This is a genomic window from Janthinobacterium sp. OK676, assembly GCF_900103595.1.
Lineage (GTDB): Bacteria > Pseudomonadota > Gammaproteobacteria > Burkholderiales > Burkholderiaceae_D > Janthinobacterium.
Genome location: NZ_FNHA01000007.1, coordinates 56,768 through 114,438, shown reverse-complemented (window position 1 = coordinate 114,438; position 57,671 = coordinate 56,768). Strand labels below are relative to the sequence as shown.

The 57,671-nt window shown below is 64.7% G+C and carries 48 protein-coding genes (2 of these 48 running past the window's edge); 14 read left to right on the top strand and 34 right to left on the bottom strand.

Annotated features, from left to right (window positions below; all coding sequences use genetic code 11):
* The 12 genes from BLU39_RS15320 to BLU39_RS15265 all read right to left on the bottom strand — a co-directional run.
* On the bottom strand, nucleotides 1-99 hold the 5' portion of the coding sequence (locus BLU39_RS15320) for a hypothetical protein (protein WP_092714398.1). The gene continues 399 nt to the left of window position 1, outside the view; only the first 99 of its 498 coding nucleotides appear in the window; its start codon is at nucleotides 97-99; its stop codon lies beyond the left edge, outside the window.
* Nucleotides 100-189: 90 nt separating this feature from the next.
* Entirely contained in the window at nucleotides 190-957 is a 768-nt protein-coding gene (locus BLU39_RS15315; protein WP_254788986.1) for a transporter, read from the bottom strand.
* A gap of 77 nt (nucleotides 958-1,034) precedes the next feature.
* Nucleotides 1,035-2,690 (bottom strand): methyl-accepting chemotaxis protein, encoded by a 1,656-nt coding sequence (locus BLU39_RS29175; RefSeq protein ID WP_139178303.1) that lies wholly within the window; start codon nucleotides 2,688-2,690, stop codon nucleotides 1,035-1,037.
* A gap of 157 nt (nucleotides 2,691-2,847) precedes the next feature.
* Nucleotides 2,848-4,230: a multicopper oxidase family protein gene (locus BLU39_RS15305; protein WP_092714396.1), complete on the bottom strand. Its 1,383-nt coding sequence runs from the start codon at nucleotides 4,228-4,230 to the stop codon at nucleotides 2,848-2,850.
* Between the two features lie 2 nt (nucleotides 4,231-4,232).
* Entirely contained in the window at nucleotides 4,233-5,591 is a 1,359-nt protein-coding gene (locus tag BLU39_RS15300) for a TolC family protein (RefSeq protein WP_254788985.1), read from the bottom strand.
* Between the two features lies 1 nt (nucleotide 5,592).
* Nucleotides 5,593-5,958, bottom strand: coding sequence for a hypothetical protein (locus BLU39_RS15295; RefSeq protein ID WP_092714392.1), 366 nt, complete (start codon nucleotides 5,956-5,958; stop codon nucleotides 5,593-5,595).
* A 120-nt stretch (nucleotides 5,959-6,078) separates the two neighbouring features.
* Nucleotides 6,079-6,495: a hypothetical protein gene (locus BLU39_RS15290; protein ID WP_092714390.1), complete on the bottom strand. Its 417-nt coding sequence runs from the start codon at nucleotides 6,493-6,495 to the stop codon at nucleotides 6,079-6,081.
* A gap of 41 nt (nucleotides 6,496-6,536) precedes the next feature.
* A complete protein-coding gene (locus BLU39_RS15285; RefSeq protein ID WP_092714388.1) occupies nucleotides 6,537-7,073 on the bottom strand; it encodes a hypothetical protein in 537 nt (178 codons plus the stop codon).
* Nucleotides 7,074-7,190: 117 nt separating this feature from the next.
* Nucleotides 7,191-8,774, bottom strand: a complete 1,584-nt coding sequence (locus tag BLU39_RS15280; protein ID WP_092714386.1) for a sensor domain-containing diguanylate cyclase — start codon at nucleotides 8,772-8,774, stop codon at nucleotides 7,191-7,193.
* A gap of 142 nt (nucleotides 8,775-8,916) precedes the next feature.
* Nucleotides 8,917-9,474 (bottom strand): NADPH-dependent FMN reductase, encoded by a 558-nt coding sequence (locus tag BLU39_RS15275; RefSeq protein ID WP_092714384.1) that lies wholly within the window; start codon nucleotides 9,472-9,474, stop codon nucleotides 8,917-8,919.
* 88 nt (nucleotides 9,475-9,562) lie between these two features.
* The gene (alr, locus tag BLU39_RS15270; RefSeq protein WP_232731127.1) at nucleotides 9,563-10,678 is read right to left on the bottom strand and encodes an alanine racemase; all 1,116 of its coding nucleotides are present in this window, start codon (nucleotides 10,676-10,678) and stop codon (nucleotides 9,563-9,565) included.
* 13 nt (nucleotides 10,679-10,691) lie between these two features.
* A complete protein-coding gene (locus tag BLU39_RS15265) occupies nucleotides 10,692-11,981 on the bottom strand; it encodes a D-amino acid dehydrogenase (protein WP_092714380.1) in 1,290 nt (429 codons plus the stop codon).
* A 105-nt stretch (nucleotides 11,982-12,086) separates the two neighbouring features.
* On the opposite strand from BLU39_RS15265, the gene BLU39_RS15260 reads away from it, so the two are divergent.
* Nucleotides 12,087-12,587 carry an Lrp/AsnC ligand binding domain-containing protein gene (locus BLU39_RS15260; protein WP_070222192.1) on the top strand — a complete coding sequence of 167 codons (501 nt, stop codon included), beginning with the start codon at nucleotides 12,087-12,089 and terminating at the stop codon, nucleotides 12,585-12,587.
* A gap of 148 nt (nucleotides 12,588-12,735) precedes the next feature.
* The gene (locus BLU39_RS15255) at nucleotides 12,736-13,083 is read left to right on the top strand and encodes a hypothetical protein (protein ID WP_092714377.1); all 348 of its coding nucleotides are present in this window, start codon (nucleotides 12,736-12,738) and stop codon (nucleotides 13,081-13,083) included.
* Here the strand turns inward: BLU39_RS15255 and BLU39_RS15250 are convergent.
* A complete protein-coding gene (locus BLU39_RS15250; protein ID WP_092714375.1) occupies nucleotides 13,049-13,993 on the bottom strand; it encodes a DMT family transporter in 945 nt (314 codons plus the stop codon). The two genes, BLU39_RS15255 and BLU39_RS15250, sit on opposite strands and share 35 nt — an antisense overlap.
* A 58-nt stretch (nucleotides 13,994-14,051) precedes the next feature.
* Nucleotides 14,052-14,825: an AraC family transcriptional regulator gene (locus BLU39_RS15245; RefSeq protein ID WP_092714373.1), complete on the bottom strand. Its 774-nt coding sequence runs from the start codon at nucleotides 14,823-14,825 to the stop codon at nucleotides 14,052-14,054.
* Between the two features lie 125 nt (nucleotides 14,826-14,950).
* On the opposite strand from BLU39_RS15245, the gene BLU39_RS15240 reads away from it, so the two are divergent.
* The gene (locus BLU39_RS15240; protein ID WP_092714371.1) at nucleotides 14,951-15,811 is read left to right on the top strand and encodes a tetratricopeptide repeat protein; all 861 of its coding nucleotides are present in this window, start codon (nucleotides 14,951-14,953) and stop codon (nucleotides 15,809-15,811) included.
* On the opposite strand, the gene BLU39_RS15235 is transcribed toward BLU39_RS15240, so the two are convergent.
* Nucleotides 15,794-16,786, bottom strand: coding sequence for a GlxA family transcriptional regulator (locus BLU39_RS15235; protein WP_092714368.1), 993 nt, complete (start codon nucleotides 16,784-16,786; stop codon nucleotides 15,794-15,796). The genes BLU39_RS15240 and BLU39_RS15235 overlap by 18 nt on opposite strands.
* A gap of 112 nt (nucleotides 16,787-16,898) precedes the next feature.
* On the opposite strand from BLU39_RS15235, the gene BLU39_RS15230 reads away from it, so the two are divergent.
* Nucleotides 16,899-17,531: a cysteine hydrolase family protein gene (locus BLU39_RS15230; protein WP_092714366.1), complete on the top strand. Its 633-nt coding sequence runs from the start codon at nucleotides 16,899-16,901 to the stop codon at nucleotides 17,529-17,531.
* Nucleotides 17,532-17,585: 54 nt separating this feature from the next.
* Nucleotides 17,586-18,146, top strand: coding sequence for a YdcF family protein (locus BLU39_RS15225; protein ID WP_092714362.1), 561 nt, complete (start codon nucleotides 17,586-17,588; stop codon nucleotides 18,144-18,146).
* Nucleotides 18,147-18,165: 19 nt separating this feature from the next.
* Here the strand turns inward: BLU39_RS15225 and glpK are convergent, their stop codons facing one another.
* The 8 genes from glpK to glpD form a co-directional block, all read right to left on the bottom strand.
* Nucleotides 18,166-19,659, bottom strand: coding sequence for a glycerol kinase GlpK (glpK, locus tag BLU39_RS15220; protein ID WP_092714721.1), 1,494 nt, complete (start codon nucleotides 19,657-19,659; stop codon nucleotides 18,166-18,168).
* A 75-nt stretch (nucleotides 19,660-19,734) separates the two neighbouring features.
* Nucleotides 19,735-21,462 (bottom strand): ABC transporter substrate-binding protein, encoded by a 1,728-nt coding sequence (locus BLU39_RS15215; protein WP_092714360.1) that lies wholly within the window; start codon nucleotides 21,460-21,462, stop codon nucleotides 19,735-19,737.
* A 72-nt stretch (nucleotides 21,463-21,534) separates the two neighbouring features.
* Nucleotides 21,535-21,837 (bottom strand): DUF2160 domain-containing protein, encoded by a 303-nt coding sequence (locus BLU39_RS15210; RefSeq protein WP_232731128.1) that lies wholly within the window; start codon nucleotides 21,835-21,837, stop codon nucleotides 21,535-21,537.
* Nucleotide 21,838: 1 nt separating this feature from the next.
* Entirely contained in the window at nucleotides 21,839-22,642 is an 804-nt protein-coding gene (locus BLU39_RS15205; protein WP_171985164.1) for a carbohydrate ABC transporter permease, read from the bottom strand.
* Nucleotides 22,642-23,526 carry a carbohydrate ABC transporter permease gene (locus tag BLU39_RS15200; protein WP_034754965.1) on the bottom strand — a complete coding sequence of 295 codons (885 nt, stop codon included), beginning with the start codon at nucleotides 23,524-23,526 and terminating at the stop codon, nucleotides 22,642-22,644. The genes BLU39_RS15205 and BLU39_RS15200 overlap by 1 nt, the downstream gene beginning before the upstream one ends.
* The gene (locus tag BLU39_RS15195) at nucleotides 23,526-24,638 is read right to left on the bottom strand and encodes an ABC transporter ATP-binding protein (RefSeq protein WP_092714358.1); all 1,113 of its coding nucleotides are present in this window, start codon (nucleotides 24,636-24,638) and stop codon (nucleotides 23,526-23,528) included. The genes BLU39_RS15200 and BLU39_RS15195 overlap by 1 nt, the downstream gene beginning before the upstream one ends.
* A gap of 1 nt (nucleotide 24,639) precedes the next feature.
* On the bottom strand, nucleotides 24,640-25,734 hold the full coding sequence (locus tag BLU39_RS15190) for an ABC transporter ATP-binding protein (protein WP_092714356.1): 1,095 nt from the start codon (nucleotides 25,732-25,734) through the stop codon (nucleotides 24,640-24,642).
* A gap of 74 nt (nucleotides 25,735-25,808) precedes the next feature.
* Nucleotides 25,809-27,365 (bottom strand): glycerol-3-phosphate dehydrogenase, encoded by a 1,557-nt coding sequence (gene glpD / locus BLU39_RS15185; RefSeq protein ID WP_092714353.1) that lies wholly within the window; start codon nucleotides 27,363-27,365, stop codon nucleotides 25,809-25,811.
* A gap of 191 nt (nucleotides 27,366-27,556) precedes the next feature.
* Between glpD and BLU39_RS15180 the strand changes: the two genes are divergently transcribed.
* From BLU39_RS15180 to BLU39_RS15170, 3 genes are all read left to right on the top strand, one after another.
* Nucleotides 27,557-28,315: a DeoR/GlpR family DNA-binding transcription regulator gene (locus BLU39_RS15180; protein WP_175539324.1), complete on the top strand. Its 759-nt coding sequence runs from the start codon at nucleotides 27,557-27,559 to the stop codon at nucleotides 28,313-28,315.
* A gap of 356 nt (nucleotides 28,316-28,671) precedes the next feature.
* Complete coding sequence (locus BLU39_RS15175; RefSeq protein ID WP_092714351.1) at nucleotides 28,672-29,175, top strand: MarR family winged helix-turn-helix transcriptional regulator; 504 nt, start codon at nucleotides 28,672-28,674, stop codon at nucleotides 29,173-29,175.
* A gap of 78 nt (nucleotides 29,176-29,253) precedes the next feature.
* Nucleotides 29,254-30,171, top strand: a complete 918-nt coding sequence (locus tag BLU39_RS15170) for a pyridoxal-phosphate dependent enzyme (RefSeq protein WP_092714349.1) — start codon at nucleotides 29,254-29,256, stop codon at nucleotides 30,169-30,171.
* Between the two features lie 3 nt (nucleotides 30,172-30,174).
* On the opposite strand, the gene BLU39_RS15165 is transcribed toward BLU39_RS15170, so the two are convergent.
* From BLU39_RS15165 to BLU39_RS15135, 7 genes are all read right to left on the bottom strand, one after another.
* On the bottom strand, nucleotides 30,175-32,172 hold the full coding sequence (locus tag BLU39_RS15165; protein ID WP_092714347.1) for a diguanylate cyclase domain-containing protein: 1,998 nt from the start codon (nucleotides 32,170-32,172) through the stop codon (nucleotides 30,175-30,177).
* Complete coding sequence (gene cysC, locus BLU39_RS15160) at nucleotides 32,169-32,699, bottom strand: adenylyl-sulfate kinase (RefSeq protein ID WP_092714345.1); 531 nt, start codon at nucleotides 32,697-32,699, stop codon at nucleotides 32,169-32,171. The genes BLU39_RS15165 and cysC overlap by 4 nt, the downstream gene beginning before the upstream one ends.
* A gap of 63 nt (nucleotides 32,700-32,762) precedes the next feature.
* The gene (locus BLU39_RS15155; RefSeq protein WP_092714343.1) at nucleotides 32,763-35,432 is read right to left on the bottom strand and encodes a nitrate reductase; all 2,670 of its coding nucleotides are present in this window, start codon (nucleotides 35,430-35,432) and stop codon (nucleotides 32,763-32,765) included.
* Between the two features lie 20 nt (nucleotides 35,433-35,452).
* Nucleotides 35,453-36,691 (bottom strand): NAD(P)/FAD-dependent oxidoreductase, encoded by a 1,239-nt coding sequence (locus tag BLU39_RS15150; RefSeq protein ID WP_232731130.1) that lies wholly within the window; start codon nucleotides 36,689-36,691, stop codon nucleotides 35,453-35,455.
* Nucleotides 36,688-37,041 (bottom strand): nitrite reductase small subunit NirD, encoded by a 354-nt coding sequence (gene nirD, locus BLU39_RS15145; RefSeq protein ID WP_046684027.1) that lies wholly within the window; start codon nucleotides 37,039-37,041, stop codon nucleotides 36,688-36,690. Before nirD ends, BLU39_RS15150 begins: the two co-directional genes overlap by 4 nt.
* 12 nt (nucleotides 37,042-37,053) lie before the next feature.
* Nucleotides 37,054-39,606, bottom strand: a complete 2,553-nt coding sequence (nirB, locus tag BLU39_RS15140) for a nitrite reductase large subunit NirB (protein ID WP_092714339.1) — start codon at nucleotides 39,604-39,606, stop codon at nucleotides 37,054-37,056.
* A gap of 10 nt (nucleotides 39,607-39,616) precedes the next feature.
* A complete protein-coding gene (locus BLU39_RS15135; RefSeq protein WP_092714337.1) occupies nucleotides 39,617-40,912 on the bottom strand; it encodes an MFS transporter in 1,296 nt (431 codons plus the stop codon).
* A 392-nt stretch (nucleotides 40,913-41,304) separates the two neighbouring features.
* Between BLU39_RS15135 and BLU39_RS15130 the strand changes: the two genes are divergently transcribed.
* The 3 genes from BLU39_RS15130 (at nucleotide 41,305) to BLU39_RS15125 (ending at nucleotide 45,750) form a co-directional block, all read left to right on the top strand.
* Nucleotides 41,305-42,927, top strand: a complete 1,623-nt coding sequence (locus BLU39_RS15130) for a CehA/McbA family metallohydrolase (protein ID WP_254788984.1) — start codon at nucleotides 41,305-41,307, stop codon at nucleotides 42,925-42,927.
* A 106-nt stretch (nucleotides 42,928-43,033) separates the two neighbouring features.
* The gene (locus BLU39_RS28220) at nucleotides 43,034-43,492 is read left to right on the top strand and encodes a DUF3592 domain-containing protein (protein ID WP_175539323.1); all 459 of its coding nucleotides are present in this window, start codon (nucleotides 43,034-43,036) and stop codon (nucleotides 43,490-43,492) included.
* Between the two features lie 152 nt (nucleotides 43,493-43,644).
* Nucleotides 43,645-45,750, top strand: coding sequence for a prolyl oligopeptidase family serine peptidase (locus tag BLU39_RS15125; RefSeq protein ID WP_175539322.1), 2,106 nt, complete (start codon nucleotides 43,645-43,647; stop codon nucleotides 45,748-45,750).
* 236 nt (nucleotides 45,751-45,986) lie between these two features.
* On the opposite strand, the gene BLU39_RS15120 is transcribed toward BLU39_RS15125, so the two are convergent.
* Nucleotides 45,987-46,610 carry a glutathione S-transferase family protein gene (locus tag BLU39_RS15120; protein ID WP_092714331.1) on the bottom strand — a complete coding sequence of 208 codons (624 nt, stop codon included), beginning with the start codon at nucleotides 46,608-46,610 and terminating at the stop codon, nucleotides 45,987-45,989.
* A 252-nt stretch (nucleotides 46,611-46,862) separates the two neighbouring features.
* On the opposite strand from BLU39_RS15120, the gene BLU39_RS15115 reads away from it, so the two are divergent.
* Nucleotides 46,863-49,568 carry a M1 family metallopeptidase gene (locus BLU39_RS15115; protein WP_092714329.1) on the top strand — a complete coding sequence of 902 codons (2,706 nt, stop codon included), beginning with the start codon at nucleotides 46,863-46,865 and terminating at the stop codon, nucleotides 49,566-49,568.
* Between the two features lie 572 nt (nucleotides 49,569-50,140).
* Entirely contained in the window at nucleotides 50,141-50,857 is a 717-nt protein-coding gene (locus BLU39_RS15110) for a YceI family protein (protein WP_254788983.1), read from the top strand.
* Here the strand turns inward: BLU39_RS15110 and BLU39_RS15105 are convergent.
* A complete protein-coding gene (locus BLU39_RS15105) occupies nucleotides 50,820-51,449 on the bottom strand; it encodes a LysE family translocator (RefSeq protein ID WP_092714327.1) in 630 nt (209 codons plus the stop codon). The genes BLU39_RS15110 and BLU39_RS15105 overlap by 38 nt on opposite strands.
* Nucleotides 51,450-51,605: 156 nt before the next feature.
* On the opposite strand from BLU39_RS15105, the gene BLU39_RS15100 reads away from it, so the two are divergent.
* Nucleotides 51,606-54,494 carry a hybrid sensor histidine kinase/response regulator gene (locus BLU39_RS15100; protein WP_254788982.1) on the top strand — a complete coding sequence of 963 codons (2,889 nt, stop codon included), beginning with the start codon at nucleotides 51,606-51,608 and terminating at the stop codon, nucleotides 54,492-54,494.
* Here BLU39_RS15100 and BLU39_RS15095 read toward each other — a convergent pair.
* Nucleotides 54,479-55,390: an alpha/beta hydrolase gene (locus BLU39_RS15095; RefSeq protein ID WP_092714325.1), complete on the bottom strand. Its 912-nt coding sequence runs from the start codon at nucleotides 55,388-55,390 to the stop codon at nucleotides 54,479-54,481. The two genes, BLU39_RS15100 and BLU39_RS15095, sit on opposite strands and share 16 nt — an antisense overlap.
* A gap of 2 nt (nucleotides 55,391-55,392) precedes the next feature.
* On the bottom strand, nucleotides 55,393-57,671 hold the 3' portion of the coding sequence (locus BLU39_RS15090) for an NAD(P)-binding protein (protein ID WP_254788981.1). It continues 859 nt past the right edge of the window; 2,279 of the gene's 3,138 nt are visible here — the last part of the coding sequence; its start codon lies off the right edge, out of view — the gene reads right to left on this strand; it ends in the stop codon at nucleotides 55,393-55,395.

The window sequence follows — 57,671 nt, the reverse complement described above, 5'->3', positions numbered from 1 at the left end:
GTAAAAGCCTGGCTGGCCGACGGTAACGGAGACGCCGACCTGGGCGACGGCGGCGGTGGCTGCCGACAGCAAGGCGGCAGCAAGAATCAGGGTTTTCATGGTGACACTCCTTTTAGTTATGCCGTCATTGTAGACCTTGTGTGACCAACTGTTTGTTCGCAAGGACACATAAGGAATGGCGTCGCAATCTCACCACAGTTTGCCCAATGGCACGACCAAGCCGCTGAACAGCGACCAGTCCGGGGACGCCGCCGTCAAGCCGCGCGCCATGCCGATGTCGATGGCCAGTCGTGGCGTGGGACTGTAGGTGGCCGCCAGCAGCAATTGCGCCGTGGCCGGTGCGCCGCGCAGGCGCGTGCCCGACACTTCCGCCGTGGCGCCCCAGCGCTCGCTGACGGGCGTGGAAAAGGAGGTCGCCCAGCCCGTCTGCACCCTGCCCGTATTCGAGTCGGAGACCCCCAGGCGCGTGGCGTTCAGGTTGGCATCCATGTGCACGGCGCCCACGTCGCGGCTGAAAATCCCGTTCAGCGATACGTCGCTCTTGCCGCTGCCGATGCTGTCCTTGGCAGTCGGCAACTTCCAGCCCAGTTCCAGGCCCAGCGCCGTCGCGCTGTCGAGCAAGAATGCGCGCTTGAGCACGACCGTCGTGTCGCCCACGCCCGTTTCGCGCCGCCCCGTGTCATCGCGGGCGCGCACAACACCCTCGCCCTCGAGCAGCACGCCCCATTCGGGCGTGAACGCCAGTTTGAAGGTATATGGCAGGCTGGCGCGGCGCGTGCCGTCCGTTTTCGACAGCAGGCCGCCGGCCTCGAATTCCAGCTGGCCCGGCACGGGCAGCTGGGCGGGACTGGCCACCGAAGGACGGTAAGGCAGGACGGGATCGCTATCCTGCGCCTGCGCCAGGGGGGCCAGCGACAGCAACAGCAGGGATAAGCAAAGCAAGCGGGGAGACGGCATGAAAGACCCGGAAGTGATAAACGCGCAATAGCGACAGCCTACCACCGCCGCGCCGATTGCGCTCGGTCAAACCGCTTTCAGGCCAGGCGCCGCACGCCCTGCCTGGCGGCCGGCACTGGGCGGCGCAGCGGCGTGACGTTGCTGGATGCTGGCACGGCCAGCCCTTGCTCCTGGGCATGCAGACGGAACACGCCCACCAGTTCCGTCAGGGTCTGGGCCTGGTCTTGCAGCGATTCGGCGGCCGCCGCCGCCTCTTCCACGAGGGCCGCGTTTTGCTGCGTCACCTGGTCCATCTGCAGCACGGCCTGGTTGACTTGCTCGATGCCGGCGCTTTGCTCGGCGCTGGCGGCCGTGATTTCCTGCATGATGTCGGCCACCTGGCGCACGCTGGTCACCACTTCATCCATCGTCTTGCCCGCGTCATGCACGAGTCTGGAACCGATTTCCACCTGCTCGACGGAGTCGCCGATCAGGGTCTTGATTTCCTTGGCGGCGCTGGCGGAACGTTGCGCCAGGTTGCGCACTTCGGACGCCACGACGGCGAAACCGCGTCCCTCTTCGCCCGCCCTGGCCGCTTCCACGGCCGCGTTCAAGGCCAGGATATTCGTCTGGAAGGCGATGCTGTCGATGACGCTGATGATGTCGACGATCTTGCGCGAGGACGCATTGATCGATTCCATCGTCCGCACCACCTGCCCCACCACGGCGCCGCCCTTGCCCGCCACGTCGGACGCGGCGCCGGCCAGGGCATTGGCCTGGCGCGCATTGTCCGCGTTCTGCCGCACGGCCGACGTCAGCTGTTCCATCGACGACGCCGTTTCTTCCAGCGAACTGGCCTGCTCTTCCGTGCGCGACGACAAGTCGAGGTTGCCCTGGGCGATTTCGCCCGAGGCCGTATTGATGGTGTCCGTGCCCGAACGCACCTGGCTGACGATGCCCACCAGCTTGTCGCGCATGGTCTTCATGGCAAACAGCAGGCTGGTGCTGTCGTGGCCGGCTGTGCGGATTTCCACGGTGAGGTCGCCCTCGGCGATGGCGCCGGCGATCCTGACGGCATATGCGGGCTCGCCGCCCAGCTGGCGCGTCAATCCGCGCGTGATCAGCGCCCCCAGCGCCAGGCCGGCCGCCATGCTGCCCAGCACAAGCGCGATCATGAAGCTGCGGCTGGCCTGGTACACGCCGGATGCCTGCTCGGCCGCCGCCTTGGCCCGCGCTTCCTTCTGCAATGACAATTTATCGAGCACGCCGTCGAGCTCATCGGCATGCAGGCGCGTCTTGTTGAGCAGTTCAACCAGCTGCACGGTGCGCTGGGCCAGCGGTTCGGCCGCCGCCAGGATCAGCGCCTGCTGCATGGTGGCAACGTACTCGGCTTCGACGGCGGCGAAGCGGGCAAACAGTTCCTTGGCGGCCGGCGTGACGAACAGCGGCCGGGCCTTGTCCAGGTTGCTCTTGTTCTCTTCCAGGTATTTGCCGATATCGGCCTGGCGCCCCGCGCGCTCTTCGCTGGTGGTCGCCAGCAGAAAATTGCTGCGCGCGCGGCCCACCTTGATCAGGGCGATATTGGCTTCCTTGATGTACGACAGCCCCAGCAATTCATGGTTATACATCTGCCCTGCCATGGTATCGATCTTGCCCATGTTGAAGATGCCGATGCCGGCCACGATGGCGCCGAGCAGCGCCACGCAAAAGAAGGCCGCGAGCAGGCGCGTCCCCACTTTCATTTGATTCAACATGTTTCCTCCCAGACAAGACGGTAGCCAATAATTTAAGCTATGACTTGAATATAAGGAAAAAACAGTCACTAAAATGCTCGAATTGTCACTAACCAACAATTCCTTGATTCAAAGCAACATATCCCGGGACTTGCCATGCTGGCAAGTCCCGGGGGCATCAATGGCCGCTGTGCGCGCCCGGCTTGCGCACCGTCATCTCCACGCCGCTTTTTACCGCCGGCTTGCCCGCGCCCTGGCCGCGCACCGGTTCCGGCACGGCGCCCGTCCACTCATAGGCCAGCGTGCCGGCCGGGTGTTTATACCAGCCCGGGTCGCGGTAGTCGCCCGGTTTCTGGTCCTTGCGCACTTTGACCGTGGTAAACATGCCGCCCATGCCGATGGCGCCGAACGGGCCGTCGCCCGCCATCATCGGCAGGGTATTGTCGGGGATAGGCATCTGCATCTCGCCCATGTCGGCCATGCCTCGCTCGCCCATCACCATGTAGCCGGGCACGAGCTGGTTGATCTTCGCGGCCACGCCCTGGTGGTCGACGCCGATCATGGTCGGTACGTCATGCCCCATGGCATTCATCGTGTGGTGCGACTTGTGGCAGTGGAAAGCCCAGTCGCCCAGGTCCGTGGCGGTAAACTCCACCGCGCGCATCTGCCCCACGGCAATATCGGTCGTCACTTCGGGCCAGCGCGATTCGGGGCGCGTCCAGCCGCCATCGGTGCCCGTCACCTCGAATTCGTGGCCATGCATGTGGATCGGGTGGTTCGTCATGGTCAGGTTGCCCACGCGCACGCGCACCTTGTCGCCCTGGCGCACGACCATGGGGTCGATGCCGGGGAAGACGCGGCTGTTGAAGGTGAACAGATTGAAGTCCGTCATGGTCATGATCTTCGGCGTGTAGCTGCCCGGATCGATGTCATAGTTGCTGAGTAAGAAGACGAAATCGCGGTCCACCTTCATGAAGTTCGGGTCTTTCGGATGCGTGACCCAGAAACCCATCATGCCCATGGCCATCTGCGTCATTTCATCGGCATGCGGGTGGTACATGAAAGTGCCGGGTCGCTTGGCAACGAATTCATACACAAAAGTTTTACCGGGGGCGATGCCGGGCTGGGTCAGGCCCGTGACGCCATCCATGCCGTTGGGCAAGCGCTGGCCATGCCAGTGCACGCTCGTGTGTTCCGGCAATTTATTGGTGACAAAGATGCGCACGCGGTCGCCCTCCACCACTTCAATCGTGGGGCCGGGCGACTGGCCGTTGTAGCCCCACAGGTTCGCTTGCATGCCGGGCGCCAGTTCGCGCACGACGGGTTCGGCCACCAGATGGAATTCCTTGACGTTGTTGTTCATGCGCCAGGGCAAGGACCAGCCGTTGAGGGTGACGACGGGATTGTACGGACGCCCGTTCGGCGGCGGTGGCGGTGCTTTCGTATCGGCGCCAGCCATGCTGACGGCTTCCGGCAACGACGCCGCACCGACTCGGCTGACGGCGGCGGCACTGAGGGCGACGGCGCCCGCATTCATGAAAAAGTTTCTACGTGTAATCATCATTATTCCTTGTTGGCGGGGCCGCTGCCATTGATGGCGCCTTGCAGTTCGGTTTGCGCGATCCAGAAATCGCGCTGGGTTTCGATGGCGCTGTTGACGCTGGCGACCTGTTCGCGCGCGTCGGCCAGCAGTTCGAAGACGCTGGCCAGCATGCCGTTGTAGCGCAACAGCACCTCGTGCGAGATCGTCTTGCGCAGCGGCACGACTTCATCGCGATAGTGGCGCGCCAGGTCGTAAGCCGTGCGGTAGCTGGAATACGCCTCGCGCACTTCCGAGCGGGCTTTGACGGCCGTGCCCGCCGTGCGCTGCAGCGACTGCTCGTACAGTGCTTGCGCCTTCGCATTGCGCGCCGCCCCCCAGTCGAACAGGGGCAGTTCCAGCGACACTTCATAGCCGTTTTCGCGCGGCGCCTCGCTGCTGCTCTTGTTGGTATAGCCCACGTCGAGCACATTGATGAAGCCCGTCACCTTGGCCAGACCCAGCGCATCGGCCGTCGCGTGCGCGTCGAGTTTCGCTCTTTGCACGTCGAGGCGCTGCTCCATCGCCTGCGCCTCGATATTGCCCGCGTCCGCCGCCTGGGCCGGCAAGTCGGGCAAGCGCGATGGCAAAGTAAAGCCGGTTTGCTTGCCCCACAGGCCCAGCAAGCGCGTCAGGTGCTCGCGCGTCACCAATGCCTGGTGGCGGGCGCGCGCCAGGTCGCCGACGGCGTCCGCATAAAACACTTGCTGGCGCGCCTGGTCGAGGCGGCTCCAGTTGCCCGCCCGCTGCAGGCGCGTGGCCAGTTCGGCGCCCGCCTCGGCCGACAGCAGCGCGCGCTGCATGAACGCTTCCGTCTGCACGGCGGCCACAGCATTGAAATAGGCCCTGCGCGTATCAAGCGCCAGTTGCACGGCGCTGCTGGCGGCCTGCAGCTTGGCTTGCTCGAAACGGCCCCGCTCGATGTTCACGCGCATCGGCATGGTCAGCAAGCCGGCCAGGTCGAAGCTGACGCCACGGTCGATTTCATTGCCATGGCTGCCGTGCGAGCGGCCGAACGACAGGCCGGGATTGCGCAAGCGCCCCGCCTGCACGAGATCCGCCTCGGACGCGCCCAGTTCGGCCAGCGCCGCTTTCATGCCGTGGTTGTTCATCAGAGCAATGCGCACGGCGCTGTCGGCGTCCAGGGGCTGGGCCAGCAAGGCAGCCAATTTGTCCTCGCCGCCCGTGTCCGTCAGCGCCGCGGGCGCGCCCGTGCGGGCGTCGGCCAGCGCGGAGACCGCCTGCATGCCGCCATCCTGGCTGAAGCTGGCGCAGCCGCCGAGCAGCAAAGCGGCCGCCAGGGCCAGCGGCGTGAGGCAATACGATTTCTTGAAACGCGTCATGTCAGTGTCCTTCATGCTGGTGGTGCTGGTGGTGCTGGTGTTGCTGATGTTGCGGGGCAGGCTGGGCATCGGGCTTGGGAATGGGCTGAGCCATCGGCATCTTGTGCCCTTCCATCTTGTGACCGTCCATTTTCATCATGCCCATGTGGCCGCCGGCCTTGCCGACTTTCTCGTTGACGGCGCGCCACGTCTGGTCGGGCGTCGCCTCGTCCTCGGCGGCGGGTCGGTAGCCGGCAAAGGCGGAGCGGTAGGTGGTGGCCGGCACGGATGCTTGCGCCTCTTGCGGGGAGTACGGGGACGGCGACGGGGATTGCGCTGCGGCGGCCAGCGGCAGCACAGCCAGCGCAAGGCTGAACAGATATTTCATGGTATTCCTTGAATGACAGGGTATGGCGCGGCGGGCGCGCGACTGGAACGCTGGCGCGGCCGGTGCAAGGCTCAGGATGCCGGGACGTGCGACGGCGGCACCGCCAGGTTCAACGGGCGGTCAGGCGGAGCGCGTGCTTCTCGGGGGACGTTCGGGACCAGGCGGGATATGCCCGGCGAACGGGGAATCGGGCGCCAGCGCCGGAGGCGGCGCGCGCAGGGTCAGGGCGTGCAAGGCGGGCATGCCCGGCGGCGCCGTGGCGCCCACGGTGCACGCGCCGTGGTTGCTGCAATCGTGGCCGTGGTGCGTGGCGCCGCCATCGTCCATGGCCATTTTCATGGGCTGGTCCGCCATCTGCATGTCCGCCATGTCGTGGCACGGGGGCGCCTGCATTGCCTCGACGGTGACCGTGGCAACTACCGCCAGCTCATCCACGCAGCAGCTGCGCATGGCCGACGCAAATCCCTGCAGGGGCAGCGTGACGGCCAGCAGCCAGAGCAGCGAGCGGGCGAGAAAGCGGAAAAAGGCACGGTTCATGGCACAACTATAAACCTTCCCACACGAGGAAGGTCAAGCCCCTATTTGCGCCCGTAGCCGTGCGTCAGCCAGATCACGTAGACGCCGTAGTAGCCCTGCCCTTCGAAGATGGCGTAGCCATCGGCAAAGGAGACTGTCTCCACTTCATTGACGATGAAATACGCGCGGTTGTCCGCCGCCTCCACGTCGCCCCAGTAGCGTGGAACCCGGCTCCGGTAGCCGCTGGCCCGCCCGATCGCATCCATTAAATCGCTGATCATGAAGTCATACAGCATTTCGGCCAGCAGCGGCCGGTGGCCTGCCAGCATGGCCGTGATGTCGGGGTAGCCAGCGTCCTTAAGCGCGGGCAAGTCGCTTTCCTCGTCCTGCAGGTCGTCTTCGCGGCAAGTCTGGATAAAACTGTTGAACGGTTCGTCGAGCAGGGGCGCCAGCGCCGCTTCCGGCACGCTCAGGCGGAACGGATGCAGCGGCAGCACGCTGTGCTGGCCATAGTTGAGTCCGCGGCAGCCGAGGTAGGCCAGGGGGTGAAGCTGGCCGTCGACTTCGCAACGGATGCCATGTGCTTGCTCAAACGTCATCGATATCCATCCCCGCCATGCCCGCCATCCTCGTTGTACCTGATCAGGGTCACATGGTAAGCGCTGGCGGGCAAACGGGACAGGCTCAGATGCAACAGAAAACAGCGGATCAGTTTCTCAGGCAGGCTCCGTGATGCCCACGCAATTGCGGCCGCTTTCCTTGGCCACGTACAGGGCCGCGTCGGCGGCCAGCAGCACGGCGTCCGCGCCGCCAACCTTGCCCGCCTCCTGCTCCGACGACACGACGCCCAGCGACACCGTGATGGCGCCCGCGCCGGGAATCACGGCGGCGGCCACCTTGGCCCGCAGGCGCTCGGCCACCTGCAGGGCCACGTCCAGGTCGGCGTCGGGCAAGAGCATGATGAATTCATCGCCGCCATTGCGGCACAGCACGTCGGCACCGCGCGAACAGGCGCGCATCAGCTGCGCCAGGCGCAGGATGACTTCATCACCCACGGCATGGCCCCACTGGTCGTTGACTTGCTTGAAATGGTCGATGTCGATGGCGATGACGGAAAACGGCCGTGCCTGCGCCTGCCAGGCGCCCAGCGCCGCCGCCATGCCGCGCCGGTTCGACAGGCCCGTCAGCGGGTCCGTCTCCACGTCGGACTTCAACTTGCCGATCTTGTTCTGCAACAAGGCCAGGCCCTTCAGCAGGGCTTTCTTGATCTGCGCCGCCTCCACGTACCAGGCGCGGATGGCGCCGATATGCTCGGCCGTGCCGGCCGCATCCATGCGCCGCGCACCGTCGGCCAGCTGCATCAGGGGCCGCGAAATCAGGCTGGCCAGCCACCAGATGAATGGCAGGCTCAGCAAGGCGATCGGCAGCGAATGCCATACCGTGTTGGCCATCAGCTGTTTCAGCGGGGCCAGGGTCATGGCCGTCGGACGCTGCGCCACGATGCCCCAGCCCGTCGACGGCATGACGGCGTAGCCGGCCAGCATGTCCACGCCCAGGCTGTTGCGCATGCGCCGGTTGCCGCCGCCCTGCTGCGCGATGATGGTATCGATGACGTCATTGCTGCCGGCCACTTCGCCCAGGCGTTCGGGATTCGGGTGGTACAGCAGGCGCCGGTTCTGGTCCACCACGTACAGGTAGGAACCGTCACGGTAATAATGCTGGCCCAGCATGGTGTACAGGATGTTTTTCTGTTTCAGGTAGATACTGCCGCCCACATAGCCGAAGTAGCGGCCATCCTTGCCAACGATGGGGTGCGAAATGAAGACCACCAGGTTGCCGGCCGAGGAAACGTAAGGCTGCGTCACCAGCGGGCGCCGTTCGCGCAGCGCCTGGATGGCGCCCGCCGAATCGAGCGTGCGGTTTTTCAGGGCCAGCGTTTCGGGCGACACCCCCAGCACCTTGCCGTCCGCATTGACGATGAGCACGGAATTGAAGCTGTTCGTTTGCAAACGCAGCCGCTGCGCCTCGTCCGTCAGCCACTGCTCGTCACCCATGCGCGACGGCAGGCTGCCGGCGCTGTAGGCCAGCTGCTGGCGCGCCGACTGGAGGAAATCCTCGGCCGTGCTGGCCAGCTTGCTCGCATACGCGTGGTTCGCTTCCAGGGTGGTGTCGATCAGCAACTGGCGCTGCACGCTGTAGCTGGCATAGAAGGTATTGGCCAGGGACACCAGGGCGCTGGCAAAAGCCACGAGCACGATCAAACGGCGCAGATTCATGCGCGGAACAGGTTTAGTCCACATGGGGTTGGCAAGATTTGGAAAGTATTGCGCTAAAGAAAGAGCGCATTATACCGAGACCCCCGTGCCAATATTGAAATATTGGCATCCATGGTCAAAGAAAGCGTACAAGCGGCAACGCAAAACGCTGCCGCTTTGATCTGCATCAAGCGTGGATCGCGTGCTTGCGGACCCAGTCCGCGTAGCGCTGCATCCAGCCCTGGAAGAAACCGAGGCTGGCCGGACCGATGCCGCCATGTTCGTCAAATAGACCATCCTTGGCCTGGATAAACATTTCCGGTTGTCCCAGCAGCGGCACGTCCAGGTAGGACAGTATATTGCGCAAATGCTGCTGCGCCAGCGCCGTGCCCGTGGCGCCGACGGACACGCCAAGCACGGCGCCCGGCTTGCCGCCCCACACGCTCTGGCCATACGGACGCGAACCGTGGTCGAGGGCGTTTTTCAGCACGCCGGGGATCGAGCGATTGTATTCGGGGGTGAGGAAGAGCAACGCTTGTGATGCGGAAATGTCGGATTTGAGGCGCAGCACCTGCTCGGCCTGGGCGCCGTCATCGTCCTGGTCGTACAGCGGCAAGTCGCCAATTTCGATGTGCTTGAAAGAAAACTCGGGCGGCGCCAGCTTGATGATGGCATCGGCCAGCTTGCGGTTGAAGGAATCCTTGCGCAGGCTGCCGACGATGATAGCAACGTTATATTGGCTCATATATATCCCCGATGATGGTAAAAGAATAGCCCTGGAGTGAAGCTCACTACAAGGCTATCTTGCCACACAATCATGGGTTTCGCGCTGCTTAACGTGCGCCGGCAAGCCCTTGATACTCGCGGTAGTAGCGCCCGCCCAGGTTCGTCAATACCTCATAGCCGATGGTATTGGCCATGGCCGCGACGGCGTCGACCGGGTGTTCCGCGCAGATCAGGTCGACCAGGCTGCCCGGCGCCACGCGTTCTTCGGCGATGGCGCTTACGTCAAGCGTGATGGAATCCATCGAGATGGCGCCGATCTGCGGCACTTTCACGCCGTCGACGATGGCCAGGCCCTGGTTGCTCATGCTGCGCAGCCAGCCATCGGCATAGCCGACGGACACCGTGGCCACCTGGCGCGGCTCGCTGGCCGTGTAGCGGCGGCTGTAGCCCACGTGGTCGCCGGCGGCAATCGTGCGCGTCTGCAGCACCTTGCCTTGCAGGCGCACGACCGAGCGCAGGGGATTCGGTTCGCCCCCCTGCGGCCCGATGCCGTACAGGGCAGCGCCCGGGCGCACCAGGTCGAAGTGATAATCGGGCGACAAGAAGATGCCCGAGGAATTGGCCAGGCTGGCGCGGTATTGCGGCAAACGGGCGCGGATGGCGATGAAACGGGCCAGCTGCTCGCCATTCATGGGGTTGCTGCGCTCATCGGCGCACGCCAGGTGGCTCATGACGTAGCGCACCTTGATGCCGTCGAGGAAGTGTTCATCCGCCAGCCAACCATCGATTTCCTGCGGCGACAGGCCCATGCGCGACATGCCCGTGTCCACCTGCACGATGGCGTCCAGGGTGGTGTCCAAGGCCTTTGCGTGCTGGCGCCAGCCCGCCACCTGCGGCTCGCTGTTGAGCACGGGAATCAGGCCGTGGGCCGTGAATTCACCTTCTGTGCCGACGGGCGGACCGTGCAACACGAAGATGGCCGCGTCGGGCGCCACGTGCGGACGCAGGCTGATGCCCTCTTCCAGGTGCGCCACGAAGAAATGGCGGCACCCTTCTTCATACAGGGCTGCGCCCACTTGCGCGGCGCCCAGGCCATACGCGTCGGATTTGACGACGGCCGAGCAGGCGGCCGGGTGCGCCTTGTCGCGCAGCAAGCGGTAGTTGGCGCGCACGGCGTCCAGGTCCACCGTCAGGATGGCGCCGCTACGTTCCTTTGGAGGCATGCTGGCCGCCATCTCAGGCCGCCGCGTGTTGCAGTTTGCCATGGCCCTGCGCGCCGCTGTAGCGGCTGACGGACAGGTCATCGGCCAGGATGGCCGGCTTTTTCGACGACATCAGGTCGGCCAGCAATTGCGCCGAACCGCAGGACATGGTCCAGCCCAGGGTGCCGTGGCCCGTGTTCAGGAACAGGTTGCGCAGCGGCGTGCGGCCGACGATAGGCGTGCCGTCCGGCGTCATCGGGCGCAAGCCCGTCCAGAACGTCGCTTCGGCCGTGTTGCCGCCGCCGGGAAACAGGTCGTTGACGACCATTTCCAGGGTTTCGCGGCGGCGCGGGTTCAGGTTCAGGTTGTAGCCGGCGATTTCCGCCATGCCGCCCACGCGGATGCGGTCGTCGAAACGGGTGACGGCAATTTTGTAGGTTTCATCGAGGATGGTCGACACGGGCGCCTTGGCCGCGTTGACGATAGGCACGGTGATCGAATAACCCTTCAATGGATACACGGGAATGTCGAGCAGCGGCTTCATGAAGCCCGTCGAGTAGGAACCGAGGGCCACCACATAGGAATCGGCCTTGACGATTTCCGCGCCGCATTGCACGCCGGCGATTTCATCGCCCTGCGTCAGCAAGGCGTCGATGGACACGCCGTAGCGGAACTTCACGCCCAGCGCCTCGGCCATCTCGGACAGGCGGGTGGTAAACAGCTGGCAATCGCCCGTTTCATCGTTGGGCAGGCGCAAGCCGCCGAACAGTTTCTCCTTGACGGCTTCCAGGGCCGGCTCGGCGCGCGACAGCTCGTTGCGCTGCAGCACTTCATACGGCACACCCGCTTCTTTCAATACTTCGATATCCTTGGCGGCGTCGTTGTATTGCTTTTCGGTACGGAACAATTGCATCGTGCCTTGCTGGCGGCCTTCATAGGTGATACCCGCCTCGGCGCGCAGCACCTTGAAGCAGTCGCGGCTGTATTCGGCTAGGCGCACCATGCGTTCCTTGTTCACGGCATATGCTTCCGGTGTGCAATTACGCAACATCTGCCACATCCATTTGAGCTGGGCGGCGCTGCCGTCGAGCGAGATGGCCAGGGGCGCGTGGCGCTGCATCATCCACTTCACGGCTTTCAGGGGAATGCCGGGCGCGGCCCATGGCGAAGCGTAGCCGGGCGAGATTTGCCCCGCATTCGCGAAGCTGGTTTCCAGTGCCGGGCCCGGCTGGCGGTCGATGACGGTCACCTCATGTCCTGCCTTGGCCAGATAGTAAGCACTGGTGACGCCGATGACGCCGCTACCCAGAATCACGATACGCATAGTTTCCTCATTATATTTTTTAGGCTGACGCCAGATTAACCGCTATCATATTGGGAAAGAGCCAGTATTTGTTCACGTATAAATTGAGATATTCAGCAATAAATCATGAGAATCCTTAAAGAATCGGCACGTGGCCTCGACAAGCTGGACCGCCACATCCTGCGCATCCTGCAACAGGATGGCCGCATCTCGATGAAAGACCTCGGTGAACAGGTGGGCCTGTCCATCACGCCCTGCATCGAGCGGGTCAAGCGCATGGAACGCGACGGCGTCATCACGGGCTATCACGCCAAGGTGAACCCGGCCGCGCTGGGCGCCAAGCTGCTCGTCTTTGTAGAGATTACGCTCAATCAAAAATCCGCGTCCGCCTTCGAGCAATTCCGCCGCGAAGTGCTGCAGATTCCCGAGGTGCAGGAATGCCATCTGGTGTCGGGCGATTTCGATTACCTGATCAAGGCGCGCATCCATGAAATGGCCGAGTACCGCAAGCTGCTGGGCGACATGCTGCTGCAACTGCCGGGCGCCGCGCAATCGAAAAGCTATGTGGTGATGGAAGAAATCAAGGAAACCCTGGCGCTGTCGACCGACGTGCTGCAGAACCGCTAAAAGTATCGCCTGGCGACACCAACGGCACCGGATTGTGCGCCTTTGTATAATCTTGTAGCACATTGCGTGGTTCGCAAGCACACTCCTGCTCAGACATCACGCCCGTCCCCTCTGAGATTGGAAGCAGTGATGCACACTGGGAGTCCCTATGAACACATTGATCAAACTGGCAGTTTCCTGCCTCGCGGGCCTGGCCGTGGCCATGTGCACCGCCAGTGAATACAAGGTCAACCGCGCGCCGGACAATGGCGCCATCTATCAGAACATCAAGGTCGGCAAGACCACCCGCCTCGACCTCGACGCGGCCCTGGGCAACGCCACCGTCGTCAGCTTCGATCCCGGCTATGAAGTATGGGTCTACAAGAACCAGCTGCAAGCGCCGAAGGTAACGCGGCTGATCCCCCTGCTCGGCGAAAAAGGCACGCGCGAAGTGGCCGTGATGTTCGACCAGGCGGGCATCGTCAGGAAATTCCGGATACACGAGCCGCGCAACTAGGCGGCCGGTGCGCCGCGGCGCACGCCAGCACGCCCGCCAGCAGCAGGATCGTCGCCGCCGCTTCCGCAGGCGTGGGCCAGCGCTGCTCCCACAAGTAGCCGTACAGCAAGGCAAATAGGAACTCAAAGACGATCATCTGCCCCATCATGGTCAGCGGCAAGACGCGGCTGGCCTGGTTCCACAAACCGTTGCCGACGACAGAACACAGCAGCGCGACACCGGTCACGACGCCGGCAAACTGCAGCCAGGCCGTGCCGCCATGCTTACCAGGCGCGGCCAGCGCGACGGGAATGGCCAGCAGCAGCGCGGCAGCGCCCGTGACCACGCCCGTCAACAGATTCCACTCCTGCGCCGAGACCGAACGCAGCCGTCCCAGCCAGCGGCTGTTGCCGACCGCATACACCGTCCACGACAGCAACGCCGCCAGCGCGCACAGCAGCCCCAGCAGGGACGCATGGCGGGGGCTGGCTAGCGACTGCCAGCTGATGCAGGCTAGCCCGCCCGCGCTCAGCAGCAAGGAAGGCATCAATTTGCGCAGCGGCACGGCATCGCGGTCGCGGCTGCCGACGAGCGTGACGACCAGCGGCAGCAAGCCGATCACCATCGACGTCATGGCCACCCCGCCCGTCTGCACGGCGCCGGCCAGCAGCACGTAATACACGATATTGCCGGTCAGGCTGAGCCAGACCAGGCCGCGCCATTCGCGCCAGCCCAAGGTCCGCAGCAGGCGCCGCCACGACGGCGCGACGAGCACGGCCGCGATCAGGCCATACGCGAGGTAGCGGCCCACGGACAATTCCAGCGGCTGGAAGGCGGGGATCAGCGCGGGCGCGAGGAATACCAGCCCCCATAGCGCGCCCGCGGCGATGCCGGCAAGCATACCCAGTCGGCTCTTGTTTTCTTGATGCATGGTCAATCTCCTGAAAAGGAGATTGTGGCAAGTCTGCCGCGTCCATTCTTGGCGCCAGCTACTGCCTTGTTGACCATTTCTCCCATTTATCGCGACATGCGCGCCGGTAGGCCGCCGGCGTGACATCCATGCCGTCGCGCATGGCGCGCGTCAATGCGCTCTGTTCGGAAAAGCCGGCCGCCAGCGCGATCTCGGCCAGGCTGGCATCGCCGGCGGCAAGCAAGTCGCAAGCGCGCGCCATGCGCTGCTGCCGCAGCCAGGCATGCGGACTGGTATCCATTTCCTCTCGGAACAGCGCATGCAAACGGCTGACGCTGAGATTGGCAAAGTGCGCCATCGACGCCGTCGACCACGGCAAGCCCGGCTCGGCTTGCACACGAGCAAGCAACGCGCCAAGACGCGAACGGGGCTGCGGCTCTCCCAGCAACAAGGTATCGAGCAACAGCGGCGTCCAGCCCGTGACAACGGCCGGCGTCAGCGCCCGCTGCTGCGCCATGACACCCAGGTATTCAATCAGCTTGCGGGCGCCCGGCCCGATCGCCGTGTAGGAGCCGTCCAGCAGGCGCTGCCAGCCGCTGCGCGCCACGACGGCCGCGTCCACGTCGACGACGATGGAGTGATTGGCCACCTGGCTATGCTGGGCATGCCAGGCGTGCGCCGGGATCACCACGCCCAGCTGCGTATCGACTTTCCCCTGCTTGCCGTCGATTTCCAGCAACAGCTGTCCGCTGAGGGGCAGCACCAGCTGCACGAAATCGTGGCGGTCCGGCGCGCCGATGTGCGCATAGCTGCGAAAGCTGAGGTCGATGGCAGAGTGTGATGAACTGGACATGGCGAGACCGCCCGGGCGAAGAAGTCTCCATTTTATCAGTTCGGTTATTCCTTGCCGATGCGCCGATGCGGGCGCCTTGCGCCGCCGTCTTGCCCTACACTGGCGTTTTCTCCTCCTGTGCTTCCATGCAATTACCCGCAAGCCTCGCCCACATCTCGGCGGAACAAGACTGGCAACACACGACAGCGTATCCACCGCTCGGCTTCACCCCGTTTGCCGAAGGCGCGCTGGGCAATGGCGACACTTTCGGCCTGTACTGGCCCATCGGCCGCGAAGCGAGCGAACCCATCGTCGTCGAAACGTGGCATGACGAATGGCGCATCCAGCCGCACTTTTCCAGCCTGGCGGCGTTCCTGCAAGCCCACGCTGCAGCGGAAGACGAGTATGTCGGCACGCCAACGCTGGACGACGACCCCGCCTCGCCGCGCGCCACCTTCCTGGCGGCCAAGGAATTGATCGCGCAGCGCAAGCCGGACGCGGCCATCGCCCTGCTGGAAGCGGCGCTGGCCATCATTCCCGAATATACGGACGCCCTGGCCTTGCTGCACGGCCTGTACGTGCGCGCTGGAAGAACCGCTGACGCCGCCAGGGTGGCCATCCAGGCCATCATCTCGCCGCCCTCGTTTGGCGGCCCGCCCCTGAAAGCCCTGCAATGGCTGCGCACGCAGCCGGTGCCGGACGGCGAACCTGACCCCATCTGGCGCGCCTGCGGGCAGCTGTCGTTCCACTTTGGCGGCAGCAAGGAGAATGGGGATTATCGCGTGCTGCTGGCCGCCATCGACGACTACCTGGCCCAGGGCGACTCGATACGCGCCTCGACCCTGATGCAAACCTACGCCGAACTGATGAGCGCCGAAACCGTCTCGTTCCAGGAACGCTACGCCTTCGATCCAACCGCCTTCATCGCGCGGCAAATCGCCGTCAGCGCGGGGCTGCCGCAGGGAAGCCGGGATCCCGCCATGCTATGGTCAGGCGACCTGGCCTAGCTGCTGCCGGAACAGCTTGCGATACGCCGAAGGCGACGTCTGCAAGTTCGCGCGGAAATGCTGGCGCAGCGACAGGGCCGTGCCGAAGCCGGCCTCTTGCGCCACGACGTCGATCGAGGCCGCGCTCTTTTCCAGCAAGCCTTGCGCATGCGCCAGGCGCTGGTTCAGCAGCCACTGCTTGAACGAAGTGCCCATGGCCTGGCGGAAGTGGCGCGTGAAATTGCGCCGGCTCATGGCGGCCTGTTCGGCCAGCGCGTCGATGCTGTGCGCCTGGCCCAGGCTGGCCGTCACGCTGGCCAGCACGTCGGCAAAGCGCCCTTCGCTGCCGGACACGGGCAGCGGACGCTCGATGAATTGCGCCTGCCCGCCCTGGCGGTGCGGCGCCACCAACAGGCGGCGCGCCACCCGGTTGGCCACCTCGGCGCCCGCCAATTGGCGCAGCAGATACAGGCAGCAATCGAGGCCGGCCGCCACGCCGGCCGATGTCAGCACGGCGCCATCGTCCACGTACAGCACTTCCCGGTCCACCCTGACCTTGGGATAACGGGCCGCCAGCCAGTCCGCCATGCCCCAGTGCGTGGCTGCGCTCTTGCCGTCCAACAAGCCCGCCTGTGCCAAAGGAAATGCGCCCAGGCACAGGCCCACCATGCGTGCGCCACGCCGGCTGGCCGCCTGCAGCGCCGCGACCAGGGGCGCCGCCGCGTCGCGGCAATCATCGTGCCAGGCCGGCATGATGACGATATCGGCCCCGTCCAATCCTTCCAGGCCGAACTCGGGCGTGATGCCGAAGCCGGCCGCCGTGCGCAAGGGCACGGGATCGGCGGCGCATACGCGCACGTGGAAAGACGGCAGATCGGCCTCGTCCGTCTGGGCGCCAAACACGAGGCAAGGCACGGACAAGTGGAATGGCGTCATGCCGTCGAAGGCGATCACGGCCACCGTCAATGGAGCGACAAGGGCAAGAGTAGTAGTCATGGCCCGATTTTATCGCAGATAGTCCTTCGGGCCACTTTTAATTTGCGGCCCGCAGCCTGAAAATGGCTGTATCGAGGAGCCGTTTCCTCTTTCAACCACTCAAGGAGAAGCCATGTCCACCACCCCGCGCCGCGCCCTGCTCGTCATCGACGTACAAAATGAATACTTCACGGGCGACATGCCCATCGAATATCCATCCGTCGACATTTCCCTGCCGAACATCGTCCAGGCCATGGCCGCCGCCCGCGCCGCCGGCGTGCCCGTGATCGTCGTCCAGCACGATGCGCCGGAAACCTCGCCCATTTTCGCCAAGGGCAGCGACGGCTGGCAGCTGCATCCGCAAGTGGCCGCCTTTGCCGCCGACCACCGCATCAACAAGACCATGGGCAGCGCGTTTGCGGGCACGGACTTGCGCGCCTGGCTGGAAGGCCACGGCATCGACACCCTGAGCATCATCGGCTACATGACGCACAACTGCGACGCGGCCACCATCTACCACGCCGCGCACGACGGCCTGCAAGTCGAGTTCCTCCAAGACGCCACCGGCACCCTGCCCTACGCCAACGCGGGCGGCACGGCCAGCGCAGAGGAAATCCACCGCGTCTTCAGCGCCGTATTCCACTCGAATTTCGCCGCCGTGGCCAGCACAAGGGACTGGATCGATGCCGTGCGTGAAGGCAAGCCGCTGGCAATGGACAATATTTATCTGTCGAACCAGCGCGCGCGCAAGGCGCAGGCGAACTGACACCAGTAGGAATGGACGGGTATCATGCGTCCATTCCCTATTTGATGATGAACGATGCGAAAAATAACTGTGCTCGGTTCAAGCGCTGTTGGCGTATTCCTGCTGGCCACCGCCGCCCTGATGCTGGCGGGACTCAACGATAAACTGGCTCCCGCCGATGTGATCGTCGTGCCGGGCAATACGATTGCGCCCGACGGCACGCCCAGCCCCCGGCTGCAGGCGCGGCTCGACGTGGCGCTGAAACAGTTTCAGGAACACAGGGCGCCGCGCATTCTCGTCAGCGGGGCGACGGGCAAGGAAGGGTTTGACGAGGCCGCGGCTATGGCCCGCTACCTGCAGTCGCGCGGCGTGCCGGCCGGCGCCATCATCGAAGATAACCAGGGCTGGACGACGGACGCCACGGCCCGCAACGCGGCGCAACTGATGCGCACGCATGGCTGGAAGACGGCCATGGTTGCCACACAATATTTCCATGTGCCCCGCTTCCGGCTGGCGCTCGAGCGCAGCGGCATCGCCGTCAGCGGCAACGTGCACGCGCCCTATTTCGAGCTGCGCGACCTGTATTCCGTGCCGCGCGAAACGGTGGGCTATGCCGTGTATTTCATGCGCAATTGATCCTGGCTTATTCCCTAACTCACTCGCTCCAGTCGCGCGACCGCTCCACGGCCCGCTGCCATTTGTGCAGCCGCGTCAACCGTTCATCGGCCGCCATCTTCGGCTCGAAACGGCGTCCCACCTGCCACTGGGCGGCGATTTCTTCCTGCGATTCCCAGAAACCCACGGCCAGGCCCGCCAGGTAGGCGGCGCCCAGGGCCGTCGTTTCCGTCACCACGGGACGCACCACGGGCACATTCAAGATGTCGGCCTGGAACTGCATCAGCATGTCGTTGCGGGCCGCGCCGCCGTCCACGCGCAATTCCGATAGCGCGATGCCCGCGTCGTCCTGCATGGCGGACAGGACGTCCACGTTCTGGTAAGCCACGCCTTCCAATGCCGCGCGCGCGATATGCGCCTTGCCCGTGCCGCGCGTGATGCCGATCAGGGTGCCGCGCGCATACGGGTCCCAGTACGGCGCACCGAGGCCAGCGAACGCGGGCACGAAGACGAGACCGCCCGAGTCTGGCACGCTGGTGGCCAGCGCTTCCACTTCGGACGAGTCGCGGATGATGCCGATGCCGTCGCGCATCCATTGCACGGCCGCTCCCGCGATGAAGGCGCTGCCTTCGAGCAAATAATCGGTCTTGTCGCTGCCGGCGCCCAGGCTCCAGCCCACCGTCGTCAGCAGCCGGTTTTTCGATGGCAAGGGGCGCTTGCCCACGTTCATCAGCATGAAGCAGCCCGTGCCGTAGGTATTCTTGGCCATGCCCGGCTTCAAACAAGCCTGGCCGAAGGTGGCGGCCTGCTGGTCGCCCGCAATGCCGGCGATCGGTACGGACACGCCCAGCAGATCAACGTGCGTGTGCGCGGCCACGCCGCTCGAGGGCACGACGTCGGGCAGCAGGGAGGCGGGAATGCCCAGCAGCGCCAGCAAGTCCGTGTCCCACTGCAGGGTGTGGATATTGAACAGCATGGTGCGCGCCGCGTTGCTCGTGTCCGTCAAGTGGGCGCCGCTCATCTTGTAGATCAGCCAGCTGTCGACGGTGCCGAAGGCCAGCTCGCCCCGTTCGGCGCGCGCGCGGGCGCCGGGAACGTTGTCGAGCAGCCATTTGAGCTTGGTGGCGGAAAAATAGGCGTCCAGCACCAGGCCCGTCTTTTGCTGGATCAAGTCCGCCTTGCCCTGCTCGACCAGTTGCTCGCAATAGGCCGCATTTCTGCGGTCTTGCCAGACGATGGCGTTGGCGACGGGCTCGCCCGTAACGCGGTCCCACAGCACCGTCGTTTCGCGCTGGTTGGTCACGCCGATGGCGGCCACGTCGGAAGCGGCCACGCCGCTGTCGCGCAGCACCTGGTGCAATACGCCCTCTTGCGAGGCCCAGATTTCGTTCGCGTCATGCTCGACCCAGCCAGGCTGGGGGAAAATCTGGCGGAATTCGCGCTGCGCGCTGGCGTGCGGCCGGCCCGCATGGTCGAACAGGATGGCGCGCGAACTGGTGGTGCCCTGGTCTAAAGCAAGTATGTATGTGGTCATTGTCTGGTGGTGCGAATCGGGTAAAAACAGGCACGGAGCCATCAAGCTCCGTGCCCTCAGCACTGCGGCGGCAGCTTACCTTACCTTGCCTTCTTTCCAGGCTTGCAGCAGCTTGTCGTAGGCTATCGTTTCACCCTTCGGCTTTTCATTCGCCAGCTTTTTCCATGGAGCGTGCTGATCCGACAAATACTGGTTCGGGTCGCCCTTCGGATTGAGCTTGGGCGCGCACGCCTTCATGCCGGCCCGCTGCAGGCGCGCCATGACCTGATCCATTTCCTCGGCCAGGTTATCCATGGCCGCTTGCGGCGTTTTTTCCGCCGTGATGGCCGTGGCCACGTTCTTCCACCACAGCTGCGCCAGCTTCGGATAGTCGGGCACGTTGTTGCCCGTCGGCGTCCACGCCACGCGGGCGGGGCTGCGGTAGAACTCGATCAAGCCGCCGTACTCGTTCGCGTGTTTCGTGAAGTAATCGTGGCGAATGTCGGAGTCGCGGATAAACGTCAGGCCGACGATCGATTTCTTCAGCGACACGGTTTTCGACGTGACGAACTGCGCGTACAACCAGGCGGCGGCCTTGCGGTCGTCCGGCGTGGACTTGAACAGGAACCACGAGCCGACGTCCTGGTAGCCGTTCTGCATGCCCTCTTTCCAGTACGGGCCGTGCGGCGACGGCGCCATGCGCCATTTCGGCGTGCCGTCCTTGTTCACTACTGGCAAGCCCGGTTTCGTCATGCCGGCCGTAAACGCCGTGTACCAGAAGATTTGCTGGGCGATTTCACCCTGCGCCGGCACGGGACCCGATTCCGAGAAATTCATGCCGTTCGCCTGCGGCGGCGCGTATTTCTTCATCCAGTCGATGTATTTCGTCAGCGCAAACACGGCCGCCGGCGAATTGGTGGCACCGCCGCGCGACATCGATGCGCCCACGGGCGTGCACTTGTCGGCAGCCACCTTGATGCCCCATTCGTCGACAGGCATGCCGTTCGGAATGCCCTTGTCGGCCGCGCCAGCCATCGACAGCCAGGCATCGGTAAAGCGCCAGCCCAGCGACGGATCTTTCTTGCCGTAGTCCATGTGGCCATACACTTTCTTGCCGTCCAGTTCCTTCACGTCATTCGTGAAGAAGTCGGCGATGTCTTCATAGGCGGACCAGTTTTGCGGCACGCCCAGCTCGTAGCCATACTTGGCCTTGAACTTGGCTTGCAGATCCTTGCGCGCAAACCAGTCGGCGCGGAACCAGTACAGGTTGGCAAATTGCTGGTCGGGCAGTTGATAGACCTTGCCGTCCGGCGCCGTCGTAAAACTGATGCCGATGAAATCTTTCAAGTCCAGGCCGGGATTGGTAAATTCCTTGCCCTTGGCGGCCATGTAGTCGGACAGCGGCTCGACGGCGCCATAGCGGTAGTGGGTGCCGATCAGGTCGGAATCGGAAATCCAGCCGTCATAGATGCTCTTGCCGGACTGCATGGAGGTCTGCAGCTTTTCCACCACGTCGCCTTCCTGGATGATGTCGTGGCGCACCTTGATGCCCGTGATTTCCTCGAAGGCCTTGGCCAGGGTCTTCGATTCGTAGACATGGGTGTCGATGGTTTCCGAGACGACGGAAATTTCCTTGATGCCCTTGGCTTTCAGCTTGGCCGCCGCATCGATGAACCATTTCATTTCAGCAAGCTGTTGCTCCTTGCTCAGGCTGGAAGGCTGGAATTCCTTGTCGATCCAGGTTTGCGCCTGCTTGGCGTCGGCCAGGGCCGCATTCGACACGAGCATGGCCGCAGCCGCGAAGACCGTGAACTTCAATTTCATCGTGAATCTCCTTTTATAGTTTTTACCGGCCGCCTGCTGGCGGTACGGCATCCATCAACACCGGCAAGCCGGTTATCCCCAACGCATGACAATCAACAACAACACAAAACTGATGGCAGCCCCTATCGCCTGCTGCATTTCCGTAAACCCCGCCCACGCCAGATTCACATACGCCGCCGTGAGCAAGCCGATGAACAGCCGGTCGCCGCGCGTCGTCGGCATGGGCAAGAAACCCTTGCGCTCGATGCTGGGCGAGCGGATTTGCCACACCGTCATGCCGGCCAGCATCAAGCCGATGCAAATAAAGAAGATGGCCACTTCCGGCGTCCACGCCATCCAGCCGAACAGGCTGGCTGTGCTATCGGTATTTTCCATGTCACACCCTCCCCATCGCGAAACCCTTGGCAATGTAATGCCGCACGAACCAGATCACCAGCGCGCCGGGCACGATGGTCAGCACGCCCGCCGCCGCCAGCACGCCCCAGTCCATGCCGGCCGCCGACACGGTGCGCGTCATGGTGGCGGCGATCGGCTTGGCGTTGACGGACGTCAAAGTACGCGCCAGCAGCAATTCCACCCAGCTGAACATGAAGCAGAAGAAGGCCGTCACGCCCACGCCCGACTTAATCATCGGCAAGAAGATGCGGATGAAAAAACGCGGGAAACTGTAGCCGTCGATATATGCCGTCTCGTCGATTTCCTTCGGCACGCCGGACATGAAGCCTTCCAAGATCCACACGGCCAGCGGCACGTTGAAGACCATGTGCGCCAGCGCCACGGCCAGGTGCGTGTCCATCAGGCCGACAGTCGAATACAGCTGGAAGAAGGGCACGAGGAAGACGGCGGGCGGCGTCATGCGGTTGGTCAGCAGCCAGAAGAACAAATGCTTGTCGCCCACGAAGTTGTAGCGCGAGAAAGCATAGGCGGCCGGCAAGGCGACCGTGACCGACATGACCATGTTCAAGGCCACGTAGATCATGGAATTGATGTAGCCGCTGTACCAGGACCGGTCCGTGAAGATCGTGTGGTAGTTGGCGAACGTCAGTTGCTGCGGCCACAGACTCAAGACCCCGACGATTTCCTCGTTGGTCTTGAGCGACATATTGAGCATCCAGTAGATGGGCAACAGCGAACCCAGCAAAAAGACGACGAGGATGGTGCTGCTCATTTTCTTGTGCATCATTTCTGGTCTCCCGTGCCAACGCGCTGCATCCACGTGTACAGCACAAAGCAGAACAGCAGGATGATGAGGAAATAGATCAGGGAAAACGCGGACGCCGGCCCCAGGTCGAACTGGCCCACGGCCTTTTGCGTCAGGTATTGCGACAGGAACGTGGTGGCATTGCCCGGCCCGCCGCCCGTCAGCACGAACGGTTCCGTGTAGATCATGAAACTGTCCATGAAGCGCAGCAACACGGCGATCATCAGCACATTGCGCAGTTTCGGCAGCTGGATGTAGCGGAACACGGCCAGGCGCGAGGCGCCGTCGATGCGCGCCGCCTGGTAATACGCGTCGGGAATGGCGCGCAAGCCCGCATAGCACAGCAGCACGACGAGAGGCGTCCAGTGCCAGATATCCATCACCATCACCGTCAGCCACGCGTCGAGCGAATTGCCGTTGTAGTTGTAGTCAAAGCCCAGCTGGTTCAGGGTGTAGCCCATCAGGCCGATGTCGCCGCGGCCAAAGATTTGCCAGATGGTGCCCACCACGTTCCAGGGTATCAAGAGGGGCAGCGCGATCAGCACCAGGGCGAGGGACGCCTTCCAGCCATCGGCCGGCATGCACAGGGCAATCAAAATACCCAGCGGAATCTGGATGGCCAGCACGGAGCCGGAAAACAGCAGCTGGCGCAGCAAGGCGCTGTGCAGATCGCCGTCCAGCATGACCATGCGGAACCACTCGGTGCCCACGAAAACCTTTTGTGTGGGGCTCAGAATATCCTGCACGGAATAGTTCACCACCGTCATCAGGGGCAGGATGGCGGAAAAGGCCACGCACAGCAGCACGGGCAGGATCAATAGCCAGGCGCGGCGGTTGTTATCGGTTTTACCGTTATGTATCATCAGGCCACCCGCTTATCGTTGACATAGAAAAGGGTGCGTTGCGGCGGAAAGCGCAGCCGCACAGACTGGCCTAACTGCGCCCCGGCGACGGCGTCGATGGCGCGCAGCTTGGCCGCCACCTTCGCGCCGCCCAGCTGGAATTCCGCCAGGTAATGCGTGCCCATATTGCGCACGGCCGTGACCGTGGCGTCCAGGCAATGGTCGCCACCTTCGCCACCCTCGCCCGCTTTCACGCATTCGACGAATTCCGGCCGCACGCCCAGCGTGATCTTGCCTTGCGCGCCAGAGAGCGCCGCGCGGGCGGCAGCGGACACGGCCAATAGCTGTCCCGCCACGCGCACGCCACCGTCGTCCAGGGTGCAACCGAGCAAGTTCATGCCCGGGTTGCCGATGAAATAGCCGACAAACGTGTGCTCGGGCTCCTCGAACAGCGCTTGCGCACTGCCCGTCTGCACCACTTCGCCCTGCGTCATGACGACCACCTGGTCGGCAAAGGTCAGCGCTTCCACCTGGTCGTGCGTGACGTAGATCAGGGACAATTTCAGTTCGTGGTGGATCTCCTTCAATTTTCTGCGCAACAGCCATTTCAGGTGCGGGTCGATCACCGTCAGCGGTTCGTCGAACAGCACGGCCGCCACGTCAGGGCGCACGAGGCCGCGGCCCAGCGAAATCTTTTGCTTGGCGTCCACTGACAAGCCGCTGGCGCGCAGCTTCAAGTCGCCCGTCAATTCCAGCATCTGCGCCACTTGCTGCACGCGCTTTTTCACCTCGATCTCTTTCCAGCCGCGATTACGCAGCGGAAACGCGAGATTGTCGTGCACGGTCATGGTGTCGTAGATGACGGGAAACTGGAACACTTGCGCGATATTGCGCGCCTCGGTCGGCAGCTGCGTGACGTCCTTGCCGTCGAACAGCACCTTGCCATGCGACGGCTTGACCAGGCCGGAGATAATGTTGAGCAAGGTCGTCTTGCCGCAGCCGGACGGCCCCAGCAAGGCGTAGGCGCCGCCGTCATGCCACGCCATGCTCATGGGCCGCAGCGCATAGTCGGCGGGGGCCGTCGGGTTCGGTTTGTAGGCGTGGGCCAGGTCGACCAGTTCGATGCGCGCCATGTCACACCCCTCCTTGCGCAGGAGCAAACAGCAGGCCGCCATCGCTGGCGAAGATCAGCAAGGCGTGCGGCTGGCAATACACGGTGCAGGCGCTGCCGATCTCCAGGTTGTGCACGCCTCCCAGTTGCGCCACCAGGGCCAGGTCGCCACGGCGCGCATGCACATAGGTTTCCGAGCCGCTGATTTCCGCCAGATCCACCGTAGCTGCGATGGCCACGTCGCCCTCGGACTGCGGCGACAGATGCAGGCTGTGCGCGCGCACGCCGAGGATCACCGCCGTGCTGTCGCCCAGACGGGCGCGCTGCGCGCCGCTCAAGTGTATCGACAGGCCGTCGGCCGCCTGCGCCACGCCGTGCGCATCCACGCGGGCGGGGATCAGGTTGATGGGCGGGTCGCTGAAGGTGCGCGCCACGTCGATGGAGTTGGGGGCGTTGAAGACGTCCAGGGTCGGACCTTGCTGCAGCAAACGTCCCTCGTGCAGCACGGCCACGTGGCCGCCCAGCTGCAGCGCTTCCAGCGGTTCCGTGGTCGCGTACACGACCGTCGTGCTGCCGCTGGAAAACAGTTCCGTCAATTCGCGGCGCAATTCCTCGCGCAGCTTGTAGTCGAGATTGACCAACGGCTCGTCGAGCAGCAGCAAGGACGCATCCTTGATCAGCGCGCGCCCCAGCGCCGTGCGCTGCTGCTGGCCGCCCGACAATTCTCCGGGCGTGCGCTGCAGGTAGGGCGTGATGTGCAGGCGTTCGGCCAGCGCCAGCACTTTCGTGCGTATCTGCTCCTCGGGCACCTTGCGCAGGCGCAAGGGCGAAGCGATATTGTCATAGACGGTGAAGGCCGGATAGTTGATGAATTGCTGGTACACCATGGCCAGGTTGCGTTTGCTGACGGGCACGCCCGTCACGTCGACGCCATCGGCCGTCACCGTGCCCCCGCTGGGCTTGTCCAGGCCCGCCATCACGCGCATAAGGGTCGTCTTGCCGGCACGCGTGGTGCCCAGCAAGACGTTGATGGCGCCCGGCACGAGGGCCAGCGACATCGGATATAAAAAGTCGTCAGCCCCCTGCTTCCTGCTGATCTTGTCCAGTACCAGTTGCACGCGCTTCTCCTCCAGTGATGGTTTCTTATTCTTCGCCGCAACCTCTGCGGGGCGCGGTCGGCAACGTTTTGTGCTTATGGCAAAGGGTGCTGCAACAGCCAGGCGTCGAGCGTGCCCGCCGTCTCGCGCGGCAGGTGCAAGCCCAGCTTGGAGCGCCGCCACAGGATGTCGGCCGCGCTGACGGCCCATTCATGGCGCCGCACATAGTCCACTTCCGCCGCGTACAGGCCGGCGGCAATTTCCTCGCCCATGGCCGCCACGTCCGCCCTGCCCTCGAGCAGCACGTGGATGCGCGTGCCGTAGGCGCGTGCATAGCGCGCCACCAGCGCCGCCGGCAGCCACGCATACTCGCGCTGCAAGCCTTGCACGAACTGGCCGAACTCGCGCACGGCCCGGTTCTGCGGCACGGCGCCATACACGTCGCCGCCGGGCAGGCAAGCCTGCTCCGTCCAGGCCGGCAGCGTATTGCCCAGCAAGGGCGCCAGCAGGTCCATCGCTTCCTCGGCCAGCTTGCGGAAGGTGGTGATCTTGCCGCCGAAAATACTCAGCAGCGGCGCACCTTCCCGGTCCAGCTCGAAACGGTAATCGCGCGTGACGGCCTTGGCGTCGGCCGCCGCGTCTTCCACCAGCGGGCGCACGCCCGCATACGTCCACACCACGTCGGCCGGCACGATCGGCTTGCTGAAATAGTAACTGGAAAGCTCGCACAAGTAACGAATTTCCTCGTCATCGATTTCCACCTTGCCACGGTCGCCTTGGTAGTCGAGGTCGGTGGTGCCGATCAGGGTGAAATCGTGCTCATACGGAATGGCAAACACGATGCGCCCGTCCGGATGCTGGAAGATATAGGCGTGATCATGGTCGAACAGGCGCTTGACGACGATATGGCTGCCCTTGATCAGGCGCAAATGCCGGCCCTGCCCGCCGGGCGCCGCCTGCTGCAGGAACTCGGCCGTCCACGGCCCGGCCGCATTGACGACACTGCGCGCGCGCACGGACAGCTCACGCCCGTCGCCTTGCTGCAGAGTAGCCTGCCAAGTAGCGTCCGCACCCGCTCCATCGCGCCGCAGGGCCGTGCAGCGCGTGCGCGTCAGCACGTGCGCGCCCTTGTCGGCCGCGTCGATGGCATTGAGCACCACGAGGCGCGCATCGTCGACCCAGCCGTCGGAATACACGAAGCCGCGCTTGAACTGGGGTTTTAACGGTGTGCCGGCCGCATGGCGCGTCAGGTCGATGCCGCTGGAAGCCGGCAGGATTTCCCGCTTCGCCAGCATGTCGTAGAGGAACAGGCCGGCGCGTATCAGCCAAGCCGGGCGCTGGCCCTTGGCGTGCGGCATGACGAAGCGCAGCGGCCACATGATGTGCGGCGCCGAGCGCAGCAACACTTCGCGCTCGATCAGCGCCTTGCGCACGAGGCCGAATTCATAGTATTCGAGGTAGCGCAGGCCGCCGTGTATCAGCTTGGTGGAGGCGGACGAGGTGTGGGAAGCCAGGTCGTCCTTTTCGCACAGCACCACGGACAAGCCCCGTCCGGCCGCGTCGCGCGCGATGCCGGCGCCATTGATGCCGCCGCCCACCACCAGCACGTCGCATTTGATCGCTGTCTCCACACCCTGCTGTGCTGCGGCCATCGGGACTCCATGTCTGTCGTGGACTCACCGGCGAGGAAAGACTAGGCATCGCCAGCGACTGTCGTTAAGATCACCATTTCGTAATACACATGCAATATGGATAAGGTTACGCCAGAATACGAACCCATAGCAACATATTTTTAGTACTATTTGTTCGTTTTTGTTCGTTTGTGATTTTTAAAGAGAGCACCATGATCTTGAATCCCCGCCAGCGCCGCCTGCTTGAAGTGGTGCGCCAGAAGGTCACCATGTCCGTCGAAGAGCTGGCCCAGCAGCTGGACGTGACGCCGCAAACCGTGCGCCGCGACGTCAAGCAGATGGAAGAAGCCCGGCTGCTGGCCCGCTACCACGGCGGCGTGGGCTTGCCCTCGTCCGTGGAAAACATCGATTACAGCCAGCGCCAGGTGTTCAACAGCGACGCCAAGCGGCGCATCGCGGCCGCCGTCGCCGCGCAAGTGCCGCACGGCTGTTCGCTGCTGATCAATATCGGCACGACGACCGAGGAAGTGGCGCGCGCGCTGGGCCGGCACACGGGCTTGCACGTGGTGACGAACAACCTCAACGTGGCCGCCATCCTGGCCGACAACGCGGCCTGCGAAGTCATCGTGGCCGGCGGCGTGGTGCGCGGCCGCGACCGCGGCATCGTTGGCGAAGCCACCATCGACTTCATCCGCCAGTTCAAGGTCGACATCGGCATCATCGGCATTTCCAGCATCGACGAAGACGGCAGCCTGCGCGACTTCGACGCGCGCGAAGTGAAGGTGGCGCAAGCGATCATCGAGCAGTCGCGCGAAGTGTGGCTGGTGGCCGACCAGCATAAATTCGGCCGCAAGGCGCTCGTGCGCCTGGCCGACCTGGCGCAAATCGACGTCCTGTTTACGGATGCGCCACCGCCGCCCCGCTTTGCCGAAGTGCTGCGCGAGGCGGGCGTGAAGGTGGTGCTGGCCTGAGCGGACTGCATTTCTGCGGGAAAACCTCACCCTGTCGCGTGGGCAATACGTCTTGTGTGGGCCAGCATACAGAATGATATGAAATATTTATCAATTCGGCAAAAATGCTGTTACCATTGATGCAACATGAGTTATTTTTTTAATCTTCCTCGCTCACAATACGATTATTTGCTTGATATTGCTTTTTATTTATCTAGAGTAAGGAAAAAGGAAAAAACTCTTTGTCGCTAAGTGATTTCCTGTGAAAACAATGTTAGAAATACCTCAAGCACGACGATTGTTCCCAAACAAACCACTCGACAGCAAGCGTGAAGGCCTTAACCATGCCGGCAACGCCGCCCAGTGAAGGAAGAGAAATGAGCCACAATTTTGAATCGGCCGCCATGCCGCAAGCCGCCCATCCCAACAGCGTCCCCGTCAGCGAGCTCGAAGCCCACCTCGGTTACTGGCTGCGTTTCGTTTCCAACCACGTCTCCCACAGCTTCCAGAAGAAGGCCGAAGCCAATGGCGTGACCGTGTCCGAATGGGTGGTGCTGCGCGAAATGTTCCGCCTGGGCTGCACCTCGCCCACGGTGCTGGCGCAAGTGTCCGGCATGAGCAAGGGCGCCGTCTCGAAACTGATCGACCGCCTGGAAAGCAAGGGCATGGTCAGCAAGTCCATCCTGCTGGCCGACCGCCGCCAGCACTCGATCGAACTGACGACGGAAGGCGCAGCGCTGGTGCCCGTGCTGGCCGAGATGGCCGACCAGAACGACGAGGAATTCTTCGGCAAGCTGCCGCGCCAGCTGCGCGACGACCTGCTCGAAGCGATGAAGGAAGTGGCGCGCACGCACCAGCTCAAGAGCGCCCCGCTGAACTAAGCCAATCCCGGCAAGGGTGACGCGGCGGCGCGCGTGCTTCGGCTATGATGCTGGCCTGACTGTTTACCAGGAACACGCATGGCCCTGCACATCGAAACCCCCTTGCTCAACTCGCGCGCCCTGAGCCTGCACAGCGAACGCGCCATCTGGCTCAAGCTCGAAGCCTTGCAGCCGCCCGGCTCCTTCAAGATCCGTGGCATCGGCCTCGCCTGCGAAGAATACGCGCGGCGCGGCGCCAGCCGTTTCATCTCTTCTTCCGGCGGCAATGCCGGCATCGCCGTCGCCTATGCGGGACGCCAGCTGGGCATTCCGGTCATCGTCGTCGTGCCGGAAACGACGAGCGAACGGGCCAAGGCCCTGATCGCGCAGGAAGGCGCCGAAGTCATCGTGCACGGCGCCGCCTGGCAGGAAGCCAATGCGCTGGCGCAGTCGATGCTCACGCCGCAAGACGCCTTTTTGCACCCGTTCGACGACCCGCTGCTGTGGCAGGGCCATGCCGGCATGATCGATGAAGTGGCCCGCGCTGGCCTGAAACCGGACGCCGTGGTTCTGTCGGTGGGCGGCGGCGGCCTGCTGGCCGGCGTGGCCGAAGGCTTGCAGCGCAACGGCTGGGATGACGTGGCCATCGTGGCCGTGGAAACGCAAGGCGCCGCCTCGCTGGCGGCGGCCGTGGCCGCGCGCGAACACGTGGCCCTGCCAGCGGTCACCAGCATCGCCACCTCGCTGGCCGCGCGCCAGGTGTGCGCGCAGGCATACGCCATCAGCCAGACGCGCCTGCTGCACAGCGTCGTGGTGTCCGACCGGGCCGCCGTCGACGCCTGCCAGCGGTTTATCAACGACCAGCGCCTGGTGGTGGAACCGGCCTGCGGCGCGGCGCTGGCGGCCGTCTACGGCAAGGCGCCGGAACTGGCGCCCTACCGCAAGGTGCTCGTCATCGTCTGCGGGGGCGTGACGGCCACCACGCAGCAGCTCGACCACTGGAGCGCCACCCTGTAGCCGCTACGGCGCCGCCTCGAGCAGCGCCACGCCATCGCGGCCCTGCCCTTTCGCGGCATACAGGGCCTGGTCGGCCAGGTCCAGCAGCTGCGCCGGCGTCAGCGCGCCTTCGCGGAAGATGGCGATGCCGATGCTGGTCGTCACCGGCAGCGGGCCGCTGGCCAGCTCGAAGGGCTGGCGGATGGCGTCGACGATCTTGGCGCCGACCTGGCGCACTTCGGCCGCGCCGTTCACTCCTTGGAGAATGATCACGAATTCATCGCCGGCCAGGCGCGCCACCAGGTCGCTGGCGCGCACGCTGCGCACCAGGCGCGAAGCGAATTCCTTCAGTACCTCGTCGCCCGCCTTGTGTCCCAGGCTGTCGTTGATCGCCTTGAAACGGTCGATGTCGAGATAGGCGAGCGCCATCGGCGCGCGCGCGGCCCGCGTGCGCTGCATGCTTTGCGCCAGCTGCTCGTCGAAGCGGCGCCGGTTGGCGATGCCCGTCAGGGTGTCGGTGGCGGCCGCGAACTGCAGCGCCGTGTGCATCGCCTTGGTCTTGGTGATTTCGTGGATCAGCCCATATACGCCTTCCACCGCGCCGCGCTCGCCCACGTCGGGCACGTAGCTGGTATGGAAGGTGCGCTCTCCCGCCTCGTTGTCGACCGTGAATTCATAGTCGACCTCCTCGCCCGCGAAGGCGCGCAGCAGGTGCTGCTCGCGCAGCTGGTAGGCCTGCTCGCCCAGCACCTCGCGCATGGAATGCATCAGGCTCTCCCTGGCCGAGACGCCGAACCACTTTTCAAACGTCGCATTGATGAACTGGTAGCGGTGTTCGCGGTCGATATACACGATCACCACGGGCACGTGGTCCGTCAGCAGTTTCAGGCGCCGCTCGCTGTCGCGCGTCTGCGCCTCGGCGATTTCACGCTCGGCCACCAGCGAATAAAAATCGCGGCTCAAGTCGCCGATCTCGTCGCGCCGGCCGATTTGCAGCACGTCGATACCGAGGCGATGGCGGCGGATCTCATGCACCTGGTGGCGCAAGCGCGCCAAAGGCTGCAACAGGCGCAGCACGATGCGCCAGCCGGCCAGGCCCGCCAGCGCCGCCAGCAGCACGGCGGCCAGCAATATCTTGCTGCGGATGGCGTGCAGCGGCGCGAAGGCCTCGCTCATCGGATATACGGACGCCAGTATCCAGCCCGTCGAAGCGATGCGGTGGTAGGCGAACAGGGCATCGACGCCTTGCGTGGTGGTGCCCGTCATCCAGCCCTCGTAGCCCTGCATGGCGCGCCGCGTGGGCACGCTGATGGGGCCATGGGCTTCGATATGCTGCATGATGCGCGACTTGTCCGGATGCTCGACGATGACGCCTTCGCTGGTCATGATGTACAGGTAGCCGCCCGGGCCAGGCTTGAGGGCGCCCAGACGGCCGAGGAAATCGGGCTGGCGCAGGTTGACGCTGGCCGCCAGCACATAGCGCACGCCGCCGTGCGCATCGAACACGGGCTGCGTCACCACCACGATGGGCATGCCGGAAATGCTGCCGTTGAGCGGCGACGAAATCACGGAACGCCGGGTCGCCAGCGTCCGTTCAAAGTAAGGGCGGCCCTTCACGTTCAGCCCCGCCTGCGGCTTGAAGGGACTCACGCTGGCCAGGACGATGCCGTCGGCGCCGACCACGCCGGCCGAATAAAACTCCTTGCCCAGCACCGTTTGCGCGGCCAGGAAACGCTGCAGGCTGGCGCCGTCGTGCGCACCGCCGGCCGCCAGGCTGTCCGCGATCGCGCGCAGCACATTGCGCTTCGCATCGAGTTCCTCGTCGATGAAGACGGCGGCGCTGGCCAGCGATACGTATTGCTGGCGCCCCATCACGTCGCGCATGCCGCGCTCGGCCACGGCCAGGGTGGCCAGCGCCAGCGAGGCGACCGCGCCCAGCACGAGCAGGAAGACGACCACGCTCATGCGCGCCTTCAGGCTGGCGGGCAGGCGACGGCGCAGCTGTTTTCGCCAGTTCGTCACGGACGCTGCTGAAGGTAGTGGCACAGGCGTTCGACCGACTCGTGCAGCGCCAGGGTGTCCGTGTCCAGGGTCAGCGCGGCCGCCAGCGGCGCTTCATACGGCGCCGAGATGCCCGTGAATTGCGCAAGCTGCCCCGCGCGCGCCTTGGCATACAGGCCCTTGGGATCGCGCGCCTCGCACACGGCCAGCGACGTGCTGACGTGGACTTCGACGAAATGCGCCGCGCCGATGATGGCGGCGGCCATGGCCCGGTCGGCGCGGCAGGGCGAGATGAAGGCAGCGATGACGACCAGGCCCGCCCCGTTCATCAGGCGCGCCACTTCGGCCGCGCGGCGGATGTTTTCATGCCGGTCTTCGGGCGTAAAACCGAGGTCGCGGTTCAAGCCGTGGCGCAACTGGTCGCCGTCGAGCACCGCCACGGCGCGGCCCTGCGCCTTGAGCTGGCGCGCCAGCGCGCCGGCGATGCTGGACTTGCCGGCGCCGCTCAAGCCCGTCAGCCAGACCGTGTCGTGTTGTCCTGCTGTCATCACACTGCCTCTCTCCTTGTAGAGCTGGCAATATAACAAAGCCGCGCGGGAAAGGACAGATGATCAGGCAGCGCTGCGCGCCTCAAGCAGCAACTGTCGTATCTCCGGCACGCAGGAGCCGCAATTGCCGCCCGCCTTGACGCAAGCCGTCACCTGCGCCGTCGTCGTCAGTTTTTGCTCCACAATGGCCGCGCAAATGGTGTTGCGCCCCACGCCAAAGCACGAGCACACGATGGGACCGGCATCGACGCCCTTGCCGATGGGCTGGCCCAGCAGCACACCGGCGCGGTCCGCCGCATCCATCTGCGCGTGCGCAAACAGGCCCGCCAGCCAGCTGCGCGACGGCAGGTCGGGCCGCGGCGAGACATACACGCATTGCGCGATGCGCCCGTCTTCCAGGTGCACGGCGCGGTACACGCCGGCGCTGGCGTCCGCATAATCGAGCCAGTCGGCGTTGTCGTCCGTGACGCCGAGCAGCGCGCGCGCCCAGGCGCCGAGATCATCGATGCGCTGGCGGCCGGCCAGTTCGTAGCGCAGGAATTGCTCGCCCTGGATGCGCGTCCAATGCGCCACGCCGTCCAGGTCCAAGGGCGTGCGGCTCAACACGAATGCATGCCAGTGCACGCGGAACTGCTCGATGCGCACGGGCGTGTGCTTGAATTCGGGTTCGCCCGAGACGGGGTCGACGACGGGGTTGACGACGGCGCCCACGCGCGCGTCCGACGCATTCGCGTCGCTCCAGTGGATCGGCACGAAGACCTGGCCGCGCGCGATGCCGCCGCCATGCACGACCCGCGCCACCATCGCGCCCCAGGCGCTGGACACGCGCGCCAGCTCGCCTTCGCGCACGCTGTACAGCAGCGCATCCTGCGGGTGGATATCGATGAACGCTTCGGCGACGTGGCCCGACAGCTTGGCCGCCTTGCCCGTGCGCGTCATCGTATGCCACTGGTCGCGCACCCGGCCCGTATTCAGGATGAGCGGATAGTCTTCGTCGGGCATGTTGCGCGGCGCGCGCGGCGCCGTCGGCACGAAGCGCGCGCGGCCATCGGCATGCGCGAAGCGGCCGTCGCCGAACAGGCGCGCCTGGCCCTGCGGCCACTGCTGCGGCGCCAGGGCGTCGTAGCGCGCCGCATCCAGGCCCGCCAGGTGGCCCAGGTTGAACAGACGCTTTGTGGCCCCGTCATTGCGGAAGGCGGACAGGCGCGCGTGTTCATCGAAGATGGCTTGCGGCGCCGTGAAATCGAAGCCGGCATACCCCATGCGGCGCGCCACGTCGCACAGCACGTCCCAGTCGGCGCGCGCTTCGCCGGGCGCCGGCAAGAAGGCGCGCTGGCGCGAGATGCGGCGCTCGGAATTGGTCACCGTGCCATTCTTTTCGCCCCAGCCCAGGGCCGGCAGCAGCACGTCGGCATGGGTGTTCGTGTCCGATCCGGCGCTGATGTCGGACACCACCACCAGCTCGCACTTGGCCAGCGCCCGGCGCACCTGGTCGGCATCCGGCATGCTGACCAGCGGATTGGTGGCGATGATCCACACCGCCTTGACCTTGCCCGCCTCGATGGCGTGGAACAGCTCCACCGCCTTCAGGCCAGGCTTGTCGGCCATGCGCGGCGCATCCCAGAAGGTTTGCACGGCTTCGCGGTGCGCCGGCTTGTCGAGATCCAGATGCGCCGCCAGCATATTGGCCAGGCCGCCCACTTCGCGCCCGCCCATGGCGTTCGGCTGGCCCGTGAGGGAAAACGGTCCCATGCCGGGCTGGCCGATGCGCCCCGTCGCCAGGTGGCAGTTGATGATGCTGTTGACCTTGTCCGTGCCGGAAGACGACTGGTTGACGCCCTGCGAAAAGGCCGTGACGACCTTGCGCGTGGCGGCGAACGCCTGGTAGAACGCCAGCAAGGCTTGCGGGTCGACCTTGCAGATTTTCGCCACCCGCAAGGGATCGGAACAGTCGACATGGGCGGCCGCCAGCGCCTCATCGAGGCCGCTGCTGTGCCGCGTCACAAAATCATCGGCGATCACCCCTTCCCGCGCCAGATAGCACAATAGACCGTTGAACAGCCACACGTCGGTGCCCGGTTTCACGGGCAGGTGCAGGTCGGCCAGCTCGCAGGTGGCCGTGCGGCGCGGGTCGATCACCACCAGTTTCATCTCCGGCCGGGTTTCGCGGATGCGGGCGATGCGCTGGAACAGGATGGGGTGGCACCAGGCCGTGTTCGAGCCCACCAGCACCACCATGTCGGCCAGTTCCAGGTCTTCATAGCAGCCCGGCACGATATCCTCGCCGAACGCCCGCTTGTGACCGGCCACGGCCGACGACATGCACAGGCGTGAATTGGTGTCGATATTCGCGCTGCCCACATAGCCCTTCATGAATTTGTTGGCGATGTAATAGTCTTCCGTCAGCAGCTGGCCCGAGACGTACAAGGCGACGGCGTCGGGGCTGTGCTTGTCGATGATGGCGCGCAGGCCGCCCGCCACCTGGTCCAGCGCGGCATCCCAGGAGGACGGCTGCAGGACGCCATCGACGCGTACCTGTGGTTGCAGCAAACGGTTCTCCAGGTCCAGGGTGTCGCCGAGGGCAGAGCCTTTCACGCACAGCTTGCCTTGGTTGGCCGGGTGCGCAATGTCGCCGGCGATGCGGATGGCGCCGTCGGGCAGGCGTGTCGCTTCCACGCCGCAGCCGACGCCGCAATATGGGCAAGTGGTTTTCACGGGCGTGCAAGTGGTCATGGGGGTCCTGTTGGTCGCTGTCAGGCGGCCTGGGCGCACAGCGCCTGGCCAAACAATAAATGGGCGCGCAGCTTGCTGATGTCGCGGCGCTGCTGGATCAGGTCGAAATACCAGGGACCGTCCTGCACGTCGCCATACAGCACGGCGCCGGCCAGGCGGCTGCCCTGCACCACCAGGCGCTTGTAGACGCCACGGCGCGGATCGCGCAGCACCAGGTCTTCACTGCCCTCGCCGCCGATGATGTCGCCGGCCGAATACAGGTCGATGCCCGTCACTTTCAATTTGGTGGCGCTGGCCTGCTGCACGTAGCGGCGATGCCCCGCGCCGGCCAGGTGGGCGCCGCACACGCGCGCCTGCTCCCAGATGGGTGCGACCAGGCCGAAGGTAGCGCGCCGGTGCTGCACGCATTCGCCCACGGCGTACACGCGCGGGTCGTAGCTTTGCAGGCAGTCGTCGACGACGATGGCCCGTTCGCAATGCAGGCCGGCCGCTTGCGCCAGCGCGATATTCGGGCGCACGCCGGCCGTCATCACCACCAGGTCAGCGGGGATGCTGCTGCCGTCCGCAAACTGCACGCCTTCCACGCGGGTGTTGCCGATGATGGCGGATGTCTGCGCGTGCATCAAAAAACGCAGGCCGCGCGCTTCCAGCGCCGATTTCAACAGCATCGACGCGGGCGCGTCCAGTTGCTGGTTCATCAGGGCGCCGCTCATGTGCACGACCGTGACATCCATGCCCTGGCGCTGCAAGCCGTTGGCCGCTTCCAGTCCCAGCAAGCCGCCGCCGATGACCACCGCGTGGCGGTGCTGGCGCGCCGCCTGCAGCATGGTATCGACGTCGCTGATATCACGAAAACCGATCACGCCGGGCAGGTCGTGGCCCGGCACGGGCACGATGAAGGGCGTCGATCCCGTGGCCAGCAGCAGGCGGTCGTATCCGACCGTGATGCCGGACAGCGATTGCACGGTGCGCGCCTGGCGGTCGATGCGCACGACGGGGTCGCCCGCATGCAGGGTGATGCCGTGCTGCGCGTACCAGTCGCGCGTGTGCAGCATGATGTCGTCGACCGACTTTTCGCCGGCCAGCACGGGCGACAGCAAAATGCGGTTGTAATTGCCGTGCGGTTCGGCGCCGAACACGGTGATGTCGTACAGGTCGGGCGCCAGTTTCAACAGTTCCTCGACCGTGCGCATGCCGGCCATGCCGTTGCCGACGACAACGAGCGAGGGGCGCGCAGCGGCCTTGACTGGCGGATTCACAGGGCCACCCACACCATGTCGGCAAACACGCGCGCCGGCCAGGCGGCGACGGAGTGCTCGGGCGCTTCGATGCATTCGCCGCTGGCCAGGTCGAAATGCTGCTTGTAGATGGGCGAGGCGACGACGACGCGCTCGCCGATGCTGCCGACCAGGCCCCGCGACAACACGGAAGCGCCCGCGTTCGGGTCGATATTGTCGATGGCGTACACGCGCGGCGCGGCATCGCCGACGCGGAACACGGCCACGTGGCGGCCACCCAGCAGCGCGCACACGCCCGTGTCGGGCACGATATCGGTCAAGGGACAGATCGCCACCCAGTTGTCGGCGGTGGCGCCGGAAAGTTCATTCATCGCATTCATGGCTCAAGCCTCCACGGCAAGGATGGGGATCACGGTGCTGCGGCGTTCCAGTTCGGTGGCGGGCCGGATCTGGCCCCGCTCTTCGACGAACACCACGTTTTCATCGCTCTTCTCGCTGTTGACGAAATGGCGGAAGCGCTGGCGCACGGCGGGGTTGGAAATGGCTTCCTTCCACTCGCAGGCATAGGTGTCGACCACGTGCTGCATGTCCGCTTCCAGCTCGTGGGCGATGCCCAGGCTGTCGTCGATGATGACGCGCTTGAGGTAATCGAGGCCCCCTTCCAGGTTGTCGCGCCACACGCTGGTGCGCTGCAGGCGGTCGGCCGTGCGCACGTAAAACATCAGGAAGCGGTCGACATAGCGCACCAGGGTCGCTTCATCGAGATCGGAGGCGATCAGTTCCGCATGGCGCGGCTTCATGCCGCCATTGCCGCACACGTACAGGTTCCAGCCCTTTTCCGTGGCGATCAGGCCGATGTCCTTGCCCTGCGCCTCGGCGCATTCGCGCGTGCAGCCGGAAACGCCGAACTTGATCTTGTGCGGCGTGCGCAAGCCCTTGTAGCGGTTTTCCAGCTCGATGGCAAAGCCCACGCTGTCGGCCACGCCGTAGCGGCACCAGGTGGAGCCGACGCACGATTTCACCGTGCGCAGCGACTTGCCATAGGCGTGGCCCGACTCGAAGCCGGCCGCGATCAATTCTTCCCAGATGGCCGGCAACTGGTCGACTCTTGCACCGAACAGGTCGACCCGCTGGCCGCCCGTGATTTTCGTATAGAGACCGTATTTTTTCGCCACCATGCCCACGGCGATCAGGCCGTCTGCCGTCACTTCGCCGCCCGGCATGCGCGGCACGACGGAATACGTGCCATCCTTCTGGATATTGCCGAGAAAGTAGTCATTGCTGTCCTGCAGGCTGGCATGCACGGGAGAGAGCACGAAATCGTTCCAGCACGAGGCGAGGATATTCGCCGCCACGGGTTTGCACACGTCGCAACCGAGGCCCTGGCCATGGGCCGACAGCAGCGCGCCGAAGCTGCGGATTTTGCCGACACGGACCAGGTGGTGCAGTTCCTGGCGCGAGTAGGCAAAGTGTTCGCACACGTGGTTGTTCACCATCAGGCCCTGCTTCTGCATTTCCGCCTTCATGATCTGCGTGACCAGCGGCACGCAGCCGCCGCACGCGGTGCCGGCCTTGGTGCAGCTTTTCAGGGCGGCTATGGTGGTGGCGCCCTCGGCGACGGCCGCGCACAGCGCGCCTTTCGACACGTCGTTGCACGAGCAGATTTGCGCCGACTCGGGCAAGGCGTCCACGCCCAGGCCCACCTTTTGCTGGCCATCGGCCTGCGGCAGGATCAGGAATTCGGGCGATGCCGGCAACTCGATTTTATTGAGCATCATCTGCAAGAGCGTGCCGTATTCGCTGGCGTCGCCCACCATCACGCCGCCCAGCAGGTATTTGCCGCAATCGGAGACGACGATCTTCTTGTAGATCTGCTTGCGTTCATCCATGAACTGGTAGGAGCGGCTGCCCGGCGCATTGCCGTGCGGGTCGCCAAGGCTGGCCACGTCCACGCCCATCAGTTTGAGCTTGGTGCTCATGTCGGCGCCCTTGAACGACGCTTCGCCCTCCTCCTGCAGCACATGGCGCGCCGCGATGCGGGCCATTTCGTAGCCGGGCGCCACCAGGCCGAACACCAGGCCGCCCCATAGCGCGCATTCGCCGATCGCATAGATGTCCGGGTCGGACGTGACGCAGCTGTCGTCGATGGCGATGCCGCCCCGTGGCCCCACTTCCAGGCCGCAGGCGCGCGCCAGTTCGTCGCGCGGGCGGATGCCGGCCGAGAAGACGATCATGTCCGCTTCCAGATGGCTGCCGTCGGCGAACTGCATGCGGTGCGTGGCCGATTCGCCGTCGACGATGGCCAGGGTGTTCTTTTGCGTGTGCACGGTCACGCCCAGTTCCTCGATCTTGCGGCGCAGGACGCGCGCGCCTCCCTCGTCCACCTGCACGGCCATCAGGCGCGGCGCAAATTCCACCACGTGGGTGTCCAGCTTCAAATCGCGCAAGGCTTTCGCGCATTCGAGGCCCAACAGTCCGCCGCCGATCACCACGCCCGTCTTCGACTTTCCGCCCCAGGCCAGCATGGCTTCCAGGTCTTCGATGGTACGGTAGACGAAGCAGCCATCCCTCTCTTTACCGGGCAGCGGCGGCACGAACGGCGTCGAGCCGGTGGCGAACACCAGCTTGTCGTAGGCCAGCACTTCGCCCGTGCTGGCCGTGACGGTTTTGGCCGCGCGGTCGATGGACACGGCCCGTGCATTGAGTTTCAGGACGACATTGCCCTTGTCGAAGAAGCCGGGCGCCACCAGGGACAGGTCCTCGGCCGATTTGCCGCTGAAAAATTCGGACAGGTGCACCCTGTCGTAGGCGGGGCGCGGCTCTTCGCACAAAACCGTCACGGACAGGCGCGTATTGTTTTCCAGCGCCAGCCGTTCGAGGAACTTATGCCCGACCATGCCGTGGCCAAGTACGACGATGTTCAAAGGGTGGTTCATTACTGTCTCCTCAGGCCGCGGCCATGTTCGGTTCGGCCGCCAAGCCCGTGAAGCGGGCGGCGATGGCGCACAGGGCCGAGATCACCACCAGCGCGCTCAGGATGATCAGAGTCTGGCGGATGTCGCCCGTGCCCTTCATCAGGAAGCCGGCCGCCACAGCGCCCACGTTGCCGCCCGCGCCGATGATGCCGGCCACGCCGCCCAGCGCGCGGCTGTCGATGAAGGGCACCAGCGCATAAGTGGCGCCGCAAGCCATGTGGGTGAACAGGCCGAAGACCAGCATGGCGATGACGGCCCAGGTGACGCTGTCGACTTTTGCAAACCACAGCAGGCCCACGCCTTCGCCTATCATCAGCATGAACAGCAAGGTCACGCGGCTGTTCAGGTTGCCGCGCAGGGCCAGCTTGTCGGACATCCAGCCGCCCAGGGCGCGGGCAAACAGGGCCAGCAAGCCGAAGCTGCCGGCGGCCAGGCCGGCCGATTTCAGGGACAGGCCGAAATGGTCGACGTAGTACACGGCGGCGATATTGTGGATGAAAATCTCGATGCCGAAGCAGGCGCCGTAGGTGACGAACAGCAGCCACACGCGGTAGTTGGAGCTGGCCGCCTTGAAGCTGGCCCAGCCACCCTTTTTACCACCTTCAATGGCCACGCCGGCGGCGCGCAAGTCCGAGTAATTACCTTCAGGGCAATCCTGCGTATAGCGCCAGTAGAGAACGGCCATCACCAGCATCAGCACGCCCGGCACCAGCAGAGCCACGCGCCAGCCCAGCGACTCGGACACACCCAGCATCAGCACGGCACCGAGCAGCAAGGGCATCAGCGCCTGCGCCGCGCCGCCGCCCGCATTGCCCCAGCCGGCGGCGGCGGCATTGGCCGTACCCACCACCCGAGGCGCGAACATCACGGAGGTGTGATATTGCGTGATGACAAAGCTGGCGCCGACGGCACCGATGCCCAGGCGGAAGAACAGAAAGCTTTCGTAGCTTTGCGACGCGGCCACGCCCAGCACGGGAATGGCGCCCAGCAGCAGCAAGCCCGTGTAGGTCTTGCGCGGGCCGTAGCGGTCGCACAAGGGACCCACGATCAGGCGCACGAGGATGGTGATGGCGACGGCCGCGATATTGATGTTCGCCACTTGCGCCAGGGACAGGCCGAACTCGCCCTTGATGACGGGCATCAGTGGGGCGCAGGCGAACCAGGCGAAGAAACACACGAAAAATGCCATCCACGTCAGGTGGAATGCGCGCATGGGCGGCGTGGCGAGGGAGAAGAGCGCGATGCGCGTTGCTTTTTGGCTGGCCATGATAGGTTCCCGAAATATCCCGTTGATAAAACAAAACGGCGCCCGCCCCCGCCGATGAAAAATCAGCCTGGGCGGACGCCGTTGTCCATGTGGTCCGTCGTTGGACCGTTGTGCGTTTATTCAGGGGATCGCCGTTGATCCGTATCTCCTTTGTAGCAAACGCCGTGCCAGCATGCCGCAGGGGTAAATGCCCTTGTCGATACGAGGTTTGCGCCAGATCATGGCCAATCACGGTGCAAGCACGCCACTTGCTGGTGCATGCGGGAACCAGCAAGTGGCAACTCTTGTCTAACTACCATCTGAAGCAGTAGCGGGAGGCCACGATGGTCAAGACACTGCGGCGTCGCTTGCGACCGCCATGGCTGGCATGTGCGTGCGCCGGACTGTTGCTGATGGCATGGAGCAACACTGCCGCCGCGCAAGAGACTAAGGAGCACAGCGAACTCGATGCCACCGTTGTCGCGCCCTTCCGCGCCGCGCGCGGCGAGCGGGTCACGCAGGCGCGCACCTTTCTTGTTCGCCTTACCTATCCCGACGAGGGGCGCGCGCATGCCGTGCAGTGGACCTTGACCTTGTCCGGCCCCGGCCCGCAAGGCCCCGTGCTGCGGCGCTGGTCGGGCACGGAACAGGTGGGGGTCAACGGCAAGAACGTGAACTTGCCTTGGGATGGCCGCGCCGATGCCGATGCCCGCGAACGGCGCGTGCTGGCGCCGGACGGCTTGTACGAACTGCGCTTGCTGGCCGTGGCCGATGCGGGCTCGCCGCAGGAAGCGCAGGTGGAACAGCAGTGGCCCATCCAGGTGCAGCGGGGCGCAAGCACGGCGCCCACGGTACCCGCCTTCCAGGCCGGCCTGCGACAGCTGACCAGCCTGGAAGGCCAGCCCGGCTACCGCGTCGTCTACGCCAACCTGCACAGCCAGACGCGCCACAGCGACGGCGGCGCCCCGCTCGACGCCTGCCATGGCGCGCAAGACCCGCAAACAGGGGCCTACGGCCCCATCGATGCCTATAAATATGCGCAAGACCACGGACTCGACGCCCTGCTGACGTCCGAGCACAACCATATGTATGACGGCTCCGACGGCACCAACAGTGCGGCGGTCGCAGCGGAAGCCAAAGCGCTGTACCAAACGGGACTGGCCGAAGCGGCTGCGTATTCGGCCGCCCATCCCGGTTTCCTGGCCCTGTACGGCATGGAATGGGGCGTCATCAACAAGGGCGGCCACCTGAATATCTTCAATAGCGAACAGTTGCTGGGCTGGGAAAAAAATGCCCAGGGTGAATTGCTGGCCGATATCGAGACGCCGAAGGGCGATTACGCGGCCCTGTACGCGCTGATGCGCGAACGGGGCTGGATAGGCCAGTTCAACCATCCTGCCTATGCAGGCCAGTTCCTCGTCAACGGCCAGCCGCTCGGCTACACGGCGGACGGCGACGCGGCCATGGTGCTGTGCGAAGTGATGAATACGTCCGCCTTTTCCACGAACGACGAGGAAACGGAAACCCGGCGCAGCAATTACGAGGCGGCATGCAACCGGGCCCTGGCGGCCGGCTACCACGTGGCTTTCAGCAGCAACCAGGACAACCACTGCGCCAACTGGGGCGCCTCGTATGGCAACCGCACGGCCGTGCTGGTGACAAACAAGGCTGCCGATACATCATTGTCGCGCGACAGCTTGCTCGAAGCGCTGCGCGCGCGCCGCGTGTTTGCCACCATGGACAAGCATGCGCAACTGCTGTTCACGGCCAACGGCAAGCTGATGGGCGAGCGTTTCGACAACCACGGTCCCTTGCACCTGGCCACCAGTTTCAGCAACGGCGCCGGGCGGCAGGCGGCCGCCGTCGCCATCTTCCACGGCGTGCCGGGCGGCAATGGCTCCGTGACACCCATCACGGACCAGGCCGATGTCACCGTCACGCCCGCACCCGGCCCCCATTTCTATTACGCGCGGCTGACGCAGGACGATGGCAATATCGTCTGGTCGGCACCCGTGTGGGTCAATCAACTGCCGTGAATGCCGCGTATCAGGGAACGGCAACCGCGACGGAATCCATTCTTCTTCGCAGGTGTTGTGTTGCTATACTCATGCAATAAAAACGCTGAGTCCCGATTTTACTTTCATGCATTCCATCAAATTCATTCTGGCATTCATCGCGCTTCTCGCACCCCTTGCGGGCTGCCATGAAAAAGCGGAACAGTATCAAGGATTGGCCGAACGCGCAGTGACCAGCCCTGCGACTGTCAATGGTACGGCATGCCAAAATCATGGCTCGGTATCTTATTCCTATGTAATCGATGGAAAAAGATATTACGGCTGGACTTCTAGCTCAGAATTATCGGTTTCTTCGTGTTCGGATATCAGGCCTGGCCATGCTTTTCCCATTTATTATGACCCCCTGCATCCATCGGTCAATTCGATCAAGGAACCCTGGGAAGAATATGAAAGCAGGCGGGGCTACCATATCCCTGGATGGCTGATCTATTTCCTGCCGCTTTTTATTCCCTTTTTCGTACTCGGCATTGAAATACTGAAAGACAAACAAAACGACACGAGCGCGCCTGCGCATGGCGATCACTAGCCAAGCGTGTGCTGCACGCAAACAATATTGGAAAAGTAATTATTTTTTAAGCAGCCGTCCATAGACACTGGTTCCCCAAAGCAATCCATGGCACCATGGCTACGCCGTTTTGCCTGCAACGCGGCCTCCATCGGACCAACCAGGAACCCTCTATGTCGTCATATCGCATTCTCGCCGGCAGCATGCTGCTCGGTCTGGCCACCGCGGGCATCGCCCATGCACAAGACCCCGCCCCTGCCGCCGCCAACGCCGATCCCCATTTGTGGCTGGAAGAAGTCCTCGGCGACAAGCCGCTGGCCTGGGTCAAGCAGCACAATGCCGTCACCACCAGGGAACTGGAAGCCCAGCCCGGCTTCCCCGCCCTGCAGGCGCGCCTGAAGACCATCCTCAACTCGAAGGAACGCATTCCCTACGTCAGCAAGGAAGGCGAGTTTTACTATAATTTCTGGCGCGACGCCCAGCACGTGCGCGGCATCTGGCGCCGCACCACCCTGGCGCAATACCAATTGGCCGAACCTGTCTGGGAAACCGTGATCGACCTCGACCAGTTGGCCACCGGCGAGAGTGAAAACTGGGTCTGGGGCGGCGCGTCCTGCCTGTATCCGAAGGGCGAACGCTGCCTCATTTCCCTGTCGCGCGGCGGCGGCGACGCCAAGGTGGTGCGCGAATACGACGTGGCCAAGCGCGCCTTTGTCGACGGCGGCTTCACCCTGCCCGAAGCAAAGGGCAGCGCCAGCTGGATCGACCAGGATACCCTGTTCGTCTCCACCGATTTCGGCCCCGGCTCGATGACCAGCTCTGGCTACCCGCGCATCATCAAGCAGTGGCAGCGCGGCACGCCGCTGGCGCAGGCGCACACCTTGTACGAAGCCAAACCCGACGACCTGAGCGCCGGCGCCTACAAGGATTTCACGCCCGGCTACGAACATCAATTTATCGAACGGCAGATCGATTTCTACAGCGGCGAAACCTTTTTGCGCGATGGCGCCGAGTTGAAGAAGGTGCCGAAGCCGGACGACGCCACGGCCTTCACCGTACGCGACCAATTGATCATCACCCTGCGCTCGGACTGGAAAGTGAACGGCAAGATTTACCTGCAAGGCTCCTTGCTGGCCACCGACTTCAAGTCCTTCATGCAGGGCAAGCAGGACCTGGAAGTGCTGTACGCGCCCACGGCCACGTCGTCGCTGGACAATGTCACGGCGACCAGGTCCGCCATCCTCGTCACCACCCTGGACAAGGTCAAGAACCGCCTGACGGAACTGCGCCACGTGAACGGCAAGTGGCAGCGCCGCGCCGTCGATGCGCCCAAGCTGGGCACCCTGGCCGTCAGCGCGCTCGACCCGGTCGACTCGGACCAGTACTTCCTGACGGTGACCGACTTCCTCAACCCGACCACCTTGTACCTGGCCACGGCGGGCAGCGACCAGCGCACGAAGATCAAGTCGCTGCCCGCCTACTACGACGCCACGCCGTACAAGGTCGAGCAGTTCGAATCGACGTCGAAGGATGGCACGAAAGTGCCGTATTTCGCCATCATGGGCAAGCAGACCAAGTTCGACGGCAGCAACCCCACCGTGCTGTATGGCTATGGCGGCTTTGAAGTGTCGCTCAAACCCAGCTACAGCGGCACCACGGGCGTGGCGTGGCTGGAAAAGGGCGGCGTGTATGTGCTGGCGAATATCCGCGGCGGCGGCGAGTTCGGTCCCCGCTGGCACCAGGCGGCGCTGAAGGAAAACCGCCAGCGCGCGTATGACGATTTCATCTCGGTGGCGCAGGACCTGATCAAGCGCAAGGTCACCAGCCCGCGCCACCTGGGCATCATGGGCGGCAGCAATGGCGGCCTGCTGACGGGCGCCGTGCTGGTGCAGCGTCCCGATTTGTTCAACGCCGTCGTCAGCCAGGTGCCGCTGCTCGACATGCGCCGCTATAACAGGATGCTGGCGGGCGCTTCGTGGATGGGAGAGTACGGCGACCCGGACGTGCCGGAACAATGGGCTTACATCAGCAAGTACTCGCCGTATCAGAACGTCTTCAAGGACAAGAAATATCCGCGCGTGCTGTTTACCACCTCGACGCGCGACGACCGGGTCCACCCCGGCCATGCGCGCAAGATGGTGGCGAAGATGGAAGAGCAAGGCCACGACGTGCTGTACTGGGAAAACACGGAAGGCGGCCATGCTGGCGCGGCCAACAACGACCAGCAGGCGCTGATGTGGGCGCTGACCTATACCTTCCTGCACGAGCAGCTGAAATAATGTGGTGGTGTCGGATTACGCGCTCACGCGCTAATCCGACCTACCGAGCTGTCGGTAGACGTAGGCCGGCGTAGGTCGGCTTAGCCCAACGGGCGTAAGCCGACAACATTGTTGGCCCGCCCGCGATGATGTTGGATTACGCGTTCCGCTAATCCAACCTACCGGGCGTAGGTCGGGTTAGCCCACCGGGCGTAACCCGACAAACATTGTTGACATGGGCCGGTGGCAAAATATCCTTACTTCGCCTGCGCGCTGGGACGTTCGGCGATGCGGTCGCGGTAAGCCTGCAAGTGCTGCAAGCCTTCCGCGCCCGGACGGTACTTCATCAGGCCGCGCGCGAATTCCAGCGCGCAGAAGGCCGTGATGTCGGCAATCGTGAAGCGGTCGCCAGCGATGTAGGGCTGGTGGGCCAATACCTGGTCCAGCCATTGCGCCGTCTCGCGCAGCTTGCCCGCCTGCGCCGTGGCGAAGTCGGGGAACTGCGGGTTTTCCAGCGCCACCAGGGCCGGATGGCCGTGGCGCACCCAGTTGGCGGCGGCGCTGAACAAATGCAGCTCCACGCGGCGGTCGGCCATCTCGATAAACGCGCGCTCCTCGTAACCCTCTCCCATCAGGTTCGGCTGCGGCTGCAAGCCTTCCAGGTAGGTGCAGATGGCGCGCGTCTCGGTCAGCACGCGCCCATCGTCCAGCTCCAGCACGGGCACGCGGCCCAGCGGGTTTTTCGCCAGGAAGGCGGGATCGCGATGATGGCCCGCCATCAGGTCGAGCGCCACTTCCTCGATACCGGTGATGCCCTTCTCGGCGATGAACATGGTGACGCGGCGCGGATTGGGCGTACGGGGGCTGATAGTCAGTTTCATGTGCTTGGGTCTCGTCTTGTTATGTTAGTGGACGCGGCTGCGGGACTGGCCTGCGGCAGCATGGTCACGCGTCCATCATACCAGCGCACCGCCATGGTGCGGCGCCCCTGGCGCGTTGACTTTGCCCCCGTTTCGCCTTAGATTGCTGTACGGGAACGCTGGCCGCCAGTTCCAGCGATGTCCCCCACACGTCATCAACGCCCGCAGCCTACCCGGCTGTCGGGCGTTTTATCCATGAAACTAGGGCATACCATGCATCGCACACCGACTCCGCGCTTCCGGCGCAGCCAACTGGCCGCCGCCGTCCTGGCACTGGCTTCCATCACCGCGGCCTATGCGGGCCACGCCGCCGCAGCGCCAAAGTACGCCTCGGCCAGCCACGCCGCCACGACCACCACGCAGCTGCCGCGCGGCGTCACGCCCTTGCACTATATCGTGTCGATCACGCCGGACGCCGCCGCCTCCACCTTCAAGGGCGCAGTCGCCATCAAGGTGGCCGTCGACAAGCCAACGGCCAGCATCACCTTCAACGCCTTGAACCTGGCGTTTTCGGCAGCCGCCATCGAAGGCGCGGGCGGCGGCAAGCAGGTGACGCGCAAGATCGATTTCGATGCGGACAAGCAGACGGCCACCGTGCATTTCGCCGAGCCGCTGGACAAGGGCGAATACCTGCTGCGCATCGATTACACCGGCAAGATCGGCACGCAGGCCACTGGCCTGTTCTCGCTCGACTACGACACGCCCGAAGGCCGCCAGCGCGCGCTGTACACGCAGTTCGAGAACTCGGACGCGCGCAGCATGCTGCCATCGTGGGACGAACCGGATTACAAGGCCACCTTCGATCTCGACGTGGTCGTGCCAAGCGGGCAGATGGCCGTCGGTAACATGCCGATTACCCGCAGCGAGGAGATGGGCCATGGCATGAAGCACGTGTACTTCGCCACCACGCCGCGCATGTCGACGTACCTGCTGTTCTTCGGCCTGGGCGACTTCGAGCGGGCCACGGCCATGAGCGAAGGCACGGAAATAGGCGTCATCACGAAGCGGGGCGCGCTGGCGCAAAGCCGCTTCGCGCTCGACGAGTCGGCCGCCCTGCTGCGCGAATACAACGATTATTTCGGCGTGCGCTACCCGCTGCCCAAGCTCGACAACATCGCCGCGCCGGGCCGCAGCCAGTTCTTCGGCGCCATGGAAAACTGGGGCGCCGTGTTCACCTTCGAGTATGGCCTGCTGCTCGATCCGGCCATCTCGACCCAGGCCGACAAGGAAAACATCTACACCACCCTGTCGCATGAAATGGCGCACCAGTGGTTCGGCGACCTGGTCACCATGCGCTGGTGGGACGACCTGTGGCTCAACGAAGGTTTCGCCTCGTGGATGGAAAGCCGCACGACGGAGCGTTTGCACCCAGAATGGAACACTGCCCTGTCCAGCGTGGCCGGGCGCGAGTCGGCCATGAGCCAGGATGCGCTGCGCACCACGCACCCCGTGGTGCAGCGCATCGCCACCGTGGAGCAAGCCAGCCAGGCCTTCGATGGCATCACCTATCAAAAAGGCGAAGCCGTGATCCGCATGCTCGAAGCGTATGTGGGCGCCGATACGTGGCGCACGGCCGTGCGCAACTACATGCGCAAGCATGCGTATGGCAATACGGTGTCCGACGACCTGTGGCGCGAAGTCGATGCGGCCGCCGGTAAGCCTGTCAGCGCCATCGCCCACGATTTCACCCTGCAGCCGGGCGTGCCGATGATCACGGTAGGTAACGCCGTGTGCAGAAACGGCAATACGCGCGTGCGCCTGACGCAGACGGAATTTTCCAAGGACCAGCCGAACAAGAAACCGCTGTCGTGGAAAGTGCCGGTGATCGCCTCGACGGTCGGCAACGGCAAGCTGGCCACGGTGCTGGTCAAGAATGGCAAGGCGACCTTGAACGTGCCAGGCTGCGGCACCCTGCTGGTGAACGCGGGCCAGAGCGGCTATTACCGCACCGTGTACGCGCCGGCCAACACGCGCGCGCTGGCGGGCAGCTTCGCGCGCCTGGCGCCGATCGACCAATTGGGCTTGCTGGCGGACAGCCAGTCGCTGGGCCTGGCCGGTGCGCAAAACCTGGCCGACTTCCTGGAACTGGTGAAGGCGACGCCGCTGTCGGCCGATCCGCAGGTGCTGGGCAGGGTGGCCAGCTCACTGGGCAGCCTGTACGAACAGTATGCCGGCGACAGCGCGGAAAGCAAAGCGCGCCAGCAGGCCTTCGGCCGCTTTGCCGTGGCGCGCCTGGCGCCGATGATGGCGCAGACGGGCTGGGAAGCGCGCGCGGGCGAAGCATCGAGCGTGGCGACCCTGCGCGGACAACTGATCGCCATCCTCGGCGACATGGGCGAACCGGGCGTGATCGCCGAGGCGCGCCGCCGTTACGCGGCCAGTGAGCAAGATCCCGCCGCCATGCCCGCGCCGCTGCGCCGCACCATCCTGGGCGTGGTGGCGCAGCATGCGGACGAGAGCACCTGGGAGCAGCTGCACGCCAGGGCGCGACAGGAGCAGACGCCGCTGGTCAAGAACCAGCTGTACGACCTGCTGGCCTCGAGCGACGATCCCGCCCTGGCGCAGCGCGCGCTGGCCCTGGCGCTGACGGACGAACCGGGCGTAACGAATAGTCCGGCCATGATCTCGCGCGTGTCCCGCACGCATCCGGAACTGGCTTTCGACTTCGCCCTGGCCCACCTGGAGCAAGTCAATGCGCGCATCGACGCCAGCTCGCGCAGCCGCTACTTCCCCCGCCTGGCCGCCGGTTCGGCGCAGCCGGACATGATCGCCAAGCTGGAAGCGTACGCGCAAGCGCACCTGCCGGCCGGTGCGCGCGGCGACGCCGACAGTTCCGTGGCCGGCATCAAGTACCGCATCAAGCTGCGCGCCGAACGGTTGCCGGCCGTCGATGCGTGGCTGGCGAAACAGGCGGGCTAAGTGATTGGCTTCCCGGCACCGCGGCGCTGCGGCGCCGGGAGCTGAGGAAAACGCAGGCAAAAAAAACCGGCTTCGCAAGGTGCGGTAGCCGGTTGAAACGCTGTTTCAGAGCGCAGGGATAAAACGGGAATACATGAAAAACACATGAAAAAGTGGAAATCGTGCCGGTCATTGAGGTGTCCGGCAACCTTGCGCCCGGGGTTTCCGTGCGCCATGTATCCACTATGCCAGCCCTTCATGAAGACAGGCTTAGGACTTCATTAAATCCCCGCCCGATTCCCGTATTTCCCCTGCCCCACCCTGCAATCATTACTACAAAACAAGTTTTACGTGTCTGGTGCCGATGGTTGAGCTCACCGGCTAAGCTGTTGAGTCATGCCTGCATCCTATCGCTCCCGGAGCGTAGTGATCTGCGCATCGCATGCTGTGTGCCAACAAAAGCATCATAACAGCGTCATATGACCGCCATATGACGTAGCTCTAACATTGCACGCGCACCAATGCGCGGATCGCGTACTATTCCCCCATCGCCCATCGCCCATCGCCCTTGTTCCATCTATTCCATCCGCCCCATGTTCAGCCAGAATCTTCGCACCGTTTTCCTGCTTGCCTGCGCCTTGCTGGCGTCCTGCACACCCCTGCCGCCCGCGCCTGCGCCGGCTACCCCTGCCGCGATGCCCGCGCCCGCGTGGCAGCGGCAGGGCGTGCGGCTGCTGCACATTGCGCCCGACGAATCGCTGCTGACCATCACCGTGCGCCGCGGCGGTGCGCTGGCGCGGCTCGGGCATGACCACGTGGTGGCCAGCCATACCCTGCAGGGCGTCGTGGCGCCCGCGCCGGGACGCGCGCAATTCCGCTTCCGGCTCGACGAGATGACTGTGGATGAAGCAAGCCTGCGCCAGGCGGCCGGTTTGACGACGACGCCGTCGGCCGACGCCATCGCCGGCACGCGCCACAATATGCTGGTGCGCGTGCTCGAGGCGGAACGCTATCCGTGGGTCGGCATCGACGCACGGCGCACGGGCGACAAGCAGGTGTTCGACGCCGACATCACCCTGCATGGCGTGACGCGCACGGTACAGCTGCCGGTGCGCATTGAAAAAACGGCCGGTGGACGCGGCCTGCAGGCCAGCGGCAGCCTGCTATTGAAACAGAGCGACTTCGGCATCGTGCCTTTCGCCATCCTGGGCGGCGCCATGGCCGTGCAGGATCAGATGGAACTGGCGTTTCGCATTACCGCTCGGCAAGACGTCAGCGCGCCAGGATCAATCGCAAGCCCAGGCCGATGAAAATCGTGCCGGCCACCCGGTCCAGCCACAGGCCCGCACGCGGACGGCGATTCAGCCACAGGCCGACGGCGCCGGAAAAATAGCCGAGCAGACCGAACAGCACGCAGGCCTGCGCCGTGAAGACGAGGCCCAGCTGCGCCGTCTGCCAGCTGGCGCTGCCCTGGCCCGCGACGATGAACTGCGGCAGGAACGACAGGAAAAACAGCACGACTTTCGGATTGATACTGTTGGCGAACAATCCCTTGCCAAAAAGACGCAGCAGGGATTCATCGGGCAAGGCCGCCGCGCCATCGACTCTGGCGCCGCCACGGCTGCGCAAGGCGCCGATGCCCAGCCACACAAGATACAGCCCGCCGGCCACTTTCAGCATGGTAAATGCCGTGGGCGAGGCGGCCAGCAGGGCCGACACGCCGATGGTCGCCAGCACCGTGTGCGTGAGGCAGCCGAGGGCGCAACCGAGGCCGAAGGCCATGCCCTGGCGGCGCCCGCGCGACATGCCCACGCCCAGCACCATCAGGTTGTCGGGGCCGGGGCTGGCGGTGATCAACACGGCGGCGGCCAGAAAGGCCAGAAACTGGTCGGGACTGAGCATGAGTATCTCGCGGGCAAAGGCACCATGATACCGGAGCGGGCGCCAGGCGGACAGGACATGAAATTGCCCGTGTGTCACCAAGAGTCGATTAAAATGGGCATTCCATAGCACACGGCGCTGCCGCCGGTTCCCGCGCGATCATCACCATATCCATCGATGCCAGCCCACCCGCCCCCCTCCCGCCACCGCGCGCCCAGCTTCCGCGTCAGCGCCTGGCTATGCGGCTGGCCGCTCCTGCTCAGCCTGCTGTTCGGCTTGCTGGGCCTGGCGGGTGCGGCGCAGGCCGCTCCCATTCCCCTGAGCAAGCAAGGCATCCATCACCTGGGCGATGGCGGGCAACTGTTTCTCGCCGACAATGAAGCCGCGCCTGCCGGCGCCACCGCCCTGCCCGCCTGGCTGGCGCGCCAGCGCCCTGCCGACCAGGTCGACCTGTTCGGCGGCGCCTACTGGCTGCATGCGCAGGTGCGCAACGACAGCAGCGAAGCGGCCTGGGTCATCGACCCGAACGACACGCTGATCGACCTGGTGGACGTGTACGTGTACGGCCCCGGGCCGCACACGGCGCCGCAGATCTTGCTGACGGGCTACCAGCGGCCGCACGAGTATTTGCTGCACTACGGCGGGAACGTGCAGCTGGCGCCGGGCGCCACCTACGATATCCTGATCCGCTTTTCCAGCCCGTATTATGCGCGCGCGCCCATGTTCGGCGTCAAGACGCAGCAGGATTACCGCAAGCTGGTGGGCAAGGAAAATTTCCTGATGGTGGCGTCCATCGGCGCCCTGCTGGCGCTGGGCCTGTTCAATTTCTTCATCTTTTCCATCACCCTGGAAAAAGCCTCTGCCTATTACGCGCTGTATGTGCTGACGTACGGGCTGGCCTGGGCCATGACCTTCCACGTCTTTGCCGACCTGTTCGACTGGCACCAACTGCAGCTCCATTACGTGCCGTTTTTCCTGCTGCCCGTCTTCAGCACCCTGTTCTACATGCATTTCCTGCGCCTGCGCGACTACTCGCCCCGGCTGCACGGCATCAGCAAGATCAACCTGGTGCTGCCCCTGCTGCTGCTGCCGAGCTGCTTCTTCGCCCTGTCGTATGCGCACACCCTGGCCACCATCGCCATCAGCATCTGGATGCTGCTGGCGCTCATCTGCGGCATCGTCGTCTGGCGCCGCGGCTACCAGCCGGCGCGCTTCTTCGTGCTGGCCTTCGTCGCCCTGATGCTGCCCGGTTTCCTGATCCTGCCGGCCAACCTGGGCCTGATGCCGGCCATGGTCGCCAACGCCCAGCTGGTGACCTTGCTGGGCGGCACCTTTGACGGCTTGCTGCTGGCCTTTGCCCTGGCCGACCAGATCCGATTGCTGCGCAATAACCTGGAACAACGCGTGCAGGAACGCACCCTGGCGCTCACCCTCAGCAACGACGCGCTGCTGAAGGCCAAGGAGCACGCGGAAGTGGTCAGCCGCCACCGCATCGATTTTCTGTCCGCCATGAGCCACGACATCCGCACGCCGCTGGCCGGCGTGATCGGCATGCTGAAATTCGCGCTGCGCGACCAGTCCGTGCGCGGGCGCACGCAGGAATACCTGCGCATCGGTCTGCACAATGGCGTGTCGCTCTTGACCATCCTCAACGACATCCTCGATTTCTCGAAGATCGACGCGGGCAAGCTGACCCTGGAAACCGTGGACTTCGACCTGCTGGCGCTGATCGGCGACGCGGCCGGCATCGTGCAGGGCCAGGCCGACGCCAAGAGCCTGCTGCTGCGCCGCGAACTGGCGCTGGACCTGCCGCGCTACGTGCGCGCCGACCCCACGCGGCTGCGGCAAATTCTCATCAACCTGCTGGGGAACGCGCTGAAATTCACGGCCAATGGCGAAGTGCTGCTGGAAGTGCGGCGCGCCCGCACGCCGCCGCGCCGCGACGGCCGCAACGCCATTGAATTCATCATCAGCGATACAGGCCCCGGCATCGACGCGGACACCTTGCCGCGTTTGTTCCAGAAATTCGAGCAGGCCGACCATTCCACCACGCGCCGCTACGGCGGCACGGGCCTGGGCCTGGCCATCTGCAAGGAGCTGGTCGAACTGATGAACGGCACGATAGGCGTGGAAAGCCGGGTCGGCATCGGTTCGCGCTTCCATTTCACCTTGCCGCTGGAAGACGGCAGCGCGCCGGCGGCCGACGCGCGCCGGCCCGCACGCCACGCGCGCCACGCCTGCCGCCTGCGCATCCTGTGCGCCGAAGACGTGCGCACCAACCAGATCATCATCGGCACCCTGCTCGAAAGCATGGGACACGAGGTCACCATCGTGGAAAACGGCGAGCAGGCGCTGCGCGCGCTGGGCACGAGCGCCTACGATTGCGTGCTGATGGATGGCCGCATGCCGGAGATGGATGGCGAACAGGCCGCGCGCCTGATCCGCGCAGGCGGCAACGCGCAATTCCCGATCCCCGACGCGCAGATTCCCATCCTTGCGCAGACGGCCAACGCCAGCGAACATGACCGGCAGCGCTACCTGGCGTCCGGCATGGACGACTTCCTCAGCAAACCCGTCGACGAAGCGCTGCTGTTCGAAAAGATCGACGCCATCATCGACCTGCTGCTGGCGCGCGGCCACGCGCTGCCGCCTGCCGCGCCCACCGCAGACGATACCCTGGCGCGCCAGTTCGGCCTGGACGACGCCGCCGAACCAGCCGCGCCGGCCGATCCCATGACGGCGCCCGTGCACATTCTGCCGCTGGCGGGACTGTCGCCGCAGCACTTGCAGCGCATCGCGCAAGCGTTCCTGACGGAAGCGCCGCGGCGCCTGGACCTCGCTTGCCACGCCGTGCGCGATGGGAACGCCAGCGCGGCCGCGGCCGCCTTCCACGCCTTGAAGGGCAGCGCCGGCTACCTGAGCCGCCCCACCCTTCACAGCCTGTGCCACCAGATGGAAACCCTGGCCTCGAACGGCCAGCTCGATAACGTGGAACAGTTTTTGCCGCAATTGCAGACGGCGCTGGACGCGGCGCGGCGGGACCTGGAAACTCAGCCCGCAGGTTGAGGCATCCAGCCCCGCGCTTGCAGCCACGCCAGCAACAGCTGCGGCCACGCGGCCGGTTCGCTGCCCGGCTTGCCCAGGCCCCAGCCATGTCCTCCGCTCTGGAACTGATGCAGTTCGACGGGCACGCCCGCGCGGCGCAGGGCGGCGGCCATCAATGTACTGTTATCGGGCGGTGAAATCGGATCGTCGAGCGCCTGCGCGATGAAGGTGGGCGGCGTGCGCGCATCGACGTGCAATTCCACCGACAAGGCGTCGCGCGCCGCCTGCGCGGGATGAGCGCCCAGCAGCTGTTTCTTCGCATGCGTCGTGTCGAATGGCCGCTGCATGGTCAGCACCGGGTACAGCAGCACGGCAAAGTCGGGCCGCGCGGAGACGCCATCCATCGCATCGACGGGAGCATAGCGGACGGCATCGGGCTGCACGGCCGTCATGCCGGCCAGGTGCGCGCCGGCGGAAAACCCCAGCATGCCGATGCGCGCCGGGTCGATGCCCCACTCGGCCGCGTGCACCCGGATCACGCGCATGGCGCGCTGGCCATCCTGGAATGGCGCGGCCACCCCGCCGCATTCCTGCGGCAAGCGGTACACGAGTTCAAACGCCGTGACGCCCTGCGCCTGCAGCCAGTTGGCGGTGGGGCCGCTCTCCTTGCCCGCCTCGATATGCGCATAGCCGCCGCCGCTGACCAGGAGAATGGCGATGCCGTTCGGCTGCGCCGGGCGGTGCACGATCAGGTAAGGCTGCTCGACCTGCGTGATGGAACCCTTGGCGCCATCGCGCTGCGGGCCCGGCGCCGCGCCACCGGGCGGCGCGCCCGGCCACAGCACGATCGCGCCGGGCGGCGCCGCGCCCGCGTGCAAGTGGAACAGGACTAGACACGACAGCATCAGGCGCCGCATGGCTAGAAATCCTTCTCGCCCTGGATCACGGCCGGATAGCCCGTCATGGCGCGCGAGGTCTGCATGCCCGCCATCACGGCCGCCTCGACGCAGCCCGCGTTGAGGCCCGTCCTGATCCAGTCGCCCGTGAGGAACAGGTTGCTGAACCCTGACTGGTCGGTGGCCAGCCGGTACTGCGTGCTGCCCACCACCGACATCACGTAGCGCTCGGACGGGTCGACGTTGGCGCGCCAGTACTGGCTGTCGAAGCGCGCCGGCCCCGCCCCCTCCTGCGCATCGACCAGCCATTGCCATGGAAACGCGCCCGGCGCGCCCGCCTCCGACCACAGCGCGCCGATCTCGCGCTCGAGCTGGTGCAGCGCACCCTGCTTCGCCCTGGCCGCGCAGCGGGCTGGGAAATCCGTGTCGGTGACGGGCGGGTAGCTGTCGACGGGGAAGGCGCTGCAAAAATACGAGACGTTTTTCGGCTCCAGCCCCGCCGGCCAGTCTTCACGCGCCAATAACTGATCCATCGGCGCCCACGTGTCATACGGCTCCGTGAAGGCCGACAGCACCGGCTGCTGGCCTTGCGGCTGCGTGGTCCAGCCCATCTGCGCCAGATTCTTGTTGAGCCACACCTGGTAAGCCTGCGTGGCCACGGTTTGTACCTTGTCGGCCGCCAGTTGCAGGGCCGGGCTTTGCGCCAGCAATTGCGGGCACAAGGCTTGCAGCGAGCCGATGGAAATGCCGAACACCACCTTGTCGAAGTCCACGCCCTTCTTCAATACCGTGGCGGGCAGCGCGCGGCCGAACGCCTGCCGGTACTGCTGCGGCCAGGCGCTCCAGTACGATTCCAGGTTGACGTCCTGCGCCTGCAGCAGCGCCGCCTCGGCCGGTTCGATCTGCGCGTAATCGGGCGCGCTGGGCCAGCAGGCCAGGCCCTTGACGTCCACCAGCGGCGCGTAGCCGGCGGCCGGGTCCTTCAATTGCACCTGCTGCGTGATGCGGATGCTGGCTATGTCGCCCGCGCCCGGCACCAGCTCTTCCACGCGCTGGAAGAACTTGAATTCCACGCCCCTTTTCTTCAGCACTTCGTACATCGGCGTGAAAATCGTGTCGCCCATGCCGGCCTGCATCTTGAACATGATGCCGCCCTTGTAGGCCAGGCCGATGCGCGCCATCGAGCGCAAGAGCGTCCCCGCCTCGATGTTCGGCCTGGAAAAATCGCCGCCTTCGTAGGCAAACACCAGGTCGTAAAAGCCGCGCACGGGCGCCGAGTTGACGCTGAACTGCTCGTCGCCGCCATGTTTGCGCAGCCAGGCACGGAAATCGATATCGTTGATGACGTCAAAGCCGTTCTTGAACACGCCGTCCTCGAACATGCCCTTCATGACCGTGATGCCCAGGTCCAGGCAGGTGAACAGGCGGCGCAATTCATCGTCGCCATCGATCAGGGCGCGGTAGCGCAGGCGCAGCCACGCGCGGATGCCGTTCAGGGTGCTGGCCAGCAGTTGGTGGCGGGCCTGGTCGTGGCGCGTGGAATCGGGCGCCAGGTCGGCCACCAGCGCCACCATCGCGCCGACGGACAGGCCCACGTCCAGCCCCAGTTCATCGGCCTGCCCCACCACTTCATCGGCCAGGCGGCGCAGCCAGCCCGGCCACACGCCCTCTCCCTGCGAGGCGCTGGCGCGCACGATGCGCGCATCGGCATCGGCCACTTGCCGGATCTGGCGTATCCACTGCTCGATCCAGCCCACCATCGCGATGGCCATCTGCCACAGCGTGATGTCTTCGCCGCCCTCGCCCGGCTCGCCCGGCAAGGTGGGAAAGACGATGGACCAGTTGCGCCACTCTCCCTTGACGTCTTCCGACAGGGCCACGTAATCGTGCTGCTTGAAGGCGTCCCGCCAGGTGGCCAGCGGCGCGCCGGGCGGGCGCTCCAGGCTCGCATATGCTTCCTTGATCATCTTGAAGGCGTTCGCGTAGAAGCCGAACCAGATGTGCAGGCCGTGCTCCTCGATGCGCTGGCCCGCTTGCGCATTGCGCCCGCTGGCGCCCTTGCCGCCCAGGCGCCAGCCCAGCTGGTAGACAGTGATGGCATGCCGGTTTTGCCAGCCCGGCTGGTTCGTCAAATAATACGCGGTGGTCATGGCCGCCACGCCGCCGCCCAGGATGGCGATCTTTTCCGGCGCGATGCGGGAATTGTCGACCAGCTCCTCGCCCGGCATGGCCGTGAAATCGAAGTTCACATTGAAGGGCAAGATGGCCGCCTGCGGTCCCAGCCGCAAGCCCAGGGTCTGGT

Coding starts and splice junctions, on each gene's coding strand:
- BLU39_RS15315 (WP_254788986.1), bottom strand. CDS start 957: ATGCCGTCTCCCCGCTTGCTTTGCTTATCCCTGCTGTTGCTGTCGCTG.
- BLU39_RS29175 (WP_139178303.1), bottom strand. CDS start 2,690: ATGTTGAATCAAATGAAAGTGGGGACGCGCCTGCTCGCGGCCTTCTTT.
- BLU39_RS15305 (WP_092714396.1), bottom strand. CDS start 4,230: ATGATTACACGTAGAAACTTTTTCATGAATGCGGGCGCCGTCGCCCTC.
- BLU39_RS15300 (WP_254788985.1), bottom strand. CDS start 5,591: ATGACGCGTTTCAAGAAATCGTATTGCCTCACGCCGCTGGCCCTGGCG.
- BLU39_RS15295 (WP_092714392.1), bottom strand. CDS start 5,958: ATGAAATATCTGTTCAGCCTTGCGCTGGCTGTGCTGCCGCTGGCCGCC.
- BLU39_RS15290 (WP_092714390.1), bottom strand. CDS start 6,495: ATGAACCGTGCCTTTTTCCGCTTTCTCGCCCGCTCGCTGCTCTGGCTG.
- BLU39_RS15285 (WP_092714388.1), bottom strand. CDS start 7,073: ATGACGTTTGAGCAAGCACATGGCATCCGTTGCGAAGTCGACGGCCAG.
- BLU39_RS15280 (WP_092714386.1), bottom strand. CDS start 8,774: ATGTGGACTAAACCTGTTCCGCGCATGAATCTGCGCCGTTTGATCGTG.
- BLU39_RS15275 (WP_092714384.1), bottom strand. CDS start 9,474: ATGAGCCAATATAACGTTGCTATCATCGTCGGCAGCCTGCGCAAGGAT.
- alr (WP_232731127.1), bottom strand. CDS start 10,678: ATGCCTCCAAAGGAACGTAGCGGCGCCATCCTGACGGTGGACCTGGAC.
- BLU39_RS15265 (WP_092714380.1), bottom strand. CDS start 11,981: ATGCGTATCGTGATTCTGGGTAGCGGCGTCATCGGCGTCACCAGTGCT.
- BLU39_RS15260 (WP_070222192.1), top strand. CDS start 12,087: ATGAGAATCCTTAAAGAATCGGCACGTGGCCTCGACAAGCTGGACCGC.
- BLU39_RS15255 (WP_092714377.1), top strand. CDS start 12,736: ATGAACACATTGATCAAACTGGCAGTTTCCTGCCTCGCGGGCCTGGCC.
- BLU39_RS15250 (WP_092714375.1), bottom strand. CDS start 13,993: ATGCATCAAGAAAACAAGAGCCGACTGGGTATGCTTGCCGGCATCGCC.
- BLU39_RS15245 (WP_092714373.1), bottom strand. CDS start 14,825: ATGTCCAGTTCATCACACTCTGCCATCGACCTCAGCTTTCGCAGCTAT.
- BLU39_RS15240 (WP_092714371.1), top strand. CDS start 14,951: ATGCAATTACCCGCAAGCCTCGCCCACATCTCGGCGGAACAAGACTGG.
- BLU39_RS15235 (WP_092714368.1), bottom strand. CDS start 16,786: ATGACTACTACTCTTGCCCTTGTCGCTCCATTGACGGTGGCCGTGATC.
- BLU39_RS15230 (WP_092714366.1), top strand. CDS start 16,899: ATGTCCACCACCCCGCGCCGCGCCCTGCTCGTCATCGACGTACAAAAT.
- BLU39_RS15225 (WP_092714362.1), top strand. CDS start 17,586: ATGCGAAAAATAACTGTGCTCGGTTCAAGCGCTGTTGGCGTATTCCTG.
- glpK (WP_092714721.1), bottom strand. CDS start 19,659: ATGACCACATACATACTTGCTTTAGACCAGGGCACCACCAGTTCGCGC.
- BLU39_RS15215 (WP_092714360.1), bottom strand. CDS start 21,462: ATGAAATTGAAGTTCACGGTCTTCGCGGCTGCGGCCATGCTCGTGTCG.
- BLU39_RS15210 (WP_232731128.1), bottom strand. CDS start 21,837: ATGGAAAATACCGATAGCACAGCCAGCCTGTTCGGCTGGATGGCGTGG.
- BLU39_RS15205 (WP_171985164.1), bottom strand. CDS start 22,642: ATGCACAAGAAAATGAGCAGCACCATCCTCGTCGTCTTTTTGCTGGGT.
- BLU39_RS15200 (WP_034754965.1), bottom strand. CDS start 23,526: ATGATACATAACGGTAAAACCGATAACAACCGCCGCGCCTGGCTATTG.
- BLU39_RS15195 (WP_092714358.1), bottom strand. CDS start 24,638: ATGGCGCGCATCGAACTGGTCGACCTGGCCCACGCCTACAAACCGAAC.
- glpD (WP_092714353.1), bottom strand. CDS start 27,365: ATGGCCGCAGCACAGCAGGGTGTGGAGACAGCGATCAAATGCGACGTG.
- BLU39_RS15180 (WP_175539324.1), top strand. CDS start 27,557: ATGATCTTGAATCCCCGCCAGCGCCGCCTGCTTGAAGTGGTGCGCCAG.
- BLU39_RS15175 (WP_092714351.1), top strand. CDS start 28,672: ATGAGCCACAATTTTGAATCGGCCGCCATGCCGCAAGCCGCCCATCCC.
- BLU39_RS15170 (WP_092714349.1), top strand. CDS start 29,254: ATGGCCCTGCACATCGAAACCCCCTTGCTCAACTCGCGCGCCCTGAGC.
- cysC (WP_092714345.1), bottom strand. CDS start 32,699: ATGACAGCAGGACAACACGACACGGTCTGGCTGACGGGCTTGAGCGGC.
- BLU39_RS15155 (WP_092714343.1), bottom strand. CDS start 35,432: ATGACCACTTGCACGCCCGTGAAAACCACTTGCCCATATTGCGGCGTC.
- nirD (WP_046684027.1), bottom strand. CDS start 37,041: ATGAATGAACTTTCCGGCGCCACCGCCGACAACTGGGTGGCGATCTGT.
- nirB (WP_092714339.1), bottom strand. CDS start 39,606: ATGAACCACCCTTTGAACATCGTCGTACTTGGCCACGGCATGGTCGGG.
- BLU39_RS15135 (WP_092714337.1), bottom strand. CDS start 40,912: ATGGCCAGCCAAAAAGCAACGCGCATCGCGCTCTTCTCCCTCGCCACG.
- BLU39_RS15130 (WP_254788984.1), top strand. CDS start 41,305: ATGGCATGGAGCAACACTGCCGCCGCGCAAGAGACTAAGGAGCACAGC.
- BLU39_RS28220 (WP_175539323.1), top strand. CDS start 43,034: ATGCATTCCATCAAATTCATTCTGGCATTCATCGCGCTTCTCGCACCC.
- BLU39_RS15125 (WP_175539322.1), top strand. CDS start 43,645: ATGTCGTCATATCGCATTCTCGCCGGCAGCATGCTGCTCGGTCTGGCC.
- BLU39_RS15120 (WP_092714331.1), bottom strand. CDS start 46,610: ATGAAACTGACTATCAGCCCCCGTACGCCCAATCCGCGCCGCGTCACC.
- BLU39_RS15115 (WP_092714329.1), top strand. CDS start 46,863: ATGCATCGCACACCGACTCCGCGCTTCCGGCGCAGCCAACTGGCCGCC.
- BLU39_RS15110 (WP_254788983.1), top strand. CDS start 50,141: ATGTTCAGCCAGAATCTTCGCACCGTTTTCCTGCTTGCCTGCGCCTTG.
- BLU39_RS15105 (WP_092714327.1), bottom strand. CDS start 51,449: ATGCTCAGTCCCGACCAGTTTCTGGCCTTTCTGGCCGCCGCCGTGTTG.
- BLU39_RS15100 (WP_254788982.1), top strand. CDS start 51,606: ATGCCAGCCCACCCGCCCCCCTCCCGCCACCGCGCGCCCAGCTTCCGC.
- BLU39_RS15095 (WP_092714325.1), bottom strand. CDS start 55,390: ATGCGGCGCCTGATGCTGTCGTGTCTAGTCCTGTTCCACTTGCACGCG.